The 55,125-nt window shown below is 64.8% G+C and carries 59 protein-coding genes and 2 riboswitches (2 of these 61 only partly in view); of the genes, 38 read left to right on the forward strand and 21 right to left on the reverse strand.

Annotation, left to right across the window (positions count from 1 at the left end; all coding sequences use genetic code 11):
- The 4 genes from EDF56_RS02725 to EDF56_RS02740 all read left to right on the forward strand — a co-directional run.
- Positions 1 to 59, forward strand: the final stretch of a protein-coding gene (locus EDF56_RS02725; protein WP_132385181.1) for an oxidoreductase. Its footprint begins 853 nt before the window's first position; the window shows 59 of its 912 coding nt (coding positions 854–912); the start codon falls outside the window, past its left edge; its stop codon occupies positions 57 to 59.
- Between the two features lie 223 nt (positions 60 to 282).
- Complete coding sequence (locus EDF56_RS02730) at positions 283 to 1,419, forward strand: site-specific DNA-methyltransferase (RefSeq protein WP_132385182.1); 1,137 nt, start codon at positions 283 to 285, stop codon at positions 1,417 to 1,419.
- Positions 1,420 to 1,692: 273 nt separating this feature from the next.
- A complete protein-coding gene (gene folP / locus EDF56_RS02735) occupies positions 1,693 to 2,805 on the forward strand; it encodes a dihydropteroate synthase (protein ID WP_132385183.1) in 1,113 nt (370 codons plus the stop codon).
- A 216-nt stretch (positions 2,806 to 3,021) separates the two neighbouring features.
- Positions 3,022 to 3,378, forward strand: coding sequence for a hypothetical protein (locus tag EDF56_RS02740; RefSeq protein ID WP_132385184.1), 357 nt, complete (start codon positions 3,022 to 3,024; stop codon positions 3,376 to 3,378).
- 81 nt (positions 3,379 to 3,459) lie between these two features.
- Here the strand turns inward: EDF56_RS02740 and EDF56_RS02745 are convergent, their stop codons facing one another.
- Positions 3,460 to 4,884: a sigma-54 dependent transcriptional regulator gene (locus EDF56_RS02745; RefSeq protein WP_132385752.1), complete on the reverse strand. Its 1,425-nt coding sequence runs from the start codon at positions 4,882 to 4,884 to the stop codon at positions 3,460 to 3,462.
- A 262-nt stretch (positions 4,885 to 5,146) separates the two neighbouring features.
- Between EDF56_RS02745 and EDF56_RS02750 the strand changes: the two genes are divergently transcribed.
- The 13 genes from EDF56_RS02750 to EDF56_RS02810 all read left to right on the forward strand — a co-directional run bounded on the left by EDF56_RS02750 (position 5,147) and on the right by EDF56_RS02810 (position 16,607).
- Positions 5,147 to 5,272, forward strand: a complete 126-nt coding sequence (locus tag EDF56_RS02750; protein WP_132385185.1) for an aa3-type cytochrome c oxidase subunit IV — start codon at positions 5,147 to 5,149, stop codon at positions 5,270 to 5,272.
- Between the two features lie 6 nt (positions 5,273 to 5,278).
- Positions 5,279 to 6,427: an NAD(P) transhydrogenase subunit alpha gene (locus EDF56_RS02755; RefSeq protein WP_132385186.1), complete on the forward strand. Its 1,149-nt coding sequence runs from the start codon at positions 5,279 to 5,281 to the stop codon at positions 6,425 to 6,427.
- A 119-nt stretch (positions 6,428 to 6,546) separates the two neighbouring features.
- The gene (locus EDF56_RS02760) at positions 6,547 to 6,894 is read left to right on the forward strand and encodes an endonuclease domain-containing protein (RefSeq protein ID WP_243652348.1); all 348 of its coding nucleotides are present in this window, start codon (positions 6,547 to 6,549) and stop codon (positions 6,892 to 6,894) included.
- A gap of 4 nt (positions 6,895 to 6,898) precedes the next feature.
- Entirely contained in the window at positions 6,899 to 7,207 is a 309-nt protein-coding gene (locus EDF56_RS02765; RefSeq protein WP_132385188.1) for an NAD(P) transhydrogenase subunit alpha, read from the forward strand.
- A complete protein-coding gene (locus EDF56_RS02770; RefSeq protein WP_132385189.1) occupies positions 7,207 to 8,634 on the forward strand; it encodes an NAD(P)(+) transhydrogenase (Re/Si-specific) subunit beta in 1,428 nt (475 codons plus the stop codon). The genes EDF56_RS02765 and EDF56_RS02770 overlap by 1 nt, the downstream gene beginning before the upstream one ends.
- A gap of 23 nt (positions 8,635 to 8,657) precedes the next feature.
- Positions 8,658 to 8,975, forward strand: a complete 318-nt coding sequence (locus EDF56_RS02775; protein WP_132385190.1) for a hypothetical protein — start codon at positions 8,658 to 8,660, stop codon at positions 8,973 to 8,975.
- Positions 8,976 to 9,060: 85 nt separating this feature from the next.
- A complete protein-coding gene (locus tag EDF56_RS02780) occupies positions 9,061 to 10,221 on the forward strand; it encodes a deoxyguanosinetriphosphate triphosphohydrolase (RefSeq protein WP_132385191.1) in 1,161 nt (386 codons plus the stop codon).
- Positions 10,214 to 10,915: an NAD(P)H-binding protein gene (locus tag EDF56_RS02785; protein WP_132385192.1), complete on the forward strand. Its 702-nt coding sequence runs from the start codon at positions 10,214 to 10,216 to the stop codon at positions 10,913 to 10,915. Before EDF56_RS02780 ends, EDF56_RS02785 begins: the two co-directional genes overlap by 8 nt.
- 225 nt (positions 10,916 to 11,140) lie before the next feature.
- Positions 11,141 to 11,245, forward strand: a riboswitch (glycine riboswitch).
- 1 nt (position 11,246) lies between these two features.
- Positions 11,247 to 11,368: riboswitch (glycine riboswitch) on the forward strand.
- Between the two features lie 88 nt (positions 11,369 to 11,456).
- Positions 11,457 to 12,560 carry a glycine cleavage system aminomethyltransferase GcvT gene (gene gcvT, locus EDF56_RS02790; RefSeq protein ID WP_243652410.1) on the forward strand — a complete coding sequence of 368 codons (1,104 nt, stop codon included), beginning with the start codon at positions 11,457 to 11,459 and terminating at the stop codon, positions 12,558 to 12,560.
- Positions 12,561 to 12,589: 29 nt separating this feature from the next.
- Positions 12,590 to 12,961 (forward strand): glycine cleavage system protein GcvH, encoded by a 372-nt coding sequence (gcvH, locus tag EDF56_RS02795; RefSeq protein ID WP_132385194.1) that lies wholly within the window; start codon positions 12,590 to 12,592, stop codon positions 12,959 to 12,961.
- A gap of 159 nt (positions 12,962 to 13,120) precedes the next feature.
- Complete coding sequence (gcvPA, locus tag EDF56_RS02800; RefSeq protein ID WP_132385195.1) at positions 13,121 to 14,479, forward strand: aminomethyl-transferring glycine dehydrogenase subunit GcvPA; 1,359 nt, start codon at positions 13,121 to 13,123, stop codon at positions 14,477 to 14,479.
- Complete coding sequence (gcvPB, locus tag EDF56_RS02805) at positions 14,476 to 16,080, forward strand: aminomethyl-transferring glycine dehydrogenase subunit GcvPB (protein ID WP_132385196.1); 1,605 nt, start codon at positions 14,476 to 14,478, stop codon at positions 16,078 to 16,080. The genes gcvPA and gcvPB overlap by 4 nt, the downstream gene beginning before the upstream one ends.
- 26 nt (positions 16,081 to 16,106) lie before the next feature.
- Entirely contained in the window at positions 16,107 to 16,607 is a 501-nt protein-coding gene (locus tag EDF56_RS02810) for a CcdC protein domain-containing protein (protein ID WP_243652349.1), read from the forward strand.
- A gap of 57 nt (positions 16,608 to 16,664) precedes the next feature.
- On the opposite strand, the gene EDF56_RS02815 is transcribed toward EDF56_RS02810, so the two are convergent.
- The 3 genes from EDF56_RS02815 to EDF56_RS02825 all read right to left on the reverse strand — a co-directional run bounded on the left by EDF56_RS02815 (position 16,665) and on the right by EDF56_RS02825 (position 18,179).
- On the reverse strand, positions 16,665 to 16,793 hold the full coding sequence (locus tag EDF56_RS02815; protein ID WP_132385198.1) for an entericidin A/B family lipoprotein: 129 nt from the start codon (positions 16,791 to 16,793) through the stop codon (positions 16,665 to 16,667).
- 155 nt (positions 16,794 to 16,948) lie between these two features.
- Entirely contained in the window at positions 16,949 to 17,083 is a 135-nt protein-coding gene (locus EDF56_RS02820) for an entericidin A/B family lipoprotein (protein WP_132385199.1), read from the reverse strand.
- Positions 17,084 to 17,162: 79 nt separating this feature from the next.
- Entirely contained in the window at positions 17,163 to 18,179 is a 1,017-nt protein-coding gene (locus tag EDF56_RS02825) for a DMT family transporter (protein ID WP_243652350.1), read from the reverse strand.
- A 44-nt stretch (positions 18,180 to 18,223) separates the two neighbouring features.
- On the opposite strand from EDF56_RS02825, the gene EDF56_RS02830 reads away from it, so the two are divergent.
- Positions 18,224 to 18,430: a hypothetical protein gene (locus EDF56_RS02830; protein WP_132385200.1), complete on the forward strand. Its 207-nt coding sequence runs from the start codon at positions 18,224 to 18,226 to the stop codon at positions 18,428 to 18,430.
- 943 nt (positions 18,431 to 19,373) lie between these two features.
- Here EDF56_RS02830 and EDF56_RS02835 read toward each other — a convergent pair.
- Positions 19,374 to 20,894, reverse strand: coding sequence for a CpaF family protein (locus EDF56_RS02835; protein ID WP_132385201.1), 1,521 nt, complete (start codon positions 20,892 to 20,894; stop codon positions 19,374 to 19,376).
- A 68-nt stretch (positions 20,895 to 20,962) separates the two neighbouring features.
- Entirely contained in the window at positions 20,963 to 22,576 is a 1,614-nt protein-coding gene (locus EDF56_RS02840; RefSeq protein WP_132385202.1) for a hypothetical protein, read from the reverse strand.
- Between the two features lie 97 nt (positions 22,577 to 22,673).
- Between EDF56_RS02840 and EDF56_RS26305 the strand changes: the two genes are divergently transcribed.
- Positions 22,674 to 22,952 (forward strand): HNH endonuclease, encoded by a 279-nt coding sequence (locus tag EDF56_RS26305; protein ID WP_132385203.1) that lies wholly within the window; start codon positions 22,674 to 22,676, stop codon positions 22,950 to 22,952.
- Positions 22,953 to 22,958: 6 nt separating this feature from the next.
- On the opposite strand, the gene EDF56_RS02850 is transcribed toward EDF56_RS26305, so the two are convergent.
- The 6 genes from EDF56_RS02850 to EDF56_RS02875 form a co-directional block, all read right to left on the reverse strand.
- A complete protein-coding gene (locus EDF56_RS02850) occupies positions 22,959 to 24,497 on the reverse strand; it encodes a hypothetical protein (RefSeq protein ID WP_132385204.1) in 1,539 nt (512 codons plus the stop codon).
- Between the two features lie 159 nt (positions 24,498 to 24,656).
- Entirely contained in the window at positions 24,657 to 24,914 is a 258-nt protein-coding gene (locus tag EDF56_RS02855) for an ATP synthase F1 subunit epsilon (RefSeq protein WP_132385205.1), read from the reverse strand.
- 6 nt (positions 24,915 to 24,920) lie between these two features.
- Positions 24,921 to 26,378, reverse strand: a complete 1,458-nt coding sequence (atpD, locus tag EDF56_RS02860; protein ID WP_132385206.1) for a F0F1 ATP synthase subunit beta — start codon at positions 26,376 to 26,378, stop codon at positions 24,921 to 24,923.
- Positions 26,379 to 26,402: 24 nt separating this feature from the next.
- A complete protein-coding gene (locus tag EDF56_RS02865) occupies positions 26,403 to 27,275 on the reverse strand; it encodes a F0F1 ATP synthase subunit gamma (protein WP_132385207.1) in 873 nt (290 codons plus the stop codon).
- A gap of 65 nt (positions 27,276 to 27,340) precedes the next feature.
- Positions 27,341 to 28,870: a F0F1 ATP synthase subunit alpha gene (gene atpA, locus EDF56_RS02870; protein ID WP_132385208.1), complete on the reverse strand. Its 1,530-nt coding sequence runs from the start codon at positions 28,868 to 28,870 to the stop codon at positions 27,341 to 27,343.
- Positions 28,871 to 28,883: 13 nt separating this feature from the next.
- Positions 28,884 to 29,438: a F0F1 ATP synthase subunit delta gene (locus EDF56_RS02875; protein ID WP_132385209.1), complete on the reverse strand. Its 555-nt coding sequence runs from the start codon at positions 29,436 to 29,438 to the stop codon at positions 28,884 to 28,886.
- Positions 29,439 to 29,664: 226 nt separating this feature from the next.
- Here EDF56_RS02875 and EDF56_RS02880 point away from each other — a divergent pair, with 226 nt between their 5' ends.
- Both EDF56_RS02880 and ada read left to right on the forward strand, forming a co-directional pair.
- Positions 29,665 to 30,144: a DUF1203 domain-containing protein gene (locus EDF56_RS02880; protein ID WP_132385210.1), complete on the forward strand. Its 480-nt coding sequence runs from the start codon at positions 29,665 to 29,667 to the stop codon at positions 30,142 to 30,144.
- Entirely contained in the window at positions 30,141 to 31,193 is a 1,053-nt protein-coding gene (gene ada, locus EDF56_RS02885) for a bifunctional DNA-binding transcriptional regulator/O6-methylguanine-DNA methyltransferase Ada (protein WP_132385211.1), read from the forward strand. The genes EDF56_RS02880 and ada overlap by 4 nt, the downstream gene beginning before the upstream one ends.
- Here the strand turns inward: ada and EDF56_RS02890 are convergent.
- Positions 31,178 to 33,343, reverse strand: coding sequence for a primosomal protein N' (locus tag EDF56_RS02890; RefSeq protein WP_132385212.1), 2,166 nt, complete (start codon positions 33,341 to 33,343; stop codon positions 31,178 to 31,180). The genes ada and EDF56_RS02890 overlap by 16 nt on opposite strands.
- 48 nt (positions 33,344 to 33,391) lie before the next feature.
- On the opposite strand from EDF56_RS02890, the gene EDF56_RS02895 reads away from it, so the two are divergent.
- The 6 genes from EDF56_RS02895 (at position 33,392) to EDF56_RS02920 (ending at position 40,543) form a co-directional block, all read left to right on the forward strand.
- Entirely contained in the window at positions 33,392 to 34,126 is a 735-nt protein-coding gene (locus tag EDF56_RS02895) for a DUF4197 family protein (protein ID WP_243652351.1), read from the forward strand.
- Between the two features lie 443 nt (positions 34,127 to 34,569).
- Complete coding sequence (fsa, locus tag EDF56_RS02900; RefSeq protein WP_132385213.1) at positions 34,570 to 35,220, forward strand: fructose-6-phosphate aldolase; 651 nt, start codon at positions 34,570 to 34,572, stop codon at positions 35,218 to 35,220.
- A gap of 140 nt (positions 35,221 to 35,360) precedes the next feature.
- Positions 35,361 to 37,178 (forward strand): cobaltochelatase subunit CobT, encoded by a 1,818-nt coding sequence (gene cobT, locus EDF56_RS02905; RefSeq protein ID WP_132385214.1) that lies wholly within the window; start codon positions 35,361 to 35,363, stop codon positions 37,176 to 37,178.
- A gap of 86 nt (positions 37,179 to 37,264) precedes the next feature.
- Positions 37,265 to 37,927 carry a nitroreductase gene (locus EDF56_RS02910; RefSeq protein WP_132385215.1) on the forward strand — a complete coding sequence of 221 codons (663 nt, stop codon included), beginning with the start codon at positions 37,265 to 37,267 and terminating at the stop codon, positions 37,925 to 37,927.
- 56 nt (positions 37,928 to 37,983) lie between these two features.
- Positions 37,984 to 39,435: a cysteine--tRNA ligase gene (gene cysS, locus EDF56_RS02915; RefSeq protein ID WP_132385216.1), complete on the forward strand. Its 1,452-nt coding sequence runs from the start codon at positions 37,984 to 37,986 to the stop codon at positions 39,433 to 39,435.
- A gap of 169 nt (positions 39,436 to 39,604) precedes the next feature.
- Positions 39,605 to 40,543, forward strand: coding sequence for a D-2-hydroxyacid dehydrogenase (locus EDF56_RS02920; RefSeq protein ID WP_132385217.1), 939 nt, complete (start codon positions 39,605 to 39,607; stop codon positions 40,541 to 40,543).
- Positions 40,544 to 40,724: 181 nt separating this feature from the next.
- Here the strand turns inward: EDF56_RS02920 and EDF56_RS02925 are convergent, their stop codons facing one another.
- Entirely contained in the window at positions 40,725 to 41,111 is a 387-nt protein-coding gene (locus EDF56_RS02925) for a hypothetical protein (RefSeq protein WP_243652352.1), read from the reverse strand.
- Positions 41,101 to 41,289, reverse strand: coding sequence for a hypothetical protein (locus tag EDF56_RS26310; RefSeq protein WP_132385218.1), 189 nt, complete (start codon positions 41,287 to 41,289; stop codon positions 41,101 to 41,103). The genes EDF56_RS02925 and EDF56_RS26310 overlap by 11 nt, the downstream gene beginning before the upstream one ends.
- A gap of 177 nt (positions 41,290 to 41,466) precedes the next feature.
- Here EDF56_RS26310 and EDF56_RS02935 point away from each other — a divergent pair, with 177 nt between their 5' ends.
- Positions 41,467 to 42,021, forward strand: coding sequence for a S24 family peptidase (locus EDF56_RS02935; protein WP_347812967.1), 555 nt, complete (start codon positions 41,467 to 41,469; stop codon positions 42,019 to 42,021).
- 41 nt (positions 42,022 to 42,062) lie between these two features.
- Positions 42,063 to 42,746: an MBL fold metallo-hydrolase gene (locus EDF56_RS02940; protein WP_132385220.1), complete on the forward strand. Its 684-nt coding sequence runs from the start codon at positions 42,063 to 42,065 to the stop codon at positions 42,744 to 42,746.
- A gap of 65 nt (positions 42,747 to 42,811) precedes the next feature.
- Here EDF56_RS02940 and EDF56_RS02945 read toward each other — a convergent pair whose 3' ends face one another.
- Positions 42,812 to 43,204, reverse strand: a complete 393-nt coding sequence (locus EDF56_RS02945; protein WP_132385221.1) for an MAPEG family protein — start codon at positions 43,202 to 43,204, stop codon at positions 42,812 to 42,814.
- Positions 43,205 to 43,381: 177 nt separating this feature from the next.
- On the opposite strand from EDF56_RS02945, the gene rpmF reads away from it, so the two are divergent.
- From rpmF to EDF56_RS02970, 5 genes are all read left to right on the forward strand, one after another.
- Positions 43,382 to 43,561 (forward strand): 50S ribosomal protein L32, encoded by a 180-nt coding sequence (rpmF, locus tag EDF56_RS02950; RefSeq protein WP_132385222.1) that lies wholly within the window; start codon positions 43,382 to 43,384, stop codon positions 43,559 to 43,561.
- A gap of 28 nt (positions 43,562 to 43,589) precedes the next feature.
- A complete protein-coding gene (gene plsX / locus EDF56_RS02955; protein WP_132385223.1) occupies positions 43,590 to 44,651 on the forward strand; it encodes a phosphate acyltransferase PlsX in 1,062 nt (353 codons plus the stop codon).
- On the forward strand, positions 44,651 to 45,619 hold the full coding sequence (locus EDF56_RS02960) for a beta-ketoacyl-ACP synthase III (RefSeq protein ID WP_132385224.1): 969 nt from the start codon (positions 44,651 to 44,653) through the stop codon (positions 45,617 to 45,619). Before plsX ends, EDF56_RS02960 begins: the two co-directional genes overlap by 1 nt.
- Before the next feature lie 111 nt (positions 45,620 to 45,730).
- Positions 45,731 to 46,027 (forward strand): integration host factor subunit alpha, encoded by a 297-nt coding sequence (locus tag EDF56_RS02965; RefSeq protein WP_132385225.1) that lies wholly within the window; start codon positions 45,731 to 45,733, stop codon positions 46,025 to 46,027.
- A 46-nt stretch (positions 46,028 to 46,073) separates the two neighbouring features.
- Positions 46,074 to 46,481: a MerR family transcriptional regulator gene (locus EDF56_RS02970; RefSeq protein ID WP_132385226.1), complete on the forward strand. Its 408-nt coding sequence runs from the start codon at positions 46,074 to 46,076 to the stop codon at positions 46,479 to 46,481.
- A 47-nt stretch (positions 46,482 to 46,528) separates the two neighbouring features.
- Here the strand turns inward: EDF56_RS02970 and EDF56_RS02975 are convergent, their stop codons facing one another.
- Both EDF56_RS02975 and EDF56_RS02980 read right to left on the reverse strand, forming a co-directional pair.
- The gene (locus tag EDF56_RS02975) at positions 46,529 to 47,074 is read right to left on the reverse strand and encodes a histidine phosphatase family protein (protein WP_132385227.1); all 546 of its coding nucleotides are present in this window, start codon (positions 47,072 to 47,074) and stop codon (positions 46,529 to 46,531) included.
- A 13-nt stretch (positions 47,075 to 47,087) separates the two neighbouring features.
- Positions 47,088 to 49,808 (reverse strand): ATP-dependent DNA helicase, encoded by a 2,721-nt coding sequence (locus EDF56_RS02980; RefSeq protein ID WP_132385228.1) that lies wholly within the window; start codon positions 49,806 to 49,808, stop codon positions 47,088 to 47,090.
- 144 nt (positions 49,809 to 49,952) lie between these two features.
- On the opposite strand from EDF56_RS02980, the gene EDF56_RS02985 reads away from it, so the two are divergent.
- A complete protein-coding gene (locus EDF56_RS02985; protein WP_243652353.1) occupies positions 49,953 to 50,750 on the forward strand; it encodes a PadR family transcriptional regulator in 798 nt (265 codons plus the stop codon).
- Positions 50,747 to 51,052, forward strand: coding sequence for a DUF2218 domain-containing protein (locus EDF56_RS02990; RefSeq protein ID WP_132385230.1), 306 nt, complete (start codon positions 50,747 to 50,749; stop codon positions 51,050 to 51,052). Before EDF56_RS02985 ends, EDF56_RS02990 begins: the two co-directional genes overlap by 4 nt.
- An 85-nt stretch (positions 51,053 to 51,137) precedes the next feature.
- On the opposite strand, the gene EDF56_RS02995 is transcribed toward EDF56_RS02990, so the two are convergent.
- On the reverse strand, positions 51,138 to 52,016 hold the full coding sequence (locus EDF56_RS02995; RefSeq protein ID WP_132385231.1) for a mechanosensitive ion channel: 879 nt from the start codon (positions 52,014 to 52,016) through the stop codon (positions 51,138 to 51,140).
- Positions 52,017 to 52,129: 113 nt separating this feature from the next.
- On the opposite strand from EDF56_RS02995, the gene EDF56_RS03000 reads away from it, so the two are divergent.
- Entirely contained in the window at positions 52,130 to 53,737 is a 1,608-nt protein-coding gene (locus EDF56_RS03000) for a lysine--tRNA ligase (RefSeq protein ID WP_132385232.1), read from the forward strand.
- A 12-nt stretch (positions 53,738 to 53,749) separates the two neighbouring features.
- A complete protein-coding gene (locus EDF56_RS03005) occupies positions 53,750 to 54,280 on the forward strand; it encodes a DUF1003 domain-containing protein (protein ID WP_132385233.1) in 531 nt (176 codons plus the stop codon).
- Between the two features lie 13 nt (positions 54,281 to 54,293).
- Here EDF56_RS03005 and EDF56_RS03010 read toward each other — a convergent pair whose 3' ends face one another.
- Positions 54,294 to 54,959, reverse strand: coding sequence for a 2OG-Fe(II) oxygenase (locus EDF56_RS03010; protein WP_132385234.1), 666 nt, complete (start codon positions 54,957 to 54,959; stop codon positions 54,294 to 54,296).
- A 94-nt stretch (positions 54,960 to 55,053) separates the two neighbouring features.
- Positions 55,054 to 55,125 carry the 3' end of an RcnB family protein gene (locus EDF56_RS26205; protein ID WP_243652354.1) on the reverse strand. Its footprint extends 951 nt past the window's final position, so 72 of the gene's 1,023 nt are visible here — the last part of the coding sequence; its start codon lies beyond the right edge, outside the window; the stop codon is at positions 55,054 to 55,056.

The raw sequence follows: 55,125 nt of genomic DNA on the forward strand, positions 1-55,125 counted from the left end.
GGTTGTGGGACGTCAGCGCACAAACAACAGGTGTGGATTACGGCCTCGCTCCGGCCTGACGGGTCTTGTTGATAAAAAATTCCTGACGACTCCTGCGAGTCGCGAAACCCAAGATGTTGAGTCATGCGATTCGCATATGACTCGACATCTTGTGTCGGATTCGTTTTGTTCCTCTCTGCTGAACACGTGAATCACAAGGGAATCCCACGAGTCGCGCCTTGACGCTGACTCTCGAAAGACTCACTAGGGGGTCAATCCACAGTTCAATACCCCGGAGCAAACATGGGCCAGCTACTCGTCAAGCAGAAGATCCGCGCTCGCGCACCCGCGCCGACGCCGAAGGAACTGCTGCCCCTCGGCCAGATCATCCCGGGCGACTGCATCGAGGCGATGCGCACCATTCCCGACGCCAGCGTCGACATGGTCTTCGCCGACCCGCCGTACAATCTCCAGCTCGGCGGCGACCTTTCGCGTCCGGATGGCAGCCATGTGGACGCTGTCACCAATGACTGGGACAAGTTCTCCAGCTTCGCCGTCTACGACCAGTTCACCCGTGACTGGCTGACCGAGGCCCGCCGCGTGCTCAAGCCCGAGGGCTCGCTGTGGGTGATCGGTTCGTACCACAACATCTTCCGCCTCGGCGCGATCATGCAGGACATGGGGTTCTGGATCCTGAACGACATCGTATGGCGCAAGGCCAACCCGATGCCGAACTTCAAGGGCACTCGCTTCACCAACGCGCATGAGACGCTGATCTGGGCCTCGATGGGCGAAAAGTCGAAGTACACCTTCAACTACCGCGCGATGAAGACGCTCAATGACGAACTGCAGATGCGTTCGGACTGGGTCCTGCCGATCTGCAACGGCGCCGAGCGTCTGAAGAAGGGCGGCCGCAAGGTGCATCCGACGCAGAAGCCCGAAGCACTGCTCTACCGCGTGATGCTGGCGACCACCAATGCGGGCGACGTCGTGCTCGACCCGTTCTTCGGCACCGGCACCACCGGCGCTGTCGCCAAGCGCCTCGGCCGCGAGTGGATCGGCTGCGAGCGTGAGGGTGATTATCGCGATGCCGCGATGGAACGCATCGAAATGGCGCTGCCTCTCGACGAAAGCGCGCTCAAGACCATGCAGTCGAAGCGCACCGCGCCCAAGGTGGCGTTCGGCACGCTGATCGAGACCGGCTGGATTGCTCCCGGCACGGTGGTCTCGGACAAGAAGAACCGCTTCCGCGCCGTCGTGCGCGCCGATGGTTCGCTGGTGGCGGAGGACAAGGCGATCGGCTCCATCCACGGCCTCGGCAAGGAACTCCAGGGCGCGCCTTCGTGCAATGGCTGGACGTTCTGGCACCTTGAGCACGAAGGCCAGGTCAAGCCGATCGATGCGATCCGCCAGCTGTACATCCTCGCGACCGAGCCCTGATCGGGGCCTGGGGAACACCTGACTTTCCTCCTTCCGTCATCCTGAACTTGTTTCAGGATCCATCCCTCGGCCTGCGTCGGGGGTGGTCAGCAAGCCGACAGGTCGGCTCGAAATTCGCAACGCTTCGGCCTCCTCTGCCCGATGGATCCTGAAACAAGTTCAGGATGACGGGTATGCGGAGGCGCGAGGTTTAGCGAGAGGTGATGGGCCCAATGGCGGGCTGGCCCTCAAAACCTGTTCTGCGTGGCCCGCGCAACCGCTAAGGGCCCGCCCATGACTCGCAAGATCTACCTCCAGCCGATCGCCTTCGCCCAGAGCCCGCAGAGCGAGGAGGGCGAGGCCGTCCGTCTCGCCGGTTCGCTGGTCTGGGCCAGCCGCTTTGCGCTGATCCTGCGTGAGAACGGCAAAGTGATCTCGCGCCAGCGGCTGGGCGCGGCCGAAGTGCCCGGCGCGCTCGCGGCCTTGCCCGGCGACCTTGCGGCCATGGCCGAAGTCCAGTGGGCGAATTTGCGCAAGGTCCACGCCCCGCTCCAGTGCGGTACCCGCACGATCCGGCTCGAACAGCCGCAAGTCGCGGGCATCCTCAACATGACGCCGGACAGCTTCTCCGACGGAGGCTCGTTCCTCGACAAGCCGGACGTCGCGTGGGAACACGCCGCCGCCATGCTGGAAGCGGGCGCGGCGATGATCGACGTGGGCGGCGAATCCACCCGTCCCGGCGCGGGCGCGGTGTGGGAAGGGGACGAGATCAAGCGCGTGGTGCCGATGGTCGGGCAACTCGCGGCGATGGGCGCGGCGATCAGCATCGACACGCGCCGCCCCGCCGTGATGGAAGCGACGCTGGCCGCCGGCGCGCACATCATCAACGACGTTTCAGCCTTGCGCTACGATCCACGCAGCCTTGGCCTTGCAGCGGCCTCAGGCGCGCCGGTGGTGCTGATGCACGCGCCGGGCAAGGCGGACGACCTCCATTCCAACGGCGACTATGCCGATGTCGTGCTCGACGTTTACGACTGGCTGGAACAGCGCCGGGACGAGGCGCTGGCGGCGGGCGTGCGGGCGGAAAACATCCTGCTCGATCCCGGTGTCGGCTTCGGCAAGACGGTGGCCGAGAACCTCATGCTGATGAACGGGCTGGCGATCTTCCACGCGCTGGGCCATCCGCTCTACGTCGGCGCCAGCCGCAAGCGCATGATCGGCGCGCTGTCCAACGAGGCGGCCGCGCATGACCGTCTTGGCGGCTCGCTGCTGCTGGCGATAAAGGCGATGGATGCCGGAGCGCACATCCTGCGCGTCCACGACGTGCACGAGACGGTGCAGGCGGTCCACGTCTGGCGGGGCCTGCGCGATGCGGCGCTGACGGACTTCGCGCAACTGCCCCAATGACCTGCGCTGCGGATAGCCTTGCTCGCCGATGAACGGCGCCCGGCCATGTGTCGACACGTAAACGCATGATCTGACGCCGTTTCGGATCGTCCGGAGCGCTGCCCGGTTCGTCCCACAGTCCTGACGAAAATCGCCGTTCGGTTCGTTACTCCCCCGAACCGACCGAAAGGTGTGAGGCCCGTTCTCTCGCACCCCAAAGCGAAAGGGAGATATCCCATGAACAAGACCATTCTGTTTCGTGCCGCGGTCAGTGTCATGGCCGCGGTGCCGGCCGGCGCCGCACTGGCCGTACCGACGATGTACGAACACGAAGTCGCGCGCGGCGAGGAAGCCCGGATCATCGAAAGCCCGATTGGCGGCATCCTCAACAGCAAGTGGTACGACTACCGCATCAACGTCACCGAGACGCGCAAGGAACTCGCCAGCGATCTGCGCCACGCCACCGATATCGAGGATCAGCGCGACGCGTATAGCGAATATGCCAGCGAGCTTTTCCAGGAACGCGGCAAGTACGTGAAGTACATGAGCAAGCGCGGTTACCGCGTGCCGCAGGTCTATCTCGAAAGCCTGTAAGCGCCGGTAGCCAGCCACCGTTTGGGGGCAGCCCCGCAAGGGGCGGCGACCCCGGAGCCCCGGCTCCGGGGTCGCCTATTGTCAGGCGGCGTTGTCGATGCCGAGTTCGCCCAGCTTGCGATAGAGCGTGGAACGGCCGATGCCGAGCCGCCGCGCCACTTCGGTCATGCGACCCCGGTAGAGCCCGATGGCCAGGCGGATGACGTCCGCCTCGATCTCTTCCAGCGGCCGCAAGTGACCGTCGGCGGTATAGAGCATCACGCCCGAGCTTTCCTGTCGCGGATTGCCGGCAACGGTTGCGGGGCCAGACCCGAGGATATTCAGAAGCTGCGGGAAATCGTCCGAAGTCAGCGCATCGCCATCGCAGAACACCGCAGCGCGGAACAGCACGGCCTGCAGCTGGCGCACGTTGCCCGGCCAGTCGTATGCGGCCAGCAGCGAGAGCGCGCCGTCGGTGATGCCCAGTTCCCGCAGGCCCGGCTGCTCGCCGATGCGCGCAAGGAAGAAGCGGGAGAGCGCGGGAATGTCACCGGTCCGCTCGCGGAGCGGCGGCAAATCGACCTTGGTGGGCGAAAGCGCTTCGTACAGTTCGGGCAGGAACTCGCCGATATCGACAAGGTCCTGCAACGGCATGTTGCTGGCAGCGATGATGCGCACGTCGATGCGGAACGAATGGCGCGCACCAATCGGGCGCACGTCGCTCTTGCGGATCGATTCGAGCAAACGCTCCTGCACGCTCAGCGGCAACTGGTCGATCTCGTCGAGCGCCAAGGTGGCGCCGTCGCAATGCTGCAACGCGCCGATCTGCTGCTCGAAAGCGCCGGGGAAGGCGCCTTTCTCATGGCCGAACAGGTTGGATTCGATCGAATTGGCGGCAAGGCCGGTAATGTTGACCAAGCGCAGTGCTCCGCGCGAACGCGGGCTGGCGGCGTGCATGGCGCGGATCAACACTTCCTTGCCGGTGCCGCTCTCGCCCTCGACCAGCACGTGCCCATGCCCGCGCGCGGCCTTGGCAGCCACGGCGAGTGCCTTGCGGAAGTTGGGAGAGGCCCCGATCATCGATTCGAAATCGGGGTTGGAGGGCATTTTCTCGGTCAGCGGCGCCAGTTCGTCGCGCGGGGCCTCGCGCGTGGTGGCGGAGCGCAGCGCGTGCATCAGCCGGTCCGGCGCGATCGGTTTGACGAGATAATCGGTCGCCCCCGCGCGCATCGCCTCCACCGCGAGTAGCGGTGAAGTATTGGCGGTGAGCATCAGAATCGGCAGCGCCGGGCGGCGCGATTTCAGCTCGGCAATCAGCGCGCAAGCGTCTTCGCCGGGCACCCATTGGTCGAGGATAATGGCCGAAAGCTGCATGCCCTGACGGGTGCCGAGCGTGGCAATCGCGGTTTCGGGATCGCGCGCAATCAGCGTTCGCCAACCCTCCCGCGCGGCGAGCGCCGAGATCAGACGGCTCTGCGCAGGCTCGTCGTCGATCAGCATCAGGAGGCGCTGTTCCGGTTCCGCCATATTCACGCCCGTCATTCGCCTCGCATTTGTGGTGACTGAGGCTTAGGGCAAACCAGTAAATACGGACTTAAGCCTGTGCCCCGTGTGCCGTCCGCGGCGAAAAATGGCAATTCCGCATGCCAATCGCCGAGACGATACGATAACGGCGCCAATAGCGTCCCGGTCGTTAGGCTTGGCACTTGAGCCGCAGACCTGACACGGTTAGATCATTGGCAATTATTCAAAATAATCACGTCGAAATTACAGCAGGGGATTTGATCCGATGACATCCGGCACGGACATCAAGGCGGCGACCGAAACCTACAACACCTTTATCAAGGCCGCGACCTGGAGCACTGGCGCCATCGTCATCATCGTCGCCGTCGTCGTCGCCATCATCGCGTCCTGACCGCCAGTGGCGGGCACCACGCGCTTCGCCGTCCTGAAAGAGCGGGCGGCGGGTGAAACGCGGGTCTCGGCAACGCCGGAGACCGTGAAGAAGCTGATCGCGCTGGGCGCGGCCGTCGCGGTGGAGAGCGGCGCGGGGCTGGCAGCCAGCATTTCCGATGCGGACTATGCGGCGGCCGGGGCCGAAGTCGGCCCGGCTGCCGAGGTGCTGGCGGGCGCGGACATCGTGTTCGGCGTGCAAGGCCCCGATCCGGCGCTGCTGTCGGGCGTGACGCCGGGGGCCTGGGTGGTCGCCGGGCTCGACCCGTTCGGAGCGGGCGAAAAGGGCGGACGGGCCCGCGTCTCCGCTTATGCGGCGGCGGGGCTGGAAGCGCTCGCGATGGAATTCATGCCGCGCATCACCCGCGCGCAGTCGATGGACATCCTTTCTTCGCAGTCGAACCTTGCGGGTTACAAGGCCGTTCTGGTCGCCGCCAATCTCTATGGCCGCGCCTTTCCGATGATGATGACCGCCGCCGGCACCGTGAGCGCGGCGAAGTGCTTCGTCATGGGCGTGGGCGTCGCGGGGCTTCAGGCCATCGCCACGGCCCGCCGCCTCGGCGCGCAAGTTTCGGCAACGGACGTGCGCTCAGCCACGAAGGAGCAGATCCTCTCGCTCGGTGCCAAGCCGATCTTCGTCGAGAACGTCGCGGGCATCGAGGGCGAGGGCTCGGGCGGCTACGCTTCCGAAATGAGCGAGGAATACCGCAAGGCGCAAGCCGAACTGGTTTCCGGTCACCTCGCCAAACAGGATATCGTCATCACCACCGCGCTGATCCCGGGGCGCGAGGCTCCGCGACTCATCACCGATGCGCAGATCACGACGATGAAGCCCGGCAGCGTGATCTTCGACCTCGCCGCGCCGCAGGGCGGCAATGTGGAAGGGTCGGTTGCCGATCAGGTGGTCGTGCGGCACGGGGTCAGGATCGTCGGCTATTCAAATACGCCGGCGCACCTTCCGGCCGACGCTTCGGCGCTCTTTTCGCGTAACCTGTTCAACTTTGTTTCGGCCTTCTGGGACAAGGAGCAGGGCAGGCCCGTGCTTGACGAGGAAATCGGCAATGCGATCCGTCTGACGCAAGGCGGCAAGGTGGTGAACGAGAGGCTGGTGGGTTGAGTGTCGCGCGGCCCTGTCCTCCCCGGAACGGGGAGGGGGACCGCGCGCAGCGCGGTGGAGGGGATTCGCGGTTTACGCCACGTCCCGCAGTAAGCCGGGCGCGCGATTTACGTCGCAGTATGAGCAAGCCCGAAATCGCCTTGTGGCAGGAACTGCGACAGCGACCGGGAGGATTGAAGTTCCGCCGCCAGCATCCGATCGGGTCGTATATCGCGGACTTCTGCTGCCTTTCGATAAGGCTTGTCGTCGAGGTTGACGGCATCGTGCATGATATGTCGGGTCGCCCGCAAAGGGATGCCGGGCGGGATCGTTTCATCAAGGAAAACGGGTTCAGGGTTCTGAGGGTATCGGCTTCACGGGTTTTGGCGGATGCGGCAGGCGCCGCTGCCGCGATTGTCGCGTGGGCCGAGAATCCCCTCCACCGTCCTGCGGACGGTCCCCCTCCCCGTGCCGGGGAGGACAAGTAAGGGCATGGATTTCGTATCGATCCTCTCGATCTTCGTACTGGCCTGTTTCGTGGGCTACTACGTCGTCTGGTCGGTGACCCCGGCATTGCACACGCCGCTGATGGCGGTGACCAACGCGATTTCCTCGGTGATCGTCGTCGGCGCGCTGGTGGCGAGCGCTGCCGCAGGGTCGCCGCTGGCCAAGTGGCTGGGCCTCGGCGCGGTGGTGCTGGCAAGCGTCAACATCTTCGGCGGCTTCGCCGTCACCGAGCGCATGCTGGCGATGTACAAGAAAAAGGACAAACCCGCGAAGGGTGAGGGGAGCAAGCCTTGATGTCAGCCCACGCGGTGAACCCCTGGGTGGCGGTGGCCTACCTTGTCGCGGGTATCTGCTTCATCCTCGCGCTGCGCGGGCTGTCCTCGCCGGCGACCAGCCGCAGGGGCAACCGCTATGGCATGATCGGCATGGCGATTGCCGTGGCGACCACGCTGCTGACCCACCAGATCGCCAGCCTGCCCGAGATCGTGGCGGCCATAGCCATCGGCGGCGGCATCGGCTTCGTGATCGCGCGCAAGATCCAGATGACAGCGATGCCGCAGCTCGTTGCCGCGTTCCACTCGCTGGTCGGTCTTGCAGCAGTGCTGGTCGCAGTCGCGGCGTTTCTCAATCCGGAGGCTTTCGGAATTCTCGGAGCCGACGGCAATATCCTCTCCGTCAGTCGCATCGAGATGGCCCTGGGCGCGGCGATCGGCGCGATCACGTTCTCGGGCTCGGTAATCGCTTTTGCCAAGCTCAACGGCAATATGTCAGGCGCGCCGATCCTGCTGCCCGCGCGCCATGTGATCAACCTCGGCACGCTGGTCGTGATCCTCGCGCTGACCGCGCTGTTCGCTCATTCCGGGCAGGCGGGCCCCGGCGAAAACCCGATGTTCTGGGGCATCGTCGGGCTGTCCTTCGCGATCGGATTCCTGCTGATCATCCCCATCGGCGGGGCGGACATGCCGGTCGTCGTCTCGATGCTCAACTCCTATTCGGGTTGGGCGGCGGCGGCGATGGGCTTCACGCTGCACAATACGGCGATGATCGTGACCGGCGCGCTGGTGGGTTCGTCGGGCGCGATCCTCAGCTACATCATGTGCAAGGCGATGAACCGCAGCTTCATCTCGGTGATCGCCGGCGGCTTCGGCGCCGAAGCCGGCGCAGGAGGCGGTGCAGCGCAGACCGACCGTCCGTGGAAGCGCGGCTCGGCCGAAGACGCGGCTTTCCTGATGAAAGAGGCGGAGAACGTCATCATCATCCCGGGTTACGGCATGGCGGTGGCGCAGGCCCAGCACGTGGTGCGCGAAATGGCGGACCAGCTCAAAAAGCACGGCGTCAGCGTGAAATACGCGATCCATCCGGTCGCCGGTCGCATGCCCGGCCACATGAACGTGCTGCTGGCCGAAGCCAATGTCCCCTATGACGAAGTCTTCGAGCTTGAGGATATCAACGGCGAGTTCGCCCAGTGCGACGTCGCTTTCATCATCGGCGCCAACGACGTGGTGAACCCCGCCGCGCGGACGGACAAGTCCTCGCCGATCTACGGCATGCCGGTGTTCGACGTGGAGAAGGCCAAGACCATCTTCTTCATCAAGCGCTCAATGGGCGGGCAGGGCTATGCGGGTGTCGACAATGACGTGTTCTACATGGACCAGACCATGATGCTACTGGCCGACGCCAAGAAGATGGTCGAGGATATCGTCAAGGCTCTGGCGGACTGAGGCCGAGGGCTTATAGCGGCGCGATGACCCGGTTTCTCAAGCGAATCCTGTTGCTCGTCGGCCTTGCCGCGGTGCTTTTCGTGGGCGCGCATTTCTATGCGGGTTGGCGCCTGCACGCTGCGCTGGTGGCGAATGGCATGTCCGATCGCGTGGCGTCCTGCATGACCAAGCGGATGATGAAGCGCCTCACCCTGTTCCAGTTGGTGAAGCTTCAGAAGCTGGAGGGTGACAAGCCGACGCTCGGCGCCTGGATCCACGCGGTCAAGGGTGTGGACGATAGCAAGGTCATTCTCGTCACCACCACTTCGGCTGCCTTGTGCAAGTCGGGGCTTGCACATTGAAGTCCTTCCAAGTCAGGTGTTTCCAGCGGCCCTGAAAATGCTCTAGGGGGCGGCAAGAAATTCCTAGTTCGGGAAAGATCACCGCTTGACCCTCGCTCCTTACGCATCCGATCCGGCGCGCACGCGCGGACGCGAATATCCGATCGAGGACGGCGTCGCGCGCGGTCCGCGCAGTGCCTACCAGCGCGATCGCGACCGCATCGTCCATTCGATCGCCTTCCGCCGCCTGCGCTACAAGACGCAGGTCTTCATCGCGCCGGATGGCGACCATTACCGCGTCCGCCTGACCCACAGCCTTGAAGTCGCGCAAGTCGCGCGCGTCATCGCTCGCATCCTCGGCCTCGACGAGGACCTGACCGAAGGCCTCGCGCTCGCGCACGATATCGGCCATCCGCCCTTCGGCCATGCCGGAGAGGAAGCGCTGGACGCCGCACTCCACAAGGCCGGCGGCTTCGATCACAACGCCAATTGCCTCCGCACGCTCATGCGGATCGAAAGCCCCTATTGCGAGCATGACGGGCTCAACCTGACATGGGAGATGCTGGAGGGGCTGGCCAAGCACAACGGCCCGGTGCTGACCCCGAACTGGGCGCTTGCCGGGCTCGATCAGGACTACAATCTCGAACTGGGCTCCTACGCCTCGCTCGAAGCACAAGTCGCCGCGCTCTCGGACGACATCGCCTATGACAACCACGATATTGACGACGGCCTGCGCGCGGGCTTCCTCGATCTCGAGGAACTGCTCGCGCATCCTTTCGTGGTGGACCGCTGGCGCGAGGTGGAGCGCCGCTTCCCGGGGGTTCCGCTCAATCGCCAGCTTGCCGAACTGATCCGCAGCCAAATCGGCTTCATGGTCAACGACCTCGTCGCGCAGACCAAGGCCAACCTGATCGGCATCGAGAGCGTGCACGACGTGCGCACCGCCGGACGCCAGCTTGTCACGTTCTCGCCCGAAGTCGAGGAAGGCGAGCGGGCCTTCAAGCGCTTCATGTACGAGAAGCTCTATTACCACCCCGAACAGCTGGAAACCGCGCGCCGTGCCCGCGCGCTGATCGCGGAACTCTATGCGGCCTATTCGCAGGAGCCGGTGCTGATGGAGGAAAGCTGGATCGACGGCTTGCCGCGCCACGAGCCCGAGCGCAGCCGTCATATCGCCGACTATATCGCCGGCATGACGGACCGTTACGCCATCGCCTGCCATGCGCAGATTTATGGCGTCACGCCCGAAGGGTTGCGCAATGTCTGATGCTGGCTCGGCTCCGCAAGGAGCCCGGCGCCTCTGCCTCGTCGGTGCGAGCGGCATGGTCGGGCAGGCCGTGATCGCGGGCAGCCTGGGGCGGAGCGATCTTCGCGTGATCGGCGTGGCCCGGCGCGAGGTGCCGCTGCCGCAGGGTGCCCGGCTGGAAATCCTTGTGGGAGATACCGCCGACTGGCCGCCGCTGATCGCCGCCGCGCGCGCGCAGGTGCTGGTCTGCGCGCTTGGCACCACGCGCAAGGCTGCGGGCAGCGACGAGGCCTTTCGCGCCGTCGATTACGATCTCGTGCTGGAAGTCGCCAAGGCCGCGCGCGCGTCCGGCATCGAGCATATGATCCTGGTCTCTTCGGTCGGCGCCGACCGGGCGAGCCGCAACCTTTACTTGCGCACAAAGGGTGACATCGAGGATGCCGTCCACAAGCTGGGCTTCCGCCGGCTAGACATCCTGCGGCCCGGCCTCTTGCGCGGCCACCGCGCCGAAAGCCGCCCGCTGGAGAGCATGGCGCAAGTGCTCAACCCGGTGGCCGACGCCATCGTGCTCCGCGGTAGGTTCTCCAAATTCCGCTCGATCTCGGTCCGCCGCCTTGCCGATGTGATTTTCGCGCTGAGTGCCGAGAAGACGCGTGGCCGCTTCATTCACGAACATGAAGCGATGATGCGCGCGCTGCGCCGGGCAGGGGATTGAGGGGCGTCGCTTGCGCTCTCCCGCCGTCCAGCCCCCCTCCTTTCGTCATTGCGAGCGTAGCGAAGCAATCCAGAGCGGCTCAAGACTGTCCTGGATTGCTTCGCTACGCTCGCAATGACGAGAAGAAGGGGCCGGCGCCCGCATGCATCTCGGGGGAAATAGTACTGCAGTGCAGCGCAACCGGCGTTGACACAAACGCACCTCTCAACCAAGGGTCAAGGCATCGCTGACAGCGCGGGAGAGACCTGCCGATTCGCACATGCGGAGAAGGCAGGCGCCGAAGGAGCAACCGCCCCGGAATCTCTCAGGCAAAAGGACCGCGCAGCGTCGATAGCGAGACTCTGGAAAGTGTCTCATCCCAAAAGGGTGAGGCCGCCGACGGTGTAACTCCGGTATGGTCCGTTTCGGGCCCTCTGGGGGAAGCTCTCAGGTTTCCGTGACAGAGGGGGCACCTGGAATGGTGTACCGAACTGTGCGGAGTCATGTCTTGAGCGAATACCCGATTTCCGATTCCGATCAGGAACCCGAAGAACTCGCACCGATGCTGTTGCCGCTGGATAGCTGGCACCGCGATCGCGGCGGCCGCATGGTCGAATTCGCCGGTTACATGATGCCCGTTCAATATGAAGGCATCATGGCCGAGCACCTCTGGACCCGCGAGAACGCCGGTCTGTTCGACGTCAGCCACATGGGCCAGCTGCTCGTTTCGGGCGAAGAGGGCGCGCAGACCGATGTCGAGCCCGCGCTCGAAGCGGCCCTGCCCATCGATCTTTCGACCCTGAAGCTGGGCGCGGTGCGCTACTCGCTGCTGCTGGACGAAAACGGCGGCATTCTCGACGACCTCATGGTCGCGCGCTGGCCGGGCGGCTTCTATCTCGTCGTGAACGGCGCCACCAAGTGGGACGATATCGGCACTCTGCGCGAGTATCTGCCGGACGACGTCACGCTGAACCACCTCGACGACCGCGCGCTGCTGGCGCTTCAGGGCCCCAAGGCCTTTGCCGCGCTCGAACGCGTGGCCGAGGGTGAATATCCGCTCTCCGCGCTGACCTTCATGAAGGGCGGCCGCTTCACGCTGGGCGGCGTCGACGCCTGGATCAGCCGCTCGGGCTACACCGGCGAGGATGGTTTCGAGATTTCGATCCCCGGCGATTCTGCTGCCGAAGTGGCCGACCTGCTGCTCAGCCAGCCGGAAGTGAAGCCGATCGGCCTTGGCGCGCGTGACTCGCTGCGCCTCGAAGCGGGCCTGCCGCTTTACGGTCACGACATGGATCCCGATCGTGGCCCGGTCGAGGCCGGCCTTGCTTTCGGCATCAACAAGCGCCGCCGCCTTGAAGGCGGCTTCCCCGGCGCTGAGCGCGTCCAGCGCGACTTTGCCGAGGGCACCGCGCAGAAGCGCATCGGCCTCAAGCTGGAAGGCCGTCAGGCCGCCCGCGAGGGCGCCAAGGTTTTCCATGGAGAACAGGAAGTTGGCGTTGTAACTTCGGGCGGTTTCTCGCCTTCGTTGCAGCACCCGATCGCCATGGCCTACGTCGATGCGGCGCTTGCTGCTGACGGCACTGCGCTTTCCATCGAAATTCGGGGCAAGAAGCTCGACGCCACGGTCGCGGCGATGCCCTTCGTCCCCAATCGCTATCACCGCTGAGGACCAATCCTCCTAGCAAAGGACATCCCATGACCCGTTATTTCTCCCAGGAACACGAATGGCTCGAAGTCGAAGGCGACCTCGGCACCGTGGGCATCACCGACTACGCACAGGGCCAGCTCGGCGACATCACCTTCGTGGACCTGCCTGAAGCCGGCGCGACGTTCGGCAAGGGCGATTCCGTTGCCGTAGTGGACTCGGTGAAGGCCGCTTCGGACGTCTACACCCCGGTTTCGGGCACCATCGCCGAAGTGAACGCCGCGCTCGGCGACGAGCCGGAACTGGTCAACACCGACGCCGAAGTGGGCGGCTGGCTGTTCCGTATCACGCTCTCCGATGCCTCGGAGCTTTCGGGCCTCATGGATGAGGCGGCGTACAAGGATTATGTCGACAGCCTCTGACGCCCTGTCCTCCCCGATACGGGGAGGGGGACCGTCCGCAGGACGGTGGAGGGGATTCGCCCCCGGCCGTGACGTTTGCGTCAGGCCGCCAATCCCCTCCGTCAGCCTTTCAGGCTGCCACCTCCCCGTGCCGGGGAGGATAACGAAGCAGGAAACCCCATGCGCTACCTTCCCCTGACTCCCGCCGACCGGGCCGAGATGCTCGGCGTCATCGGCGCCGCCAGCGTTGACGATCTCTTCGTCGACGTTCCCGCCGAGGCGCGGCTTTCCGGTCCCATCGCGGGCCTTCCCGCCCATGCCAGCGAAATGGCCGTCGAACGGCACATGTCCGCGCTTGCCGCGAAGAACCTGAGCGCCGGTTTGGTGCCGTTCTTCCTCGGCGCCGGTGCCTATCGCCACCATGTTCCGGCCTCGGTCGATCACCTGATCCAGCGCGGCGAGTTCCTCACCGCCTACACGCCCTACCAGCCGGAAATCGCGCAGGGCACGTTGCAGGTGCTGTTCGAGTTCCAGACCCAGGTCGCGCGCCTGTTCGGCACCGATATCGCCAATGCCTCGATGTACGACGGCTCGACAGCGTGCTGGGAAGCGATCTTGATGGCCGCGCGCGTCACCCGCAAGGGCCGCGCCGTGCTTTCGGGCGGCCTGCACCCGCACTACGCCGAAGTGGTGCGCACGCTCGCCAAGTTCACCGAGGACGATATCGTCTCGCTGAAGGCGGAACTGGTGGCTGAAGCCGATGACGCGGCCGTGATCGCGGCGATCGACGACAAGACTTCCTGCGTCGTTGTCCAGTATCCCGACATCCTCGGCCGCATCCCCGATCTGGCCGCGATTGCCGAAGCCGCGCATGCCAAGGGCGCGCTGCTGGTGGCGGTCGTCACCGAGCCGGTTGCGCTCGGCATGATCGAGGCGCCGGGTGAGCTGGGCGCGGACATCGTCGTAGGTGAGGGCCAGTCGCTGGGCGTCGGCCTCCAGTTCGGCGGTCCCTACCTCGGCCTGTTCGGCTGCCGCGAGAAGTTCGTGCGCCAGATGCCGGGCCGCCTCTGCGGCCAGACCGTGGACGCCGAAGGCAAGCGCGGTTTCGTGCTGACGCTCTCGACCCGTGAGCAGCACATCCGCCGCGAGAAGGCCACGAGCAATATCTGCACGAATTCAGGTCTTTGCGCGCTGGCTTTCAGCATTCACCTGACCCTTCTGGGCGGTGAAGGCCTGTCCCGTCTCGCTGCCGTGAACCATGACCGCACGCAGGCGCTGGTCGAACGGATCACCAAGGTTCCGGGCGTGAAGCTGCTGAACGACGCGTACTTCAACGAAGTCACGCTGGTCCTCCCGCGCGACGCGCGCGAGGTCGTTCGCGAACTGGCCGACCGCAAGGTGCTGGGCGGCGTCTCGCTCGGCCGCCTGTTCCCCCAGGCAGGCGAACTGCACAACGGCCTGCTCGTAACGGCGACGGAAACCGTCACCGACGAGGATATCGAAACCTTTGCCCGTGAGCTTGAAGGAGTGCTGGCATGAACGCGGTAAACGCAAGCGGCTGGCGTCCCAGCATGGGCGAAACCGGTGAAGCGGGCGAAAAGTTCGTAACCTCTTCAGGCGATTACGGCCTGATGCTGGAAGAAGCCCTGAGCTTCGAACTCGGCTCTTCCGAGAAGTGCGGCGTCGATCTCGACACTCCGGCACGTCCGGCGGCGGCAGGTCTGTCGAAGTTCCTGCGCAAGGCCGCTCCGGCTCTGCCGGGCCTGACCGAGCCGGAGACGGTGCGCCACTACACGCGCCTCTCGCGCCAGAACTACGCGATCGACCTCGGGCCGTTCCCACTCGGTTCTTGCACGATGAAGCACAACCCGCGCCTGAACGAGAAGATGGCCCGTCTGCCGGGCTTCGCCGACGTCCACCCGCTCCAGCCGCAGAAGTCGGTAGAGGGTGCGCTGGAAGTGATCGAGCAACTGGCCGACTGGCTGATCACGCTCACCGGCATGGCTTCGGTGGCGATGAGCCCCAAGGCCGGTGCGCACGGCGAGCTGTGCGGCCTGCTCTGCATCCGCGCCGCGCTCGACGCGCGCGGTGAGAAGCGCGATGTCGTGCTGGTGCCCGAGAGCGCCCACGGCACCAACCCGGCAACCGCCGCTTTCGCGGGCTTCAAGGTCCAGTCGATCCCGGCGACCCCGGAAGGCCGCGTCGATCTCGATGCGCTCAAGGCCAAGCTCGGGCCGAACGTCGCAGGCGTGATGATCACCAATCCCAACACCTGCGGCCTGTTCGAGCCGGAGATGAAGGCGATCGGTGACGCGGTTCACGCGGCCGGCGGCTACGTCTACTGCGACGGCGCGAACTTCAACGCCATCGTCGGCAAGGTCCGCCCCGGCGACCTCGGCGTCGATGCCATGCACATCAACCTGCACAAGACCTTCTCGACGCCCCACGGCGGCGGCGGTCCCGGTGCCGGTCCGGTCGTGCTCTCCGAAGCACTGGCACCCTTCGCGCCGCTGCCCTTCGTCACCCGCAGCGCGGACGGCACCGTCCACCTCGTCGAGGAAGAGAACGCGGGCGAGGGTCATGCACAGGCGTTCGGCCGCATGGTCGCCTTCCACGGCCAGATGGGCATGTTCACCCGCGCGCTGACCTACATCCTCAGCCACGGCGCGGACGGTCTGCGTCAGGTGGCCGAGGACGCGGTGCTCAACGCCAACTACGTCCTGCGTTCGTGCGAGGACCTGCTGCCCGCCCCCTTCGCCAAGAGCGGCCCGTGCATGCACGAGGCGCTGTTCAGCGACGCCGGTCTGGCCGAGGGCTTCTCCACGCTCGACATCGCCAAGGGCCTGATCGACGAGGGCTTCCACCCGATGACGGTCTACTTCCCGCTGGTGGTCAAGGGCGCGATGCTCGTCGAGCCGACCGAGACGGAAAGCAAGGCCGGGCTTGACCGCTTCATCGGTTCGCTGCGCAGCCTTGCCCAGCGTGCCAAGGATGGCGATCAAAGCCTTCACAGCGCTCCGCATTTTGCCCCGCGCCGCCGACTTGACGAAACGCTTGCGGCGCGTAAGCCAGTGCTCGTGTGGCAGGGGCACCTGGGTGAGCCGGGTACGCCTTCGCTGAGCGAGTTCGGGGGTAGCTGAAGTCTATGGGGGAAGCTGGACGTGGAATGGCGGCATGGTTGCCGCTGCTGGTCTTTGCCGGGCTGATGCTCTGGCGGTTCCGCAACCTTGAAAAGGCGCGTCCGCTCCGGCTTCCCCTGCTCTGGATACTGCCGCTGATCATTACGGCACTGGTCTGCTTCGCGCTGTTTGCCTTGCCGCCGAGTGGCCTTGGCTGGCTGAGCCTTGCTGCCGGCGCCACGATCGGCGGCGCCATCGGCATGCAGCGTTCGCGCCTGATGCGCCTGCATGTCGAAGGCGAGGGCGACGATGCGCGCGTGATGGTGCGTCAGTCACCGCTCGCGCTGGTTCTGATCTGCGGCGTTTTCATCGTGCGCCGCCTCCTTCTCCCGGGCGGCATGGCCATCGGCGCGAGCCATCCTGCTGCCACGGCGCTGCTGCTGACCGATGCGATGCTCGGTCTGGTGCTGGGAATGGTCGTGGTGAGCCGGGGCGTGCTCTGGCAGCGTGCGCGGGCCATGGTGACCAACCACATCACCGACGCCTGACAGAACAGGAAATTGCGGCCTGCCGGCGCCTGTGGCGCTGGGGCAGGCCGTGATGCCTCACGTCGCGCGGTCGACCGCATTCGCCGCGGATTCGATGTCCTGTCCCACGCCGCGCACGGTGTTGCAGGCAGCCGCACCGAGCACGAGGCCCGCCGCAGCGGCGGCCAGGACAAGCTTCCTGATCATCTTTTCGCTATCCTTGTCAGCGAAAGGCCCCGGATTGGCCCTTTCGATCGGCGACCGCTAGGCGATCACGCAAGGCAGCGAAAGAGGGGAGAGCCCGCGCTTCGGCGCTCGGCCGAAGCGCTCCGGCCTACTTTCGGCGTGCGCGGCTGGTCTGCTTACTTGTGAATGGCGTCTTCGCCGGCCTGACCGACCGATTGGACGTCCTTGCCGGCGCCCTTGACCGTGTTGCAAGCCGAAGCCGAGACGACGATACCGCCGACCATCAGGGCGAGCACGAATTTCTTGAGCATTTCTCGTTCCTTTCGAGCATCCGTCCGGCATGTTTTACCGGGATCGCTAAAGGCAACGTCCAGCCCGCGAGCAGGTTCCCTAGGTTCGCTGAAGGGCGGGCGCGGAGGTTTCGATTGCCGGCCCCGCCTCGCCAAGGCTTTCTTCGGTCGCCCCTTCATCCAGCGCGGATGTCGGCGAGATACGCTTGGCCAGTGTATGTTCGCGCCAGGTGATGATGAGGCCCGCCGCAACGATCAGCGGCGCGCCAAGCCAGATCGATGCGGGCGGCAGCGATCCGAAGATCGTGCGCTCGTAAAGCGTCGCCCAGATCAGCGCGCTGTAGTCCATGACCACCACGGTCGCGACGGCGCCGTAACGCAGGGCGGCGGTGATGAGCAATTGCGCCAGTGTCCCGGCCAGGCCCACGGCCACCAACAGCAGCCAGACTTGCGGCGGGTGCGACTGGCCATAGAACGGCAGGAGCACGGCGGCGAAGAGCGCGCCGAAGAAAGAGAACCAGAACACGCAGGCAATCGGCTCCTCGGTGCGGGCAAGGTCGCGGATCTGGAAACTGACCACGGCGACGATCACGCCCGCACCCAGCCCGGCGGCGAGGCCCGCCAGCGGGACCGCCTGTTCCCCCGGCCGGGTAATCAGCAACACGCCGATAAAGCCCAGCACCACGGCGGTCCAACGCCAGCGGCCGACATGCTCACGCATGACAAGGGCCGTGATCAGCACCGCGAAGAGCGGCGCCGTGAAGCCCAGCGTCGTGCCCACGGGCAGCGGCAGCAGCATGGCCGCCGTGACATTGCAGACGAGGCCCAGCGTCCCGGTGGTCGCCCGCATCGCATGATTGCGCAGGCGGCCGGTCTTCAGCATGCCGAGCCGTCCTGTCGCCAACAGCCAGCCCGCCATCAGCGGAACCGCCATGGCCTGCCGCCAGAACACCATTTCCGGCGCCGAAACGCCCCTGCTTCCGGCAAGCTTGATCAGCATGAACATGGTCGAGAGCATGGTCATGGCCATGAGGCGCAGCCCGATGGCCAGCAGCGGACGGTCCGGACGCCTGCTTGCGGGTGGGCGGGATGGCGACGGGGCGGAGGAAACGTTCACCCGGCGGGCTTTATCTTCCCGGCGCAAGGAGGCAAGGGCGGGGAATGAACGATACCGACCTTATCATGGCAGCGGCGGGCGGGGTCTGCGTCGTGGTGGCGGCGATCGCCTGGATCGGCGACCTCCGCCGCATGAAGCGCCGCGACCTTGACCGCGTGGGCTTCATGCCCTGGACGACGGTGTTCTTCATTGCGCTGATGGGGGCGGTGCTGCTGCTCGGGATTTCCGCGAAGGACTGGTTCGGGCGCTAGACGGCAAACCCGATTGGAACCAGTTTGTGCCCGCTAAAACGCCACAACAGGCTGACCGGCAAATTCGATTTTCTCTCCATTGGAATAAGCGCCCGCCGAAAGTGGCTTTGAAGTCGCCACCGCATCCGACGATTTTGGCTTTCGACTCAACGCCACCTGTTCTCCCTATCCACTTTCCAATCCGCTCAGGCTGAGCTTGTCGAAGCCCTTGGCGGCGTGACGCGAGGTCTCCCATCCTTCGACAGGCTCAGGATGAGCGGGGTGCGAGAGCGAACCGGCAAGGAGAGAGGGTGCAGATCCTGCCGGTCTCAATCGCCGCGTGGACGGCAGGTTTCTCGCCGCGCTGGTTCTCGATCGAGATTTGAAGATCGAGGGCTTTCCTACATCAACGCGCTATGGCCTAACCTCGCGGATGAAGCGCAATCTGCCCCGCAACAAGCCCCGTCACATCCGGGTTCCCGCATTTGCTCCCGTACCCGTGCGGGCGCGTGCCGATGGTTGGACGCCGGACCGTCAGGCGCGCTTTCTTGGTGCCTTGGCGGAGACGGGTTCGGTCGTGGAGGCCGCGCGGCGCGTCGGGATGGCGCGCGAGACGGCCTATCGGCTACGCCGCAAGCCGGGCGCGGGCAGTTTCGCCGCCGCGTGGGACAAAGTGACGGGTGTGCGCCCACAAGGTGACAGGTCCGCGCAAGGTGACAGGTCGCGAAAGTGGAAGGTCACAGCCGAAGAGCGGGCACAACGCGCGCTGTTCGGTCTGCTCAAGGTGCGGATGTACCGTGGCCGCCATGTCGCGACCGAGCGAAAGGCCGACAATTCCGCGCTTCTGGCCTATCTCGCCCAGTTGGATCGTTCGGCATGGTCGGGCGCTAGGGGCGAGGCAAGGTTACACCGTTTCGCACCCGGTTTCGTGTCAACCGGGTGCGAAACGGTGAGGGCACTCGCGTCAGAGGCAGGCTTCCAGATAGGCCTGATCGAATCCGAACTGGCGGGCCTTTTCCAACGTGTAGGGACGCAGGCCCGAGGGGCGGAATTCGCCGATGATCTTGCCGTCGTCGGTCTCGTCCAGATACTCGAACTTGAAGAGTTCCTGGGTGACGATCACGTCGCCTTCCATGCCGATCACTTCGGTGATGTTGGTAGTGCGGCGCGAACCGTCGCGCAAGCGCTTCACCTGCACGATGATGTCTACCGACTCGGCGATCTGGCGGCTGATGGCTTCCTTGGGGATCTTGATGTCGCCCATCAGGATCATGTTCTCCATACGGCCAAGGCACTCGCGCGGGCTGTTGGCGTGGAGCGTGCACATGGAACCGTCGTGGCCGGTGTTCATGGCGGCGAGCAGGTCGAAACACTCGGCGCCGCGGATTTCGCCCAGGATGATGCGGTCCGGGCGCATACGCAGGGCGTTCTTCACAAGGTCGCCAATGGTGATCGCGCCTTGCCCTTCCAAGTTCGGCGGGCGGGTTTCTAGCGGCAGCCAGTGCGGCTGCTGGAGGCGGAGTTCGGCGGCGTCCTCGATGGTCAGCACGCGCTCGCCCGGATCGATCATCTTCGAGAGCGCGTTGAGCATCGTCGTCTTGCCCGAGCCGGTACCGCCCGAGATCACGACGTTCATGCGGCAGGCGCCGGCGATCTTGAGTGCGGTGGCCATCTTCTCGCTCATCGAACCGAAGTCCTTGAGCATGTCGATGGTGATCGGCTTCTCGGAGAACTTACGAATCGAGATCGCGGTGCCGCGTAGCGACAGTGGCGGCACGATGACGTTGACGCGGCTGCCGTCCTTGAGGCGGGCGTCGGCCAGCGGCGTGGTCTGGTCGACGCGGCGGCCGACCTGGTTGACGATGCGCTGGGCGATCTGGAACAAGTGCTGCTCGTCGCGGAACTTGGTGTTCGCGAGCTGGAGGCGGCCCTTCTTTTCGATGTAGGTCTGGTTCGGGCCGTTGACCATGATGTCCGAAATGTCGGGGTCGTTCAGCAGCTCTTCCAGAGGGCCGAAGCCGAGCAGTTCGTCGATCAGCACCTTCTCCAGCGCGAACTGTTCGCGGCGGTTGAAGGTGATCTTCAGCTCGGCCAGCACCTCGATGATGATCGGGCGGAATTCCTCGGACAGTTCGTCCTTGGTCAGCGTGGCGGCCGCTTCGGGGTCGACGCGTTCCAGCAGGCGAGGAAGGACCTGTTCCTTGATCTTGTGGATCGAGGCTTCGAAGCCGTCCTGCTCGGATTCGCCCGAGTGAACTGAATTGGCGCGATCGGCGAGGCGCGACATTGCGTCCTCGCGCGAGTTCTGCGGGCCGGAAGAGGGCGCATCCATGCTGGCAACCGGCGGGAACTGCTCGCCGCCCGGGCCGCCCGAAACCGGAGGCTTCTCACCGACGCCGCTCTTGAGCGGCTTGGCCACGCCGAACGCGGGACGCGCTCCCTGGCTCATCCCTCCCATGCCGTTACGCCGCCCGAATGCCGTCATGCTTCCATAAACCTTTCCAGCGCTCCGGTTGCGCGGTTGCCCGCGAACCTGTGCGAATATGCAGAGGATTAAGGTTGAAACTTTGATAACTTCCTAATGCCGGGGCCATGAGGCTCATGACCCGCTGTCACCGCGAAGACCGCTGCATCGGCGCGTTTCCAGATAAGAGTGAGCCCCTCGCGGTGGGGAATCGCTTCAAGCGGAACGCCGATCACCCACACATGCGTGAATGCGCCAAGGGGCAAGTGGGCGAGCGATTTGGCCAGCGTGGGTCCATCGCCTTCGCAGCGTTCGGGATAGACGATCTCGGCAGTATCGGTCGCGAAGGTACCGGCGGCGGGGTAGTGGACGCTGAGCAGGTTCATGCCGGAAAACGCCCACTGATCGTTGGCGAACAGATGTTTGCGGGCCAGAGCGAGGCTGCCGACGTGGGTGAGCCAGGGCATCTCCCAATCCGATTCGCAGGAGCGCTGGACGAGGGTAGCCAGACGAGCGCCTTCGGGAATGGCGGAAAGAGCCTCCATCTGCGCGTCCAGCATGCGCTCGCGCTGGTGATAGGTGAAACCGGTGAGAGCAAGGCGCATCGCCAGAAAGGCCAGGGCAAAGGCCATGAGCATGCGCCGTGGCCGGTCGTAGTCTCGCAGTGAAAGTAGGGCCAGCATGACCACGTAAGGCGCCAGCCGCATGTCGGCATAGAGAGATCCGAAGACCTGCATCGGCAGTAGTAGGTAGGCGATGAACGCGATCAGGGCAGCGGTTGCCATCGTCCGGTCCGCGGTCACGCGGGGGCTGCGCATGCCGATGTAGACGACGAGCAGCAGCGCAACGGCGCTTACCTTGTCGAACCATTCGTGGTCGAGCCGCAGCATCGCGATGAGCCAGGCGACCTTGGCGAGCGGGTTGAACCATCCGGCAATGCCGGATGCTGCCGCATCGTTGCGCCACAATGCCATGGGTAGCAGCGGTGCCAATAGAGGGAGACAGCTCAGAGCGGCGTCCGTCAACGCCTGCGGCCAGTTACGGCCATTCTTCCGCGAAAGGGTGAGGCTGCGCGCTCCGCAAAGTAGGCCGAGCAGTGCCCAGCCGAACGTATGGCAAAGCCAGATGGCAAGACCAAGCGGTACAAAGAGCAAGGCGCGCGGCCGTAGATGTCCGCGTCGCTCCAGAAAGACCCAGAGGTTGAACGCCAGCAGCGCGAGCGCCATCGAAAGCGAGAAGTTGAGGAAGCCCCACGTGAACGGAACCGCGTAGATGAGAGATAGCGCCAGCACGCTTGCGGCGGTGACACGGCCGTGGATCTGGCGGGACAGTAGTAAAATCCCGCTCGCAGCCAGTATTGGGACGAGTGCGGCAATAAGCGCAGCGGCGGCTTCCACGCCGAGCAGCGGGTGGAGCGCCTCCACCAACAAGTCGGCGCCGAGGTTGCCGATCACTCTCCACTCGAAACCGTAATAGGCCTTGAGCCAGGAATGGTCGCGAAGGCCGGTCTGGATCGAGTAGCGGCCGATGTGGCCGAGCACGTCCGCCATCGGCGGAGTGTGCAGAAATAGCATTGGCAGGGCGCAGGCCAGAATGAGGAGCGCTGCGCCTATCCAGCCTCTATAGATATGTACCCGATGCCGCATCGGGCGGCCGGATTGAGCGGGCAGGGCGCTGGTGGCCGAAAGAGTCTGGCTGGTCATCCTGAGGTAATGGTTAGCCAAAGGTGGTTAATCCCGACCTAAGGGGCGTTGCGGTGCCGCGATGCCCATACCGGCGTAAGCAGGGCGAGACGAAACGATGTTGGAGAAGGACGAAACCTGCTGGCTCTGCGGTCGCCCACTCGGGTGGCGGATCGAGTGGCATCATCCCGTGCCGCGCAGCCGTGGCGGCCGGGTCACGGTACCGCTGCATCCGATCTGCCACCGCGCAATTCATGCAACGTTTGGTAATGCCGAACTGGCACGCCTCCCTTCAGAGCCTGCCGTGTTGCTCGCCAACGCGGGCATCGCTCGTTTCGTGCGCTGGGTGGCCGCTAAGCCTCCCGATTTCCATGCTCCAACTGCACGGCGACGCTGAACGGACTCAGTGACTGCTGCAGCCGCTATAGACGGTCTGCGCTACAGGCCCCCGATGATCTTCGATTGCGAATGCCCGGGCGGTCCGGCAGTTGTGCAGGTAAGCGGAGACCTGACGGACATTGGCCTGATTTAGCGGCCAGGCGAGCAGGTCTTCTTGAACCACTACGGTCTCGGGACGGGCCGCGAGCAGATCGTGCACGAGCGCCACTTCATCGGTGCCGCTCGCTCCGGCCTCGGCGCCATCGTAGAGGTGGCGGGGAAAGGCGAGCGGGTCCGGTGGCGCAGCGCCGATACGGGCGTAAAGGAAACTCGGGCTACCCCAGACAAGCAGGCGACGAGACGGTGTGACCGCGTGCACATAGGCTTCGAACGCCTGCATGTCCAAGCGGGCCCTAGCCCGTGCGGGCAGGTCCAGGACGCCCGAATAGAACAAGTTCACTGCCACCAGCGCTGCAAGTCCGATGACTGCAATGCGACCCGGGCGATCGAAGAATCCGGCGCTCAACACGCAAAGTGGTGCCAGTAGCGGCAGCGCATAATGCAAATAGATGTTCGGAAAGGCCGCCACGGCGAGGAAAGCGACCGCGAACCACATAGCGTGGAACGCAATGAGCAGTCTTGTCGTCCGTGTTCTCGGTAAGGTGCTCAAGGTCAGTGCCGCGAAAGCGATCGGGAAACCCAGTAGGCCGATCATCGCAGCCAGTCGTTGTATCCGTTCGCCGGACGTGTCGTAGGCGCGGGTAAAATTTGAGGTGACCAGGGCGTGCCAGAGCGCATCGAAATGGCCGGCTTGCCAGTACCAGAGCGCTGTGAGCAAAATCGGAAGTGCACCGCAGAGCGCCAGCGATGCGACTTGAGCGACGAAGCGCAGTGGTTTTGTGCGCCCTTTAGTCGCCAGCAGCGTAGCGCAGAACAAGCCGAAGAAAAAGCTTTCGAAAGCAGCAGATTGCTTGGTGGCGATCGCTAGTCCGCCGCAGATCATCCCGGCAATGAGTCTCTTATCGATCCGGCCTGCGCGCAGCAGGTCGATGCGTGTGGCGATGGCCCATGCCGCCGCGATCATTAAGGTGTTGTAGAAAACTTGTGCCTGCCCGGTCGCGCCTTCGAAGCGATTTAGCATCGCGAGGTAGCCGATAGCCGCCATGAGTGCGCCGCGCGGAGAGGTCCACAGTTCGGCGATTCTGGTGATGCCGAAAGCTCCGGCAGCCGCGAACAGCGTCGCAGCCAATTGCCAGGCAAGCGGCCCCCGCGAAATCAGCGCCACGGCTGCGTAGATCAGGTAAAGCACGGGGCCTTTCCGATCCCAGATGTCGACATAGAGCGTCGCGCCGTCGAGCATGCGTTGGCCGACAAGCGCGTAAAACTGGTCGTCGACATCGTAGTTCCATTCGCCGAACACCGGAAAACGAAACAGCGCCGCAACCGTCAACAGCAGCAGGAATTGCGCAAGGTATCCCGTCGGCAGGGCTATGCCGGCGTGGAGGAGCGATGGGGCGGCGTCAGTTGATCGCTGTGCCTTCATCGCCGTCGTTTCAGCATTCATGAACGAAAACCCCCGCGCTGCTGGCGGGGATCATAGTCAAGAAAGCGTTACCAAAGCCCAAAGGTGCTTCAAAAGCGCGAGCCCTGAAAGCGAAGGGCGCCCCCGGTTTCCCGGAGACGCCCCTTGAATCGCAGAGTTTGTTGAGCCTGGTGTCGACGATCAGCCCTCGACGTGCTCTGCGAGCACGGTCAGGCCCTTTTCGCCCACTTCGGCGAAACCGCCGGTGATGCGGATCTCTTCCGGCATGGCGCCTTCGGCCCGATAGACCTTGAGGGCGCCGTCAGCGACGGTCGACATGAAGGGCGCGTGGCCCTCCAGCACGCCGAACTCGCCTTCGGTGCCGGGGACGACCACCATGTGGACGTCTTCCGAGCGGACGAGCTTGGCCGGCGTGACGAGTTCGAAGTGCAGAGCCATGATCGATTACGCCTCTTCGGCCAGCTTCTTGGCCTTGGCGACCACTTCCTCGATGCCGCCGACCATGTAGAAGGCTGCTTCCGGAAGGTGATCGTATTCGCCTTCGACGACGGCCTTGAACGACTTCACGGTGTCTTCCAGCTGGACGAACTTGCCCGAGATGCCGGTGAAGACTTCCGCAACGTGGAACGGCTGCGACAGGAACTTCTGGATCTTGCGTGCGCGGGCGACGGTGAGCTTATCTTCTTCCGAAAGCTCGTCCATGCCCAGGATCGCGATGATGTCCTGAAGCGACTTGTACTTCTGCAGGGTTTCCTGAACCTTGCGGGCGGTCTCGTAGTGCTCGGCTCCGACGACGCGGGGCTCAAGAACGCGCGAGGTCGAGTCGAGCGGGTCGACGGCCGGGTAGATGCCCAGTTCCGAGATGGCGCGGTTCAGCGTGGTCGTTGCGTCGAGGTGCGCGAACGATGCGGCCGGTGCCGGGTCGGTAAGGTCGTCCGCGGGGACGTAGATCGCCTGGACCGAGGTGATCGAACCCTTGGTGGTCGAGGTGATGCGTTCCTGCAGCTGGCCCATGTCGGTCGACAGGGTCGGCTGATAGCCCACGGCCGAAGGGATACGGCCCAGCAGAGCCGACACTTCCGCGCCCGCCTGGGTGAAGCGGAAGATGTTGTCGACGAAGAACAGAACGTCCTGGCCTTCCTGGTCGCGGAAGTACTCGGCCATGGTCAGACCCGAGAGAGCGACGCGAGCGCGGGCGCCCGGCGGTTCGTTCATCTGGCCGAACACGAGAGCAACCTTCGAACCGTCCGAGGTGGCGTTGCCTTCGGCGTCCTTGGCGATAACGCCGGCGTCGAGGAACTCGTGGTAGAGGTCGTTACCTTCGCGGGTGCGTTCACCGACGCCCGCGAAGACCGACACGCCGCCGTGGCCCTTGGCGATGTTGTTGATCAGTTCCTGGATGAGAACCGTCTTGCCGACGCCGGCGCCGCCGAACAGGCCGATCTTGCCGCCCTTTGCGTAGGGGGCGAGAAGGTCGATGACCTTGATGCCGGTAACCAGGATCGCCGCTTCGGTCGACTGGTCGACGAATTCGGGAGCCTTGGCGTGGATCGGCGAGAACATGTCCGAACCGACGGGACCGCGCTCGTCGATCGGGTCGCCGACGACGTTCATGATGCGGCCGAGGGTCTTCGGGCCGACGGGGACCGAGATCTGCTTGCCGGTGTTGGCGACGGGCTGACCACGGGTCAGGCCATCGGTGCCGTCCATGGCGATGGTGCGAACGGTGTTTTCACCGAGGTGCTGCGCGACTTCGAGAACCAGCTTCTGGCCGTTGTTCTCGGTCTCGAGCGCGGTGAGGATCGCCGGCAGTTCGCCTTCGAAGGTGACGTCGACGACGGCGCCGATGATCTGGCTGATCTTGCCAGTAGCGGTCAGGTTTAGCACGGGTGCGGTGGCCATTTTGGTTTCCTTGCCTGCGGTGACTTACAGCGCTTCCGCGCCAGCAATGATTTCGATGAGTTCGGTGGTGATCGCGGCCTGACGGCTGCGGTTGTACTGGATCGTCAGCTTCTGGATCAGGTCGCCGGCGTTGCGCGTGGCGTTGTCCATGGCGGTCATCGACGCGCCCTGTTCGGAAGCGGCGTTCTCCAGCAGCGCACCGAAGATCTGCGTGCGCAGGTAGCGCGGCAGCAGCGCGGCGAGGATTTCTTCCTCTTCCGGCTCGTATTCGGTCACGGCATCACCGGCCACGACCGCCTTGGGGGCGGGCACCGGGATGATCTGCTGGTCGGTCGGCTCCTGCAGAAGCGCCGAGCGGAACTTCGAGTAGAACAGGTGTGCGACGTCGAACTTGCCGGCCTCGTACATGGCGACCAGTTCGTCGGCGATGCGCTCGGCTTCGTTGAAGCCGGGGTCGCGCACGTCGGTGGTGTCGAACATGTGCGCGATCTGCTTGGGGAATTCGCGACGCAGCGGCGCGCGACCCTTGCGACCGACGAGGTAGAACAGGACGGTCTTGCCCTGTGCTTCCAGCTCACGCGCCTTGACGCGTGCGGCCTTGACGATATTCGAGTTGAACGCGCCGCACAGACCCTTGTCCGAGTTCGCGACGACGAGCAGGTGCACCTTGTCGCTGCCGGTGCCGGCGAGCAGCTTGGGGCTGTTCTCGCTGACCGTGATCTTGCTGGCGAGCGATCCCATCACCTCGGCGAGACGCGCGGCGTAGGGACGCGCGGACTCCGCGGCGGCCTGCGCCTTGCGCAGCTTGGCCGCGGCGACCATCTGCTTGGCCTTGGTGATCTTCTGGGTCGACTTGACCGAGTTGATGCGGCCTTTGAGTTCCTTGAGCGAAGCCACTCGTTTCTCTCCGTTTTCCGCCCCGGCCGCCGCGATGGCAGCCGGAACGGAGGATCAGGTCAATCTCAGGCGAACTGCTTGGCGAACGCGTCGAGCGCAGCCTTGGTCTTCGCCTTGGCTTCGTCACCGAAGTCCTTGGTCGAACGGATCAGTTCGAGAACGTCGGCGTGCTTCTCGTGCATGAAGTCGAGCATTTCGGCTTCGTACTCGGTGACCTTCGAAACCGGCAGGGCATCGAGGTAGCCGTTGGTGCCGGCGAAGATCGACAGCGTCTGCTCTTCGAACTTCAGCGGCGAGAACTGCTTCTGCTTGAGCAGCTCGGTCAGGCGCGCACCGCGGTTGAGGAGCTTCTGGGTCGAAGCGTCGAGGTCCGAACCGAACTGGGCGAAGGCCGCCATTTCGCGGTACTGCGCCAGCTCCAGCTTGATCGAGCCGGCAACCTTCTTCATCGCCTTGGTCTGTGCCGAACCGCCGACGCGCGACACCGACAGACCCACGTTGATGGCCGGACGGATGCCCTGGTAGAACAGGCCGGTTTCAAGGAAGATCTGGCCGTCGGTGATCGAGATCACGTTGGTCGGAATGTAGGCCGAAACGTCGCCGGCCTGCGTTTCGATGATCGGAAGCGCGGTGAGCGAGCCGTTGCCGTTCTCGTCGTTCATCTTCGCAGCGCGCTCAAGCAGGCGGCTGTGGAGATAGAACACGTCGCCCGGGTAAGCTTCGCGGCCCGGAGGACGACGCAGCAGGAGCGACATCTGACGGTAGGCGACGGCCTGCTTGGAAAGGTCGTCGTACACGATCACGGCGTGCATCGCGTTGTCGCGGAAGAACTCGCCCATCGCGGCGCCGGTGTAGGGCGCGAGGTACTGCAGCGGAGCGGGCTCCGAAGCGGTAGCGGCGATGACGATGGAGTATTCCATCGCGCCGTTTTCTTCGAGCTGACGCACGATCTGCGCAACGGTCGAGCGCTTCTGGCCGACGGCGACGTAGATGCAGTAGAGCTTCTTGGATTCGTCGGTGCCGGCGTTCGCTTCCTTCTGGTTGATGAAGGTATCGATCGCGACAGCGGTCTTGCCGGTCTGGCGGTCACCGATGATCAGCTCGCGCTGGCCACGGCCGACGGGAACGAGGGCGTCGATCGCCTTCAGGCCGGTCTGCACGGGCTCGTGCACCGACTTGCGCGGGATGATGCCGGGAGCCTTGGCTTCGACGCGGGCGCGCTTTTCAGCAACGATCGGGCCCTTGCCGTCGATCGGGTTGCCGAGAGCGTCCACCACGCGGCCGAGCAGGCCCTTGCCGACGGGAACGTCGACGATGGTGTTGGTGCGCTTGACGCTGTCGCCTTCCTTGATCTCGGCGTCCGAGCCGAAGATCACGACGCCGACGTTGTCGGCTTCGAGGTTGAGGGCCATGCCCTGCACACCGTTGGCGAATTCGACCATTTCGCCGGCCTGGACCTTGTCGAGGCCGTGGATGCGGGCGATGCCGTCACCCACCGAGAGCACGGAACCGACTTCCGAAACCTGGGCTTCGGTGCCGAAATTGGCGATCTGGTCCTTGATGACCTTCGAGATTTCTGCGGCGCGGATGTCCATTGTGGTGCCTTTCTTAGCCCTTCATGGCCTGGGCGAGCGAATTGAGACGGGTGCGGATCGAGCTGTCGATGCGCTTGGAGCCGATGGTGACGACAAGGCCGCCGAGCAGATCGGCGTCCACGCTGGTCTTCACGCTGATCTTGCGGCCCTCGCGCAGTTCCAGCTTCTGGCGCAGCTCTTCGACCTGAGCGTCGTTGAGCGGGTGCGCCGTGGTGACTTCGGCAGTAGCCTCACCGCGCTGGGCGGCGGCGATCGCTGCGAAGGCACGAATGATCTGGGGCAGCGCGGAAAGGCGGCGATTGGCCGCCAGCACGCCGACGAAGTTCTTCGTCAGGGCGGAGAGGCCAAGCACGTCGGCAACAGCCTCCATGGCCGCACCGGCCGCCTTGCGGCTGATTTCGGGGTTGCGAATCAGGTCGGCGAGGTCGCCGTTTTCCTTGATCGCAGCGCCGATACGGTCGAGGTCGCCCTCGACGTTCGTTACGACGCCGTTCTCGCTGGCAAGGTCAAACAGCGCCGAAGCGTAGCGCCCTTGCAAGCTGGCTTTGATGCCGCCGGAATTCTCCACGCGTGTCCTATCCTTACATCGGGTGGGCTGAGGCACTTGGGTACACGAATATAACGTGCCCCCCGGCCCGCAGACGGGGCGCGCATAGCGACGATAGTGTTACTATGCAAGGCGCGGGAGGGCGCTTGGGGACAATGCCTAAAAAAGCGGTTTGAAAGCAAGGCACGGGAAGCGCCGTTGGTTTCAGTGCTGCAGAAGTTCCGGTGAAGCGAGACCGGAGTTTTTCATGACCTATCGAATCGTTGGCCTGCGAACGGCCCCGTTTACCCACTATTTCTCCATGAACGACCGGGAACTCATTGATTCCGGAGCGCGGCGTCTCATTGCGGACAGCGATTCCGGCTATCCGTGCCGCGTCAGTTTGCGGGATGCCGAGGCGGGCGAGCGCGTCCTGCTCGTGAATTTCGTGAGCCACGAAGTCGCCAATCCTTACCGCACCGCGCATGCGATATATATTCGGGAAGGTGCGAGCGAGGCCGAACCCTTCGTCGATCGGCTCCCGCCGGTGTTCGAGGGAAGGACGATGTCGCTGCGTGGTTTCGATCGCGATGGAATGATGGTTCACGCACTTCTTGCCGCACCCGGCACGGTGGAGGCGGGCATAAGTTCGCTGTTCTCCGATCCGGAGGTCGCTTGCATCCACGCGCACAATGCTGCCCATGGCTGCTTCGCCGCGCGGATCGAACGCGAGGGAGACGGACTGTGACACATACTGTTGCCAAACCAGACGACGAGCGTGCCTGGCAGGCTGTGCTGGCGCGGGATCGGAAATTCGACGGGCGCTTCGTTACCGGCGTCCTTTCCACCGGCATCTATTGCCGCCCCTCGTGTTCCGCGCGCCATCCCCGGCGCGAGAACGTCCGCTTCTTCGCCGAACCGGCCGAGGCCGAGCGTGCGGGGCTGAGGGCTTGCCTGCGGTGCCGCCCGAACGACGTGTCGCGCGACGAGGAGGCAGTCACCCGCGCACTGGCGATGTTGGACGAGGTAGGCGATACCGCGCCGGGGCTGGCCGAACTGGCCGAGACGGTGGGCTACAGCCCCACGCATTTCCAGCGCGTGTTCAAGCGCGCGGTCGGGCTCTCACCCGCCGAATATGGCCGCGCGCGGCGGTTCGAACGGGCAGGTGAGGCGCTCAGCGGCGGTGCGAGCGTGACCGAGGCTATCCATGAGGCCGGTTTCAGTGCGCCTTCACGCTTTTATGAAAGCAGCGCCGAGCGTCTGGGTATGGCACCTTCGGCATGGCGGGATGGCGGCGGCGGCGTGCGGATCCACTGGGCAGTCGTTGCCACGACGCTGGGACGGATGCTGGTCGCCGCGACCGACCGGGGCGTCTGCCGTCTGTCGTTCGACGAAGACCGCGAGGATCTGGCCGCGCGCTTTCCCAAGGCGGAACTGATCGAGGGCGGCGAGGATTTCGCGCGGCTGCTTGAGGATGTCGTCGCCGCAGTCGAGCAGCCCGAGCATTCGCAGCGGATCCCGCTAGACGTGCAGGGCACGGCCTTCCAGCAGACAGTCTGGCGCGAATTGCAGCGCATTCCGGCGGGAGAAACGCGGACTTACGCGCAGATCGCCGCCGCAGTGGGCAAACCCGGCGCGGTACGGGCGGCGGGCTCGGCCAATGGCGCCAACAATGTCGCCGTGCTGATCCCCTGCCACCGCGTGATCCGCTCCGACGGCGCGATTGGCGGCTATGCCTATGGCGAGGCGATCAAGCGCGAGCTGCTCCGGCGCGAGAACGCTCAGACGAAACTGTAGGGGTCGATATCGATATTCACGCGCACGCCGCGCGGGAATTGCAGCGGCTCCAGCCATTCGCGCAGCATCTTCTGCAATTCGGCGGAGCGGCGGGCGTTGATGAGCAGGCGGAAGCGGTGGCGTCCGCGCAGCAGCGAGAGCGGCGCCGGAGCAGGGCCCAGCACCAGCATGTCGGGATGGTTGGGCGCGGTGCCGCCGATCGCGCGAGCGGCGGCTTTCGCTTCGGCCTGATCCTCGGACGATACGATGATTGCTGCCCATCGGCCGAAGGGCGGGGCATTGGCGTCGCGCCGGGCCTCGATCTCGGCACTATAGAAAGCATCGCGATCCCCGGCGGCGAGGGCGGCGATCACGGCGGCCTCGGGATGCCGCGTCTGGATCAGCACTTCGCCTGGCTTTTCGCCGCGACCGGCACGCCCGGCGACCTGCGCGACTTGCTGGTACGTGCGCTCGGCCGCCCGCAAATCGCCGCCTTCCAGCCCGAGATCGGCATCGACCACCCCGACCAATGTCAGTTCGGGGAAATGGTAGCCCTTGGTGACGAGCTGGGTGCCGACGATCACGTCGATTGCCTTGTTCTCCGCCTTGGCGACGAATTCGTTCATCGCCTCTGCCGTGTTCATCGTGTCCGACGTCACCAGCGCCACGCGCGCTTCGGGCAGGATTTCCGCCACTTCGTCGGCAATCCGCTCGACGCCGGGGCCACAGGCGACGAGGCAGTCACCCGTTCCGCATTCGGGGCAGGCGTCCGGTACCGGCACTTCGTGGCCGCAGTGGTGGCAGGCAAGCCGCTTGGAAAACCGGTGCTCCACCAGCCATGCCGTGCAGTTCGGGCATTGGAATCGATAGCCGCAATGGCGGCATAGCGTCAGCGGCGCATAGCCCCGGCGGTTGAGAAACAGCAGCGATTGTTCACCGCGCGCGAGACGGGCCTTCATCTCCTCGACAAGCCGGGGAGCCAGCCATTTGCCGCGCTCGGGCGCTTCCTTGCGCAAGTCGAGGATCTGGATATCGGGCAATTGCGCGCCGCCGAAGCGGGCGGGCAGGTCGATCTTGCGATAGACCCCGGCTTCGGCCAGCTGCATCGATTCCAGCGCCGGAGTGGCACTGGCGAGAATGACCGGAAACGCCTCGAACTTGGCGCGCATCACCGCCACATCGCGGGCGTTGTAGCGCACGCCGTCGTCCTGCTTGAACGAGATTTCGTGCGCCTCGTCGACCACGACAAGGCCCAGATTCGCGTAAGGCAGGAACAGCGCCGAGCGGGCACCTACAATGACCTGAGCGTTACCTAGAACGATCGAACGCCACGCGCGGCGCCGCTCGCTGGACTTGAGCGAGGAGTGCCAGAGGATCGGCGGCACACCGAAGCGATGCTCGAACCGGCGGAGGAAATTTTCGGTGAGCGCGATCTCGGGCAGCAGCACCAAGACCTGCCTGCCGAGCCGCAGCGCTTCGGCCACGGCTTCGAAATAGGTCTCGGTCTTGCCCGATCCGGTAACGCCGTCGAGCAGGAAGGGCGCGAACTTGTCCCCGCGCACCGCCTCGACGAAAATGTCCGCAGCGGCCTGTTGCCCTTCCGAGAGTTCGGGCACCGCGAATGCCGGATTGGCGCGCGGATAGGGTCGGTCGAGGTCGACCACCACCGGCTCCAGCAGCCCCGCGCCGACCATGCCGCGCAGCACGCCGTCGGAAACCGAGGCCAGTTCGGCCAGTTCCTTGATCGAGGCCTGCTCCCCCTGCAACGCATCCAGTGCGGCGGCGCGCTGCGGGGTGAGGCGGGCGGGTTCCGCGCCTGTCAGCCGGTATTCGGTGGTCGTCCCGCCGCCGCGCAGCGCGGCCATCGAGCCCAGCGCCATGCGGGCCACCGAAGACAACGAGGCGCAGTAGTAATCCGCCGTCCACTCGATCAGCCGCCGCAGCCGGGTGGGGAGAGGGGGCACCGGCAGCACTTCCAGAATCGGACGTAGTTTGCTTTCAGGCACTTCCTGCGCGCTCAGGCGTTCTGCTTCCCACACGATCCCCAGCACTTGCCGGGGGCCGAGCGGCGCGATCACCACGGATCCGTATTCGACCGCCATGCCTTCGGGCACGCGATAGTCGAGCACGCCCAGCGCGGCATTGAAGACAAGGATTCGAATGCGTTTCATCTGAAATGCATATAGGCACTCGGACAAGGGCACGTGAAGGAGATGATGATGGTGAATTGGGGATCGCCTGAATCGGTCGGGCAGCAGAACGACTACAGAATGGCCCGCCGCACGATGTTGGGCGGGTTGGTGGTGGTGGGCGGCCTTGCGCTGACCGGCATGCTTTCCGGATGCGCAACAATGGGTCTGCCCGGAAGCAGCCCCGCCGATGCCGAGCCGGTACGGCGCCTGATGCGCTATTCTTCCGAGCGGGCCTTTACCTGGCTGGTGCAGCCCGATGGCTTCTGGACCAGCCCGGTCGCGCGCATTCCGCTGCCGGTGCTGTTCACCCGCACCGGTTCGACCAAATCGGCCGTACTGAAATCGCCGAAATTCCGCGAACAGCTTCAGCATCAGCTCAACACGATTGCCAGCCAGAGCGCCGGGGCGGCCGCCTCGGTGGTGTCGCAGACGGCGAAGGACATGGCCATTCCCAACGCCGCGGGAGTGCTGCGCGGGGGCAGGACCGAGGCCACCACGCTGCTGCGCAAGGCCGTGGGGCCGGGCGTCGTCAACGCGATGATGCCGGGGATCGAGCGGGCCATGCAGCAGACCACCGATCCCACGCTGGGCCAGGCGATCGCCGCGCTCAAGGGCGTGACGATCACCGATGCCGCGCATGCCCTCGCGATCGAGGCCGACAATTCGATCTGGTACGAGATCGGCTCGGCCGAAGCCGCGATCCGGCAAGATCCCGCGCAGACCAACGACGCCGTGCTGATCGGTGCGCTGAAGGGCGGCTAAGGCGGATCGGGGCGAATTCGAACGAAAAAATCCTGCTTAGTCATTGCGATATTCCGGAAGGATTGCGCCTTTCCGGCCGCACAGACTGTTCCATCAGAATCCCGTCATCCCCGCGAAGGCGGGGATCCCGCTTCTTGTGCAAGACGAGAGCTCGCCAAGAAGCGGGGCCCCCGCCTTCGCGGGGGCGACGAGGCGATGAAATTCGGGCGGTGCCATCAATGACGTCATCAATATCGAGTGCTCGCATCTTGATGATGCGGTCAGTCGGCACCGAATTCATCCGCGCGTTCAAACACCGGCTTCAAAAACCAGCGCTGGCCGGCTCCCGTTTTCGGCGGGGTGTTCAGATTGGGCGCGCTTGCCTATAGCGGGCGCCAGAATCGGCGCTGGATCCCTCGCTCGCGCCGAACTGCCGTTACGGGCCCCATCACAGGATTTGTGCCATGAAGTTCTTCGTCGACACCGCCGACACCGCCGAAATCGCCGACCTTGCCGCCACCGGCCTGCTCGACGGCGTGACCACCAACCCGTCGCTGATCGCCAAGTCCGGCCGTGACTTCATCGAAGTCACCAAGGAAATCTGCGGCCTCACCCATGGTCCGGTCAGCGCCGAAGTCGTCGCTCTCGACCACGCAGGCATGATGCGCGAGGCCGAAATCCTCCGCAAGATCGCGGACAACGTCTGCATCAAGGTTCCGCTCACCTTCGACGGCCTGAAGACCTGCAAGGCGCTCACCAGCGACGGCACCATGGTCAATGTAACGCTGTGCTTCTCGGCCAATCAGGCGCTGCTCGCTGCCAAGGCCGGCGCTTCGTTCGTCTCGCCCTTCGTTGGCCGTCACGACGACAACGGCTTCGACGGCATGGACCTGATCCGCGACATCCGCCTGATCTACGACAACTACGCCTACGAGACCGAGATCCTCGCCGCCTCGATCCGCCACCCGGTCCACGTGCTCGAATGCGCACGCATCGGCGCCGACGTTGCGACGATGCCGCCGGCGGTCATCAAGAACCTCGTCAAGCATGTCCTCACCGACAAGGGCATCGAAGGCTTCATGGCGGACTGGGCCAAGACCGGCCAGTCGCTCTGATAGCCGCGCTCTTAAAATAAGCCCACCTTCGGGTGGGCCGGCGCAAGGCCAGCAAATTCAACGCCGGAGGTGCATCGCGCCTCCGGCGTTTTGCATAGCGGCGGCTTGCACAGGCGCGGCTATGACGCCATTGAGCGGTCATGTCCGATGAAACACCCGTCGATCGCTTCAAATTCGCGCTGACCGGCGCCTCGCGCGCCATTGCGCAGGATGCCGAGGTCGAGGTCAACTGGACGGCGGATGCCCCCAGTGCCAGCGGCGGAACCTTCCGCGTTCCGATGCCGGGCCGTTCGGTCCCGCGCGGCGCGGCGATGCAGGCGCGCGGCTATGCCGACAGCTTCGCGCTGCGGCTGCGCCATCATGACGACCGTCTGCACATGCGCCATGCCCCCAGCGAGCCTTCGGCGCGGGCCTGCTACGACGCGGTGGAGGCCGTGCGCTACGAAGCGCTGGGCGCCAATGCCTATGCCGGCATGCGCGACAATCTCGACGCCTCGCTCGAAGCGCGCATCGCGACCGATCCGATCTCCCGTGCCGACAGTCCGGACAAAGTGCCGGTGCCGACCGCGTTGGCGCTGATGCTGCGCGAACGCCTGACCGGACAGCCCGTGCCCGAGGCAGCCCAGACCGGCGTCGCCATGGTCCGCCGCTGGATCGAATCGAAGGCGGCTGCCGATTTCGACGCGCTCGCGGGACTGCTGGAGGATCAGAAGGCTTTCCAGAAGCTCTCGCTCGACATGCTCGCGCATCTCGAGATGACGCAGGCCGATGAAATCGACATGCCGCCCGAGGACGCCGACGACATGGACGGCGACGAGGAGACCGAGGACGACGAGACCGGCGACGAAAGCGGGCGCGAGGAACAGCCCGCCGAAGCCGCCGCCGAACCCTCGCAAGGTCAGGACGAAGGCGAGAGCGAGGCCGAGGGCGAAAATTCCGAGGACATGGACGAGGGCGAGGAAGGGCAGGAAGGCGAGGAGGGCATGCTCCCCGTCCGGCCCAACCGGCCGTGGACGGACATTCCCGACAGCTTCGACTACAAGGTCTTCACCGAGGCTTTCGACGAAGTAACCAGCGCCGCCGACCTCTGCGACGAGGAAGAGCTGACGCGCCTGCGCGCCTATCTCGACGCGCAGCTCAAGGGGCTTCAGGGCGTGGTGGTGACGCGCCTTGCCAACCGGCTCCAGCGCCGCCTGATGGCGCAGCAGAACCGGTCCTGGGACTTCGATCAGGAAGAGGGCATGCTCGATGCCGCGCGGCTGGCCCGTGTCGTCGTCTCGCCCGGCCAGTCGCTGTCCTACAAGATCGAGCGCGATGTCGAGTTCAAGGACACCGTCGTCACTCTGTTGCTCGACAATTCGGGTTCGATGCGCGGACGCCCGATCTCCATCGCGGCGATCAGCGCGGACGTGATGGCGCGCACGCTGGAGCGCTGCGGCGTGAAGGTCGAGATTCTCGGCTTCACCACGCGCGCCTGGAAGGGCGGACAGAGCCGCGAATCCTGGCTGGCGAGCGGCCGCCCCGCGCATCCCGGCCGCCTCAACGACTTGCGGCACATCATCTACAAGAAGGCCGACGAACCCTGGCGCCGCGCGCGCAAGAACCTTGGCCTGATGATGCGCGAGGGCCTGCTCAAGGAAAACATCGACGGCGAGGCCCTGCTCTGGGCGCACAGCCGCTTGCTCGCCCGGCAGGAGGATCGCCGTATCCTCATGGTGATCTCCGACGGCGCGCCGGTCGACGATTCGACGCTCTCGGTGAACTCGGCCGGTTATCTGGAGGCGCACCTGCGCCGCGTGATCGAATGGATCGAGGCGAAGAGCCCGGTCCAGCTTGTCGCCATCGGCATCGGCCATGACGTCACGCGCTATTACCGCCGTGCCGTCACGATCATGGACGCAGAGCAGCTTGGCGGCACGATGATCGAGCAGTTGGCGGGACTGTTCGAAGAAGAGTGATTTTTCTACCGGGCGGTATTGTATCTGTACCGCCCGGTCCCAAGTTCGGCGGCGGTTTGCAAACTGTCGCCAACGAAGGGAAATTCATGAACGTCACTGACGCCGTCCTCAGCCGCCGCTCGATCCGCGCATTCAGCGACGAGCCGGTGAGCCTCGACGTGCTGCGCCGCGTGCTCGACAAGGCGCGCATGGCGCCTTCGGGCTGCAACTTCCAGCCTTGGGAAGCGACCGTATTGACCGGCGAGCCGCTGAAGGCGCTGCAGGACAAGATGCTGGCCAGCCAGCCGCAGGATCCCGAGGAATACAACTGGTCGGCCCCGATGCAGTCCCCGCGCCACGCTGCGCGTCTGCATGAACTGGGCGGCTTCATGTATGGGGCGATGGGCATCGGTCGCGACGATGGTGAGGGCCGCAAGGCATTCATGAACCAGAACGTCACCTCGTTCGGTGCTCCGGCGCTGCTGGTCTGTTATTTCGAGCGTTTCATGGGGCCGCCGCAGTGGTCGGACGTGGGTATGTGGCTCCAGACGATCATGCTGCTGCTGCGCGAGGAAGGCCTCGATTCCTGCCCGCAGGAATGGATGGGTCTCTACGCCCGCCTCATCAAGGACCATATCGGCGTGTCGGACGAGACGCACCTGCTGTTCTGCGGCCTTTCGATCGGCAAGCGGCTTGATGTGCCGGTAAACGCCTTCGATCGCCCCCGCGTCGCGCTGGACGATCAGGTGAAGTTCCTCGGTTTCGAGTAACGGTAATGCCGGGCGCGGCTTGACTGCGCCCGGCTCCTGCCTAATTGCCCTCGGTCATGACCGAAACGAAGTCCTTGACGCTGTTCAACAGCCTGACCCGCCAGCTGGAGCCGTTCCAGCCTGTCCACGCTGGCGAGGCGCGGGTCTACAGCTGCGGGCCCACGGTCTACAATTACCCCCACATCGGCAATATGCGCGCCTATGTCTTCGCGGACATTCTGGGCCGGACGCTCAGCCATGCGGGCTACAAGCTCACCCACGTCATCAACATCACCGATGTCGGGCACCTGACCGACGACGCCGACGCCGGCGAGGACAAGATGGAGAAGATGGCGCGGACGCAGGCCCAATCCATCTGGGACATCGCCGCGCATTACACGCAGGCCTACTGGGCCGACATCAAGGCGCTGAACATCCGCCAGCCGGCCAAGTGGTCTATCGCGACCGACTATGTGCCGCAGATGATCGAATTCGCCGAGAAGATCGCGCCAAACCACTGCTACGAATTGGAAAGCGGGCTCTACTTCGACGTCTCCACCGTCTCCGACTACGGCCGCCTCGCGCGTGCCGTCACCGATGAGGGGGAAGGGCGCATCGAGGCGGTCGAGGGCAAGCGCAATGCCGCCGACTTCGCGATCTGGCGCAAGACGCCCGCGGGCGAGAAGCGCCAGATGGAATGGGATTCGCCGTGGGGCAGGGGCGCTCCCGGCTGGCATCTCGAATGCTCGGTGATGTCGGGCGACCTGCTCGGCTTCCCGTTCGACATCCACACCGGCGGCATCGACCACCGCGAGATCCATCACCCCAACGAGATCGCGCAGAACCAAGCATTCTGCTGCACGAATGGCCTCGACGTGCCCGCAAATTCGGGCGCGAAGCTGTGGATGCACAACAATTTCCTCGTCGAACGCTCCGGCAAGATGAGCAAGTCTTCCGGCGAGTTCCTGCGGCTGCAACTGCTGATCGACAAGGGTTACCATCCGCTTGGCTACCGCATGATGTGCCTTCAGGCGCATTACCGGTCGGAGCTTGAGTTCTCGTGGGAGGGCCTTGCCGCCGCGCTTGTGCGCCTGAAGCGCATGATCATGGTGGTGGAGCGGCTGGGCGACGTGGAGCCGGGCGATGCCCGTCATCCCAAGCTCGCGCCGATGCTCGAAACGTTCGAGAAGGCGATTGGCGAGGATCTCAACACCGCCGTCGCGCTGACCGCGCTGGAGGAGGTCCTGGCCGCCAAGAAGGTCGATCCCGGCGCCAAGCGCGCGGCGATCGAGGCGATGGATTCGGTGCTCGGGCTCGACCTGTTCGGTACCGGCCGCGCGGACCTTCGAATCCGCCCCAAGACCGCCGAAATCACCGAGGCCGAGATCGAGGACGTGCTCGTCCGCCGCAAGGCCGCGCGTGCGGAGAAGGACTTCGCCACATCCGACGCCCTGCGCGACGAACTCGCCGCCAAGGGCGTGGAAGCGATGGACGGCGACCCGCTCGGCTGGGAATGGAAGCTCGGCTGACTCCATGGAGGGCACCCGGGTCTGCGCCTCTCGTCTGGTGCTATTGCGGCAGACGCCATCATCACGCCGAAAAGCGCAATGATGTCTGCTGGACAGGCCCTTGCCATCCTGTCCCCGCTTGCCGATCTTCGTTAACTTCAAGAATTTGCAGAATTCCGGAGTACGAAGAATGACCGCAGCCCTCATCAACGCCCGGTCGCGGCCGCTGCTGGAAGGGGGTTTGCCCGAGGGCGTCGAGCCGCTCTGGTTCGAGAGTCACGATCAGCTTCTGGAACTGGCGCCGCGGGCTGATGTCGCATGGCTGGATCCTATTCCCCCGGCAGTGGCTGGGGAGTTCATTGCACGGGCGGGCAAGCTCGCCTGGTACAACGCCATGTCCTCCGGCGTGGACTGGTTGCCGCTGAAACTTCTGGCCGAGCGGGGCATTCGACTCACCAATGGAGCAGGGATCCACGCGCAGTCGGTCGCGGAATATGCGGTGATGGGTATGCTTACCGTAGCCAAGGGCTGGCGCGACGTGGTGCGCGCGCAGGATCGTCACGAATGGCTGATGGGGCCGCCCGGCAAGCGCGAGTTGCTCGATTCGAAAGTCCTGATCGTCGGTGCGGGTGAGATCGGCGGACGCATTGCAGAAATCCTGCGCGCCTTCGGGGCCGAAGTGACCGGCGTGCGTCGCAGTCCGGGCCCGGGCGAACTCGGGACGGGTGAATGGCGCGCAAAGCTTGGCGGGTTCGACTGGGTGATCGCCATCGTGCCGTCGACGCCGGACACGCTGCGGATGTTCGGTGCGACGGAATTTTCGGCGATGAAGCGAGGGGCGGTCTTCCTCAACTTCGCGCGCGGCACGGTGATCGAACAGGACGCGCTGCTTGCCGCCATCGATTCGGGGCATCTTGGCGCCGCGTTCCTCGATGTGACCGAACCGGAACCGCTACCGGCCGACCACCCGCTCTGGTCGCGCGATAACGTGCATGTCTCGATGCATTTGTCCGGCCGGGCACAAGATGCGCTGTTCGAGCGGGGGGCGGCGCGGTTTCTGGCCAATCTTGGCCGATTCGTGCGCGGCGAGTCGCTCGCGCACGTCGTCGACTTTTCGTTGGGATACTAAGGCAAAGCTGCAAGGGGCCGCCAAATTTTCCCGTCATCCCCGCGAAGGCGGGGATCCCGCTTCTTGAGCCCGACACGAGAGGTTGAGAGGCAGCGGGACCCCCGCCTGCGCGGGGGTGACGGAGTGGTCGGACTGATGACTCCCATCGATATGCGGCGCTTTGGCGGGCGCAGCCGAAGCGTCAGGTTTCGTCGAGAAGCAGCAATTCCACCTCCACGATCATGCATGCCGGTGAACCAGCCACATGATCGACTCCGGCGATCGTCGCATCGGCCACAAGCTGGCCGGGCAGAGTGAATTCATGGTCGGGCAGGGCGGCAATCAGGGCTTCGCCCGCGTCGAGACCGTCCCGGCCCGTGAATTCCAGCGCGATGGTATGGCGTGAACCGGAGAAGGTCGCGCTGCTCCACGGCCGTTCGGCATGGCGCTGGAACTCGGCGCGCGGGCCGGCGAGGTGCAGCACATCCGAAAGCAGCAGCAGCCAGGGCCCGCGGGAGTGCGATTCGGTACCCAGCGCGCGGCGGGCGGTCGTAAGCGGCGATGCGGAATCCAGGGCCTCAGAACGCATGATCGGCCTCCTTGTAAGTGGCCATGAAGCTTTCGACGCGGGCGGCGGTGCCGGGACGCGGCATGCGGCCATTGCGCAAATCGACAACGAATCGGGGGTCGCCGGCGGCGAGTCGGCCGAACTTGGTGCACGGCATGTCGGTGGTGCGCAGGAAAATCTCTATCTGGCGCAGGAGCATCTTGGGGGTGTCCTCCTATGGACGGCGGTTTATGTTCTCCAAATGTTCCAACTGAAATCCTACTTGTCTAGGAAATTTCCTTCGCGTACGGATTATATTATGGAAAGCGCCGATGCCCGCAGCCGCCTGCTTGAACTTGCCGATGGGCGGGGTGTGAGCCTCTCCGCCCTGTCCCGGATGATCGGCAAGAATGCGAGCTATCTTCAGCAATTCATTAAGAAAGGTAGTCCGAAAAAGCTGGAGGAGGTGGACCGAAGCGCGCTCGCCCGTTTCTTCGGCGTGGAAGAGAGCGAGCTGGGAAAGGCGAAGGAAAATTACGACGCGGCACCGGCATGGGTCGGCGTTCCGCGCCTGACCGTCGGGGCATCGGCGGGGCCGGGCGCTCATGCCGGGGATGAAGAAGTTTTCGGCACGCTGCGTTTCTCGGCCCGGTGGCTGCGGTCGATGGGCCTGAGCCCGGAAATGCTTTCGGCCATCACGGTCTCGGGCGATTCGATGGAGCCGACTCTGCGGCACGGTGACGAGATTCTTGTCGACAGCGAATGGCAGCCGCTGCGCGACGGCATTCATGTCGTGCGGCTCGACGATACGGTGCTGGTCAAGCGGTTGGGATCGGTGGGGGCAGGCCGCGTCGTGCTATCCAGCGACAATCCGGCCTATCGCCCCATCACCTGCGGACTTGCCGAAATCGTGGTGATCGGCCGAGTCGTCTGGAAGGGCGGCCGAATCTAGTCCGGTTGCAATCGAGAAGGCTTGCGGCCATTTCGGCAGGCATGACTGAAACTGCCGACGAACGACCGATGCGCGTGGGAATCATTCCCGTGACGCCGCTCCAGCAAAACTGCTCGCTCTTGTGGTGCACGAAGACCATGCGCGGCGCTTTCGTCGATCCCGGTGGGGACTTGCCGAAGCTGCGCAAGGCGCTGGAGCAGACCGGCGTGACGCTGGAAAAGATTCTCGTCACCCATGGGCATCTCGATCACTGCGGGATGGCCGGGGTGTTCGCCAAGGAAATGGGCGTTCCCATCGAGGGGCCGCACGAGGAAGATCGCTTCTGGATCGCGCAGCTCAATGACGACGGCCCGCGCTGGAACATGGAGGCGCATACGTTCGAACCGGATCGCTGGCTCGATACCGGCGACAAGGTGACCGTGGGCGAGCTTGAGCTCGATGTCTATCACTGCCCCGGACATACGCCGGGCCATGTCGTGTTCCACCATGCGGTCAGCAAGTTCGCGATGGTGGGCGACGTGCTGTTCCAGGGCGGAATCGGACGCTGGGACTTCCCGCGCGGCAATCTCGAAGATCTTGTGAACTCGATCACCGGGCAGCTCTGGCCGCTGGGTGACGAAGTGACCTTCGTTCCGGGGCATGGCCCCGTCAGCACCTTCGGCGAGGAGCGCCGCAGCAACCCTTATGTAGGCGATGCGGCGCTGGCGCGGGGTCTGCCTGCCTGAGCGCGCGCTCAGGGGGCGAGTCTATATATGTATGTGTAGAAGCCCGGTTTCGGCCGGGCTTCTGCTCAGAATCGTCCGAGGGCGATCAGAAGCGCCATGACCGACAGGCCCAGCAGCGTGAGGATGGTGATGATCGTCCCCGCGGCGCGGAGCAGGTTCGGACGGTCCAGATCCATGCCAAAGGCGTGGAGCACGCGCCCCAGCATGAAAATCGACCCGACGATGGCTAGCCAGGCCCCCGCCTTGCCGGTCATCTCGATCGCGGCGACGAGGATCAGCACGAACGGCGTGCTCTCCACGAAATTGAGCTGCGCGCGCATGCGATAGGCAAGCCGCGCGTTGCCGCCATCGCCGTGGAGAACCTTTTCCTTGGTGCGAAGCTGGCCGATGCGGAGTATATGCCAGAAGGTAATTACCGCGGCAGCGGCTGCCAGGCACAAGGTTGTCTGCAGAATCATGTGAGGTTTCTCTCCGTTCCCCGGGGTGTTGCGGTTTTCGCGTTCATGCGCCGGGGAGGAACGGGTTGCAACTCGTGAGAAATCGGTTATAGGCGCGCCTTCGCAAGCCGCCGGTCCGGTTGAAGTCGGTCTCGGCGGCATTTTTGACATTCATTTATTCCAGGAACAGGTGCCGAAATGGCTGTCCCTAAGAGAAAGACCACCCCTTCCCGCCGTGGCATGCGCCGCAGCCATGACGCGCTGAAGGTCGAGGCTTTCCACGAATGCTCGAACTGTGGCGAGCTGAAGCGCCCGCACAACCTTTGCAACGCTTGCGGCCACTACAACGGTCGTGAGATCGTCGCGGTCGAAGTCTAAGACCAACGACGACTTTCGGAGAAAGAGCATGAGTCTGCCGCGTATCGCAATCGATGCGATGGGCGGCGACGAGGGCGTGCGCGTCATGATTGAGGGCGCGGCACTCGCGCGCCGTCGCCATGATCGCTTCAAGTTCCTGCTGGTGGGTGACGAGGCGCGGATCAAATCCGCGCTCGAGGATCACCCGAACCTCAGGGCTAGCTCCGAAATCCTGCACACCGATGGCGTCATCAGTGGCGAGGACAAGCCCAGTCAGGCATTGCGCCGGGCCAAGGGCACCTCGATGGGGCGCGCTATCGAGGCGGTGAAGGCGGGCGACGCCGGAGCCGCCGTCAGTGCCGGTAACACCGGCGCCCTGATGGCGATCTCCAAGCTGACGCTGCGCACGATGCCCGGTATCGACCGGCCGGCCTTGGCTGCGCTGTTGCCGACGCTGGGTGAAAACGACCTCGTGATGCTCGACCTCGGCGCCAATGCCGAGTGCGACGCGCGCAACCTCGTGCAATTCGCGATCATGGGCGCTGCCTATGCCCGCGTCGCCACGGGGCGCGAGCAACCGCGCGTGCGTCTGCTGAACATCGGAACCGAAGAAACCAAGGGCACCGACATGCTGCGCGACGCGGCAGCGATGCTCAAGGCGGCGGCGGCCGACCTGTCGATCTCGTTTGACGGCTTCTCCGAGGCCGACAAGCTGGGGCGCGGGGACATGGACGTCATCGTGACCGATGGTTTCTCCGGCAATGTCGCGCTGAAAGCGGTGGAAGGCACGGCGCGTTTCGTGGCCGATCTGCTTCGCCGCGGCTTCAGCAGCTCCCTGCGTTCGAAGATCGGGTTCCTGATCTCGAAACCGGCGACCGAGCTGCTCAAGCATCATCTCGATCCCAACAATCATAATGGCGCGGTTTTCCTGGGTCTCAACGGCATTGTCGTGAAAAGCCATGGCGGTGCCAATGCCGCCGGGGTCGCGAATGCCGTGGCGGTTACGGCGCGCCTCCTGGAGGAAAACGTGACCGAGCGGATCTCCGCCGACCTCGCCCGCGTGGGCGGGACTTCCCTGCGCAAGCCGCGCGTGACGGAAGAGAGCGCCTGATGTTGCGTTCGGTCATTGTCGGCACGGGCTCCGCCCTGCCGCGCCGTGCGGTCAGCAATGCCGAGCTTGCGGAGCAAGTCGACACCAGCGACGAGTGGATCGTCGAGCGCACCGGCATCTCCAACCGCCATATCGCTGCCGACGACGAAACGACGTCCAGCCTTGCCACCGATGCCGCGCGCAATGCGCTGGCGGCGGCGGGGATCGAGGCGGCTTCGATCGACCTGATCGTGCTCGCCACGGCGACGCCTGACCAGACCTTCCCGGCTTCCGCGACTCTGGTGCAGGCGAATCTCGGCTGCCGAGGCGGAATCGCCTTCGACGTGGCCGCGGTATGCTCGGGCTTTCTCTATGCCTTGGGCGTGGCCGACTCGATGCTGCGTTCGGGCATGGCCAAGCGCGCGCTGGTGATCGGTTCGGAAACCTTCAGCCGCATTCTCGACTGGGAAGATCGCACGACCTGCGTGCTCTTCGGCGACGGCGCCGGGGCCATCGTGCTCGAAGCGCAGGAGCAGGACGGTGAGAATCTGCGCGGCGTGCTTGCCACCCGCCTTCATGCCGACGGCGCTCACAACCAGCTTCTCTATGTGGACGGCGGTCCTTCGACCACCGGGACCGTAGGCAAGCTGCGTATGAAGGGCCGTGAGGTTTTCCGCCATGCGGTGGTGAATCTGGCGGAAGTCCTTGAGGAAGTGCTCGTCGAAACCGGCCATACTTCGCAGGATATCGACTGGCTGGTGCCACATCAGGCCAATGCCCGCATCCTCGACGCGACGGCCAAGAAGCTGAATCTGCCAAGAGAAAAGGTCGTGATGACCGTCGGCCAGCACGCGAATACGTCCGCCGCATCGGTTCCGCTGGCGCTAGATCAGGCCGTTCGCGATGGCCGAATCAAGCAGGGCGACCTCGTTGTACTCGAGGCAATGGGCGGCGGATTTACCTGGGGAGCAAGCCTCGTCCGCATGTGAATTTGCCCGCGATCGAAAGTATCGTGGCATTTACTGCACGGAGCATTGCTTTTCCCTCATTTTTTCATATTATCGTCATGGGGGTCAGCGCTCTTAGGGGATGCGGGATTGATGCGCTCCATGGAAACATTGACCAGGGCTGAGATCGCGGAAGCCATTCACCGGAGGCTCGGGCTCTCACGCGCCGAATCGCTGGGCATGGTGGAGGCTATACTCCAGCACATGTCGCTCGCACTTACCGATGGGGAGAACGTAAAGATCTCCGGTTTCGGTACATTCCTGTTGCGAGACAAAGGCGAACGTGTCGGACGCAATCCGAAGACGGGGGTGGAAGTGCCCATTACCCCGCGCCGGGTGATGACATTCCGCGCCAGCCAGATGCTCAAGGATCGCATCGCAGAGATGTGATCGTGGCCGCTCCCGCGGGGCGGCACCGCCCAGAGGAGCCCGTTTCATGTCCGGAAATTCGGAACGTCCCCGCTTCGAGGACGGGAAGGATGCGCAGGCACTTCGCACTATCGGCGAAGTGACGAAGGCGCTTGGTGTGCGCCAGCACGTGCTGCGTTACTGGGAAGAACAGTTTCCCGCACTCCAGCCGATCAAGCGGGCCGGGGGGCGGCGTTACTATCGCCCGGAAGACATTGCGCTGATTGCCGAAATCGACCGTCTCGTTCACCACGAGGGCTATACCCTGCGCGGCGCGCGCCAGGCGATCGAGGGGCGTTCCGATGAGGGCGAAAGCGCCGGGCCTGTCGTCGTCGAGGCTGTGATTCCGGCGCATGACGTCGTTTCCAATGACGAAATTATGGATCGCCTGCGCGCCATTCGGGCGCATCTAGCCCAGGCTTTGGTCGCGGCCTGACAAGGTTTCGATAGGGCGGGCACCTTTATGGACCCGCCATTTCCTTCTCAATATTCGACTTGCGGACCCAGCGCCGGGTCAAGATCGCGCGGGCGAGTCAGATGGACCAGCCGGCCGCGGCCCTCGCTGATGTCCGCCCACGAATCGATATCGAGTTCGATCACCGCAAAGGCGGCGGTAGGGAACTTTTCCTCGACCATGTCGCGCATCGGGCTTGATCCATCGTCGGGCACGAGGTCGAAGATCAGGTCTTCCAGACCGGGATTGTGGCCGACCAGCATGATCGCGCGGGGATCGCCCGACTGTTCGCGCAGCAGGTCGATCAGCGTGGCGGAACTGGCGAGATAGAGTCGGCGGTCCCACGTGAGCGGCGGCGACTCGCCGGCGGCTTCTTCGGCCAGTTCGATGGTCTGCGCCGCACGCACGGCGGGCGAGGCCAGTATCCGGTTCCACTTTACCGTGTGATCGCGGATGTGCAGGCCCATCAGTGCCGCGCCCTTGCGTCCGCGCTTGTTGAGCGGGCGGTCGAAATCGCGCAGACGTGCATCGTTCCAGTCGGACTTGGCGTGCCTGAAAATGCCGAGAGTCTTCATGCCGATGATGCGCTCACACTGGGGGGCGGACAGGATCGCCGTCCTTCACGGTTTCCCCTGAAACACTTGCTGCCACGCGATGCAAGGCTTCCTCCAACGAAATGCGACGCACCGGGGTACCTTGCGGGAAGGCGCTGAGCAGGCGTGAGGGGAAAGCGGAGGAAAGCACCACGAAATGCCCGTGGTCTTCGCGGCTGCGGATCAGACGGCCGAAGGCCTGCGCCAGCTTGGCGCGGATCAGGCTGTCGTCAAAGGCGGAACCGCCCCCGGCGACCCGCCGCGCGCGGTGCAGAATTGTCGGTCGCGGCCAAGGCACTTGCTCCATGACGACAAGACGGAGCGAATGGCCGGGCACGTCCACACCGTCTCGCAAGGCATCGGTACCCAATAGCGAGGCCTTGGGATCGTCGCGGAAGATGTCGACCAGCGTGCCGGTGTCGATCGGATCGACATGCTGGGCATAGAGCGGCAGCCCGCCGCGCGCGAGACGATCGGCGATGCGACCATGCACCGCGCGCAGGCGGCGGATCGCGGTAAACAGGCCCAGCACGCCGCCGCCCGATGCCTCGATCAGCCGCCCATAGGCGCCAGCCAGCGCCGGAATATCGCCGCGCGGCACATCGTTGACGATCAGCACTTCGGCCTGTGCGGCGTAGTCGAACGGGCTGAGATGCTCGGAAAGTTTGGGCGCCACATCGATATAGGGCGTGCCGGAGCGCTTGATCGCCTGATCCCATGTGTCGCCGTCGCGCAGCGTGGCGGACGTCATGACGACGCCGTGCGCGGGCTCCAGCACGACGCTGGCGAAGGGTTTCATCGGGTCCAGCCAATGGCGATGGATGCCGGTATCGTACTCGCGCGCCTCGGAGCGTTCGAGCGATAGCCAGTCGACAAATTCGGGATCGGCCGGGCCGGCGAGGCGGGCGAGCATCGCTTCCCATGCTGCCAGTAGGTCGATTCGCCAGCTGAGGGAGTGGCGCGCGCCTTCGATACGGGCGCGGCCGGGGCCGTCCAGCCAGTCCGGCCCGTCCTCCAGCAGTGCCTCCAGCCTGAGGCCAAGGCGCATGAGGGGCTGGCGTAGCTCTGCCAGTGCCTCTCGCGCAGCTTCGGACACTTCCACGAAGGCGCCGTCGAGCCCGGCCGCCTCGGTTTCGAGTCCGTAGCCCGCTTCCTGCCCGCCGCTTTCGTCGCGGGCATAGACCGTCGCGCGGACGGCTGCGAAAAGCTCTTCCAGCGGGCCCGATGCCGCGCCTTCGACGATGCGCTGCATCCAGCCGTCGCCCGGCAGCGCCTCGGCGGCGGCGACGGCGGCGGTGATCGCCTTGGCGCCGGCCTCGTCATAGCTGGCGACATCGGCGAGTCGCGCGGAAAGCCCGCGACGGCGCCCGCGCGCGTTCTTTTCAGGGCCGATCACCCAGCGGCGCAACTCGATGGCCTCGGTGCCGGTCAGCGCGGCGGCGAACGTCGAATCGGCGGCGTCGAACACGTGATGGCCTTCGTCGAACACCACGCGGGTAGGGCGCGAGGCCTGATCGCGGCCGCGCGCGGCATTGATCATGACGAGGGCATGGTTGCCGATCACGAGATCCGCGCCGACGCTGGCGCGGGTGGCGCGTTCGATGAAGCACTTCCGGAAATGCGGGCATCCGGCATAGACGCATTCGCCGCGCCGGTCGGTGAGGGCGGTGATGCCGCGCTGGCGGAACAGCGTGCCCAGCCAGCCCGGCAGGTCGCCGCCGATCATGTCGCCGTCCTGCGAATAGGCGGCCCAGCGCGCGACGATCTGCGCCATGATCGCGGCGCGACCGGCGAATCCGCCCTGCAGCGCGTCCTCAAGGTTGAGCAGGCAGAGATAGTTCTCGCGGCCCTTGCGGACGACGACGGGCTGGCTGCCGTCGGGGCGGTATTCCGGCCACGCGCGGCGGCTTTCCTGGCGAAGCTGGCGTTGCAGGGCCTTGGTATATGTCGAAACCCAGACGGTTCCGCCCGATTGCTGTGCCCAGAGCGAGGCGGGGGCGAGATAGCCCAGCGTCTTGCCGATGCCGGTGCCGGCTTGCGCCAGCACCACGTGCGGACGGCCGCGCGCCTCGCGCGGGGCGAAGGCTTCCGAGGCCTCTACCGCATAGGCGCGCTGGCTCTCGCGCTGTTCCGCGCCGGTTCCGGTGAGTTGGGCCAGCCGTTGCAACACTTCGCCGGGCTGGAGCGTGATCTGGCGGGGCTGCGGGAGTTCCGGCGTTTCGTCCCACTCGGGAAGGCGGGTGAAGAGCCAGCGTTCGGCGCGCTGCGGCTTGGCGATCCGCGCGGTGAGCAGGGTGGACCATGGCCAGCGCATGCGGATCAGCGATTGCAGGCCGGTCCATGCGCCCTCGCGCTCCGCCCAGTCGGGGCTCTCGCACGTTTCCAGCAGGGCGCCCGCCGCTTCCTGCAGCAGGCGCGGCACGTCGGCATCGCTGGTGGGTTCCTCAAGGCCCAGCGCGTGGGCGAGGCCCTTGGGCGTGGGCACCACGAAGCGGGCCGGGTGAATGAACGCATAGAGTTCGAGCAGGTCCAGCCCGGAAAGGTCCGGATACCCCAGCCGCGTCGCCACCAGCGGCGCGTTCAGGATCAGCAGCGGCGTGTCGGCAGCGGCGGTGACGGCCTCTCCCTTCGATACCGGGCGAGTCGTGCCGGGCCCCTCGCGGAGCCAGGAGCCGGCGTGGCTGGCGTGGAGCGCGGGCAAGGGAAGGGCGGCCATGGCCTTCGTCTTAGGCGCGGAGGGCGCGAAGGGAAACCTCGCGGCGCGCGCTTTCGTCAGAAACGAGGGTGTCTCGATAAAAATGCATCAAGATACATTTTAGCCTCTTGCGGATCTCACTTTAAGATATATCTTGTAGCCATCATGAAGACACAACGAAACGAGATGAAAATGATGAAGATCCATCACAAGCGCGGTCATGGCCGCGGATGCGGCCGCGGCGAACGCAGTGGCCGCGAAGAATTCGGCGCCGAGTTTGGCGGTCACGGCTTTGGTGACAGGCGCTTCGACCCGCGCGGCATGCGCGGTCGCGGCGGCTTCGGCATGGAACGCGGTCCGTTCGGCCGCGATGGCGATGATTTCGAAGGCGGCTTCCCTGGTGGCCGTGGACGCGGTCGCGGCGGCCGGGGCGAAGGCTTCGGTGGCGGCTTTGGCGGGGGCTTCGGTCCTGGTGGCGGCCGCATGGGCGGTCGTCGCAAGCGTCTGTTCGAACAGGCCGAACTCCAGGTTCTCCTGCTGGCGCTGATCGTCGAGGCGCCGCGCCACGGCTATGAACTGATCCGCGAGATCGAGGCGCTTTCGGGCGGCGACTATGCGCCCAGCCCGGGCGTGGTCTATCCCGCGCTCACCTACATGGAAGAAGCGGGCCTGATCTCGGCAAAGGCCGAGGAAGGCGCGCGCAAGTCCTACGAGGCGACGGACGAAGGCCGCAAGCAGGCCGAGACCGACGCCGAGAAGGCCGTGGAACTGAAGGCCCGCCTCTCGGCATTGGCCGAGGCACGCGACAAGGTCGATCCGGCCCCGGTGCGCCGCGCGATCCATGCGCTGCGGACCGCGATGCACGACCGTCTTTCGAAGGACGGCGCCAATCGCGAGGTCATCCTCCAGATCGCCGATGCGCTCGACGAGGCAACCCGCAAGATCGAAAGGATCGAGGTTTGAGCCACACGATCACGGCGAAAGTCGCCACGCCGAATGGCGGCAAGTACGTCCAGCAGCTTTGCAAGCACTGGAGCCACAAGCTGGAAACCCGCGTGGAGGGCGATACCGGCACGGTAACGTTCCCGACGGCCGTGGCGACGATGACGGCAGATGGCGAGGGCATCGCCATCGCCATCACCGGCGAGAACCGGGACGATGTGGAGCAACTGACCGACGTGGTCGCGCGCCATATCGACCGCTTCGCCTTTCGCGAAGATCCGCTGACCTATGACTGGCAATGGCGGGAAACTGCGGCTCAGTGATCCACTGATCCAAAGCGACACCGCCCCGCTCCCACCCGGCTCAAGGCCGGTGGGAGGCGGGGCGGTATCGTTTTCGGCAGTAGTATCAGGCCGCGCGCTTGTCCTGCGAATGGGCGCGGTCGATCGGCAGCGCTTCCTTGAAGGTATTGGTGACATAGGGGTAGGGGATCTCGATCCCTTCGCCGTCCAGCGCCGTCTTGATCGCCTTGATGGCATGGCTCTTGGTCACGCGCATGTCCTGCGGGCTGGTATCGGCCCACCACTGGATCAGGAAGTCGATCGAGCTGGAATTGAAGCGCTGGGCGACGACGAGCACGGCCTTCGTGGCATCGATGCCCTTGACCCCGGCGACAGCATCGCGAAGCAGGGTTTCGGCGCGGTCGAGATCGGCGTCGTAGGAAATGCCCACGACCAGTTCGTCACGGCGCACCGGTTCGTCATTGAGGATGCGCACCGGGTTCTTGAACAGCATCGAGTTGGGCACGACGGTCAGTTCGCCGGTGAACTGGCGGATATGGCTCTCACGCAGGGTAATGCGCTCCACCTTGCCCTGGATGTTGTTGCATTCGATCGAATCGCCGATGTTCATCTTGTCGCGCAGCATGATGAGCACGCCCGCGAGGAAGTTCTCGAAGATGTCCTGAAACGCGAAACCGATGGCGAGGGCACCGACACCGAGACCGGCAAAAGCACCCGCGGGCGTGAAGCTCGGCACGGCGACGGTCAGGGCCACCAGCGAGCCGATGATCCACACGAACAGGCGCACCAGCGTATCGAAAAGCTGTTTGAGGTCGTTGCGGATGCGCGTGCGGCCGGTCAGCTTGTCGGCGATGCGCACGGCGAATCGTGCGAGAATCCAGGTGACCACCAGCACCATCAGCGAAATGACGAGGCTCGGCAGCGCTGCCACGAAGCTGTCGGCCATGCTTTCGAGCTGTCTTTGCAGGGTGTCGACGTATCTCACGATCAATTCGTATCCTTTTGCGACATGAGGAACCTAACGGCTTCCCCACTGGAGTGGTTCCCCAGACCGCTTCGCGCTTGCGAAATGCGGCGAATTCGCGTCATAGCGCGCGCATGACTGAACAAGCCCTGATCGAAGCCGCTCGCGTGTCCAAGGCCTGGCCCTTCCAGGAGGCCCAGAAGCTGCTCAAGCGTTATCCGAATGGCAAACCCGGCAATGCGCCGGTGCTGTTCGAAACCGGCTACGGTCCCTCGGGCCTGCCGCATATCGGCACGTTCCAGGAAGTGCTGCGCACCACGCTGGTGCGCCGCGCCTACGAGACGCTGACCGGCGGCGCGCCCACGCGCCTTGTTGCCTTCTCGGACGACATGGACGGCCTGCGCAAGGTGCCGGACAATATTCCGGGCGCCGATGTGCTCGCCGCCAATCTCGGCAAGCCGCTCAGCCGCATTCCCGATCCTTTCGGCACGCACGAGAGCTTTGCCCACCACAACAACGCGATGCTGCGCGACTTTCTTGACCGTTTCGGCTTCGATTACGAATTCGTCTCGGCCAGCGACCGCTACAATTCGGGGGCGTTCGACGCCGCGCTGACCCGCGTGCTGGAATGCAACCGGGGCATTCTCGATGTGATGCTGCCGACGCTGCGCGAGGAGCGTCGCAAGACCTATTCGCCGGTCCTGCCGGTCTCGCCCAGCAGCGGCGTGGTGCTTCAGGTTCCGGTCGAAGTGCTCGACGCGGCCACCGGCATGATCCGATTCACTGACGAGGACGGTTCTGTCGTCGAGCAGTCGGTATTCGGCGGCAAGGCCAAGCTCCAGTGGAAGGTCGACTGGGCGATGCGCTGGTACGCGCTGGGCGTCGACTATGAAATGTGCGGCAAGGACCTGACCGATTCGGTCACCCAGTCGGGCAAGATCGTGCAGATCCTCGGCGGGCGTAAGCCGGAAGGCCTGATCTACGAGCTGTTCCTTGACGAGAATGGTGAGAAGATCTCGAAGTCCAAGGGCAACGGCCTGACCATCGAGCAGTGGCTGACTTACGGCACTGAGGAATCGCTGGGCTTCTACCTGTTCCGCGAGCCCAAGAGCGCCAAGCAGCTCCATGTCGGCGTGATTCCCAAGGCGGTGGACGAGTACTGGCAGTTCCGCGGCAATCTGGCCGATCAGGCGGTCGACAAGCAGCTCGGCAACCCGGTCTGGCACCTGCTGCGCGCGAGCGCTTCTGGTGAGGGCGCGGGCGCAGGCGATACCGTGCCGGTGACGTTCTCGCTGCTGCTCAACCTTGTCGGCGTGCTGGGCGCGGATGCCACCGCGGAGCAGGTCTGGTCCTACCTCGGCAACTATATCGAGGATGCCCGTCCCGAAGCGCATCCGGAACTGGGCGAGATGGTCCGCGCCGCGCTCGCCACCAACCGCGACTTCATCGCGCCGACCCTGAAGCGCCGCGCGCCGACCGCCAATGAGGCCGAAGCGCTCAAGGTGCTGGACGCCGAACTGGAAAAGCTGGGCGGCGATGCCACGGCGGAAAACCTCCAGAACGCCGTCTACGAGATCGGCAAGAACGAGGCCTATGGCTTCGAGACGCTGCGCGACTGGTTCAAGGCGCTCTACGAGACGCTGCTCGGTTCCCCGCAGGGGCCGCGCATGGGCAGCTTCATTGCCCTTTACGGCGTGCCCGAAACGCGCAAACTGATTGCGGAGGCCCTTTCGGCCGCTTGATTGGGGCCGAATATGCACAAGAATCCGCGAACGCCCGAGGAACTCGCCGAGGAACTCCTCGGGCGTAAGCTGGAGGAACTCGATCCCGAAGACCGCCATGTGCTGTGCCGGATCGCGTCGGGAACGCTGATCGGCCCCGATGCGGACGAACTGGCCTCCATGCACGCCTCGCACGGCGACCGCATTGCCGACAAAGTGGCGGCGGTTGGCGGTAGCTGGGGTTTCATCATTGCGTTCGGCGTTGTGCTGTTGGTCTGGATGCTGCTCAATTCCAGCGTGCTACAGGCACTCGGGATCAAGCCCTTCGACGCCTATCCCTACATCTTCCTGAACCTGATGCTCTCGATGCTGGCGGCGATCCAGGCGCCGGTCATCATGATGAGCCAGAACAGGCAGTCGGACAAAGATCGCATCACCGCCCGCCACGACTATGAGGTGAACTTGCGCACGCAGCTGGAGATCATCCGGCTGCACCGCCGCTTCGATCACCTCATGGAATATCTGGACAACCGGCAGGCGGCCAAGGACGGCGAAGAGGCCTGATCGCCACCCGCGCTTACTGCCAGCGGCGTGCGCGGTACCATTTGGTGACGACGTACTTCACGCCGCGCTCCACCGGGCGGGCGGCATGCAGCGTCCACGGATTGGGTGATCCGTCCGGACAGGCATTGTTCCAGAGCAGCAGCGTGCCGGGCTGGGGCGTAACGCGCAGGCCAAGCTTGGTGAAATCGGTATAGCCGCCCAGTTCCACCGTGTTGAGGTAGACCATCGCGGTCCAGCTGCGCTGGCCGCCGTTGCCGTCCTCTTGCGGCCAGTAGTCGGCATCGGTGTCGAACCAGTCGCAATGTTCGTGGTAATATTCGCCGCAGCGGTAGCGCTGGCCCTGCGCGCATTCGCTGCGGGCAGCGTCCAGTCCGGTGAGGCGGCTCAGGTCGCGTTCCAGTGCGCGGATCGTGGGGTCGGCCGGGTCGATATCGCCTGAATAGCTGGTGCGGTAGCCTTCCCAGTCCTCCTCCTCGACAAGGCGGGAGGGGCAGGCGACCGCGTCGATCAGCGATGTGAGCCGGTGGCAGGCATCGGCGGAGATAAAGTCCGCCACGGTGTAGATCTCCGCGCCTTCGATGACGGCGCGGTGTGCAGAGGGTACCCGCGCCAGCCGGTCGCGCACTCCGGCACCGATCCGGGCCAGCGCCTCGCAGTCAGGATGGTTTTCTCCCCTCATTGCAAGGGAGAGTAACTCAGCGGCCGGTAAGATCAATCGCTTGCTTCGCACATAGGAAAATGGCCCCGAAGCGGGTGCTTCGGGGCCATTCGTTTCAGTAGAAGAAATCGTAGATCACATCGACCACCTGGCCGGTGTAGACATCCACCAGCACCACGTCGTCATA

The organism is Novosphingobium sp. PhB165 (assembly GCF_004341845.1).
In the GTDB taxonomy this organism is placed as follows: Bacteria; Pseudomonadota; Alphaproteobacteria; order Sphingomonadales; family Sphingomonadaceae; genus Novosphingobium.

Coding starts and splice junctions, on each gene's coding strand:
- EDF56_RS02970 (WP_132385226.1), top strand. CDS start 46,074: ATGTCCGGAAATTCGGAACGTCCCCGCTTCGAGGACGGGAAGGATGCG.
- EDF56_RS02760 (WP_243652348.1), top strand. CDS start 6,547: ATGAGCAAGCCCGAAATCGCCTTGTGGCAGGAACTGCGACAGCGACCG.
- EDF56_RS02890 (WP_132385212.1), bottom strand. CDS start 33,343: ATGAAACGCATTCGAATCCTTGTCTTCAATGCCGCGCTGGGCGTGCTC.
- EDF56_RS26310 (WP_132385218.1), bottom strand. CDS start 41,289: ATGCTCCTGCGCCAGATAGAGATTTTCCTGCGCACCACCGACATGCCG.
- folP (WP_132385183.1), top strand. CDS start 1,693: ATGACTCGCAAGATCTACCTCCAGCCGATCGCCTTCGCCCAGAGCCCG.
- gcvPB (WP_132385196.1), top strand. CDS start 14,476: ATGAACGCGGTAAACGCAAGCGGCTGGCGTCCCAGCATGGGCGAAACC.
- atpA (WP_132385208.1), bottom strand. CDS start 28,870: ATGGACATCCGCGCCGCAGAAATCTCGAAGGTCATCAAGGACCAGATC.
- EDF56_RS02745 (WP_132385752.1), bottom strand. CDS start 4,884: ATGGCGGAACCGGAACAGCGCCTCCTGATGCTGATCGACGACGAGCCT.
- EDF56_RS02940 (WP_132385220.1), top strand. CDS start 42,063: ATGACTGAAACTGCCGACGAACGACCGATGCGCGTGGGAATCATTCCC.
- EDF56_RS02980 (WP_132385228.1), bottom strand. CDS start 49,808: ATGGCCGCCCTTCCCTTGCCCGCGCTCCACGCCAGCCACGCCGGCTCC.
- EDF56_RS02880 (WP_132385210.1), top strand. CDS start 29,665: ATGACCTATCGAATCGTTGGCCTGCGAACGGCCCCGTTTACCCACTAT.
- EDF56_RS02775 (WP_132385190.1), top strand. CDS start 8,658: ATGACCCGGTTTCTCAAGCGAATCCTGTTGCTCGTCGGCCTTGCCGCG.
- EDF56_RS02815 (WP_132385198.1), bottom strand. CDS start 16,793: ATGATCAGGAAGCTTGTCCTGGCCGCCGCTGCGGCGGGCCTCGTGCTC.
- EDF56_RS02785 (WP_132385192.1), top strand. CDS start 10,214: ATGTCTGATGCTGGCTCGGCTCCGCAAGGAGCCCGGCGCCTCTGCCTC.
- EDF56_RS02975 (WP_132385227.1), bottom strand. CDS start 47,074: ATGAAGACTCTCGGCATTTTCAGGCACGCCAAGTCCGACTGGAACGAT.
- EDF56_RS02840 (WP_132385202.1), bottom strand. CDS start 22,576: ATGACCAGCCAGACTCTTTCGGCCACCAGCGCCCTGCCCGCTCAATCC.
- EDF56_RS02820 (WP_132385199.1), bottom strand. CDS start 17,083: ATGCTCAAGAAATTCGTGCTCGCCCTGATGGTCGGCGGTATCGTCGTC.
- fsa (WP_132385213.1), top strand. CDS start 34,570: ATGAAGTTCTTCGTCGACACCGCCGACACCGCCGAAATCGCCGACCTT.
- EDF56_RS02925 (WP_243652352.1), bottom strand. CDS start 41,111: ATGCGTTCTGAGGCCCTGGATTCCGCATCGCCGCTTACGACCGCCCGC.
- EDF56_RS02935 (WP_347812967.1), top strand. CDS start 41,467: ATGATCGGCAAGAATGCGAGCTATCTTCAGCAATTCATTAAGAAAGGT.
- cobT (WP_132385214.1), top strand. CDS start 35,361: ATGTCCGATGAAACACCCGTCGATCGCTTCAAATTCGCGCTGACCGGC.
- EDF56_RS02835 (WP_132385201.1), bottom strand. CDS start 20,894: ATGACGGCATTCGGGCGGCGTAACGGCATGGGAGGGATGAGCCAGGGA.
- plsX (WP_132385223.1), top strand. CDS start 43,590: ATGAGTCTGCCGCGTATCGCAATCGATGCGATGGGCGGCGACGAGGGC.
- rpmF (WP_132385222.1), top strand. CDS start 43,382: ATGGCTGTCCCTAAGAGAAAGACCACCCCTTCCCGCCGTGGCATGCGC.
- EDF56_RS02920 (WP_132385217.1), top strand. CDS start 39,605: ATGACCGCAGCCCTCATCAACGCCCGGTCGCGGCCGCTGCTGGAAGGG.
- cysS (WP_132385216.1), top strand. CDS start 37,984: ATGACCGAAACGAAGTCCTTGACGCTGTTCAACAGCCTGACCCGCCAG.
- EDF56_RS02855 (WP_132385205.1), bottom strand. CDS start 24,914: ATGGCTCTGCACTTCGAACTCGTCACGCCGGCCAAGCTCGTCCGCTCG.
- gcvT (WP_243652410.1), top strand. CDS start 11,457: ATGCTGTTGCCGCTGGATAGCTGGCACCGCGATCGCGGCGGCCGCATG.
- EDF56_RS26305 (WP_132385203.1), top strand. CDS start 22,674: ATGTTGGAGAAGGACGAAACCTGCTGGCTCTGCGGTCGCCCACTCGGG.
- gcvH (WP_132385194.1), top strand. CDS start 12,590: ATGACCCGTTATTTCTCCCAGGAACACGAATGGCTCGAAGTCGAAGGC.
- EDF56_RS03000 (WP_132385232.1), top strand. CDS start 52,130: ATGACTGAACAAGCCCTGATCGAAGCCGCTCGCGTGTCCAAGGCCTGG.
- EDF56_RS02985 (WP_243652353.1), top strand. CDS start 49,953: ATGAAGACACAACGAAACGAGATGAAAATGATGAAGATCCATCACAAG.
- EDF56_RS02965 (WP_132385225.1), top strand. CDS start 45,731: ATGCGCTCCATGGAAACATTGACCAGGGCTGAGATCGCGGAAGCCATT.
- EDF56_RS02830 (WP_132385200.1), top strand. CDS start 18,224: ATGAACGATACCGACCTTATCATGGCAGCGGCGGGCGGGGTCTGCGTC.
- EDF56_RS03005 (WP_132385233.1), top strand. CDS start 53,750: ATGCACAAGAATCCGCGAACGCCCGAGGAACTCGCCGAGGAACTCCTC.
- EDF56_RS02765 (WP_132385188.1), top strand. CDS start 6,899: ATGGATTTCGTATCGATCCTCTCGATCTTCGTACTGGCCTGTTTCGTG.
- gcvPA (WP_132385195.1), top strand. CDS start 13,121: ATGCGCTACCTTCCCCTGACTCCCGCCGACCGGGCCGAGATGCTCGGC.
- EDF56_RS02850 (WP_132385204.1), bottom strand. CDS start 24,497: ATGAATGCTGAAACGACGGCGATGAAGGCACAGCGATCAACTGACGCC.
- EDF56_RS02730 (WP_132385182.1), top strand. CDS start 283: ATGGGCCAGCTACTCGTCAAGCAGAAGATCCGCGCTCGCGCACCCGCG.
- EDF56_RS02945 (WP_132385221.1), bottom strand. CDS start 43,204: ATGATTCTGCAGACAACCTTGTGCCTGGCAGCCGCTGCCGCGGTAATT.
- EDF56_RS02750 (WP_132385185.1), top strand. CDS start 5,147: ATGACATCCGGCACGGACATCAAGGCGGCGACCGAAACCTACAACACC.
- EDF56_RS02910 (WP_132385215.1), top strand. CDS start 37,265: ATGAACGTCACTGACGCCGTCCTCAGCCGCCGCTCGATCCGCGCATTC.
- EDF56_RS02770 (WP_132385189.1), top strand. CDS start 7,207: ATGTCAGCCCACGCGGTGAACCCCTGGGTGGCGGTGGCCTACCTTGTC.
- EDF56_RS02960 (WP_132385224.1), top strand. CDS start 44,651: ATGTTGCGTTCGGTCATTGTCGGCACGGGCTCCGCCCTGCCGCGCCGT.
- EDF56_RS02895 (WP_243652351.1), top strand. CDS start 33,392: ATGGTGAATTGGGGATCGCCTGAATCGGTCGGGCAGCAGAACGACTAC.
- EDF56_RS02740 (WP_132385184.1), top strand. CDS start 3,022: ATGAACAAGACCATTCTGTTTCGTGCCGCGGTCAGTGTCATGGCCGCG.
- EDF56_RS03010 (WP_132385234.1), bottom strand. CDS start 54,959: ATGAGGGGAGAAAACCATCCTGACTGCGAGGCGCTGGCCCGGATCGGT.
- atpD (WP_132385206.1), bottom strand. CDS start 26,378: ATGGCCACCGCACCCGTGCTAAACCTGACCGCTACTGGCAAGATCAGC.
- EDF56_RS02810 (WP_243652349.1), top strand. CDS start 16,107: ATGGCGGCATGGTTGCCGCTGCTGGTCTTTGCCGGGCTGATGCTCTGG.